66 protein-coding genes (2 of these 66 running past the window's edge) are annotated in these 57671 nt (G+C 41.1%); 19 read left to right on the forward strand and 47 right to left on the reverse strand.

From position 1 onward, the window contains the following. Positions 1–29, reverse strand: partial view of a Cof-type HAD-IIB family hydrolase gene (locus NST57_RS17960; RefSeq protein WP_341299238.1) — the beginning only. It extends 832 nt beyond the left edge of the window; 29 of the gene's 861 nt are visible here — the first part of the coding sequence; its start codon is at positions 27–29; its stop codon lies beyond the left edge, outside the window. A 392-nt stretch (positions 30–421) separates the two neighbouring features. Next, on the reverse strand, positions 422–778 hold the full coding sequence (locus NST57_RS17965; protein ID WP_008343305.1) for a hypothetical protein: 357 nt from the start codon (positions 776–778) through the stop codon (positions 422–424). Positions 779–895: 117 nt separating this feature from the next. Between NST57_RS17965 and NST57_RS17970 the strand changes: the two genes are divergently transcribed. Then, complete coding sequence (locus tag NST57_RS17970) at positions 896–1306, forward strand: YwpF-like family protein (RefSeq protein ID WP_003215215.1); 411 nt, start codon at positions 896–898, stop codon at positions 1304–1306. 223 nt (positions 1307–1529) lie between these two features. On the opposite strand, the gene mscL is transcribed toward NST57_RS17970, so the two are convergent. Both mscL and fabZ read right to left on the reverse strand, forming a co-directional pair. Then, complete coding sequence (gene mscL / locus NST57_RS17975; protein WP_007497563.1) at positions 1530–1925, reverse strand: large conductance mechanosensitive channel protein MscL; 396 nt, start codon at positions 1923–1925, stop codon at positions 1530–1532. Between the two features lie 126 nt (positions 1926–2051). Next, the gene (gene fabZ, locus NST57_RS17980; protein WP_007497564.1) at positions 2052–2486 is read right to left on the reverse strand and encodes a 3-hydroxyacyl-ACP dehydratase FabZ; all 435 of its coding nucleotides are present in this window, start codon (positions 2484–2486) and stop codon (positions 2052–2054) included. 219 nt (positions 2487–2705) lie between these two features. Here fabZ and NST57_RS17985 point away from each other — a divergent pair, with 219 nt between their 5' ends. Further along, positions 2706–3761, forward strand: a complete 1056-nt coding sequence (locus tag NST57_RS17985; RefSeq protein ID WP_142152936.1) for a tetratricopeptide repeat protein — start codon at positions 2706–2708, stop codon at positions 3759–3761. A 14-nt stretch (positions 3762–3775) separates the two neighbouring features. On the opposite strand, the gene NST57_RS17990 is transcribed toward NST57_RS17985, so the two are convergent. The 4 genes from NST57_RS17990 to spoIIID all read right to left on the reverse strand — a co-directional run bounded on the left by NST57_RS17990 (position 3776) and on the right by spoIIID (position 7063). Further along, the gene (locus tag NST57_RS17990) at positions 3776–4594 is read right to left on the reverse strand and encodes a flagellar hook-basal body complex protein (RefSeq protein WP_142152937.1); all 819 of its coding nucleotides are present in this window, start codon (positions 4592–4594) and stop codon (positions 3776–3778) included. A 29-nt stretch (positions 4595–4623) separates the two neighbouring features. Next, positions 4624–5463: a flagellar basal body protein gene (locus tag NST57_RS17995; protein ID WP_142152939.1), complete on the reverse strand. Its 840-nt coding sequence runs from the start codon at positions 5461–5463 to the stop codon at positions 4624–4626. A 134-nt stretch (positions 5464–5597) separates the two neighbouring features. After that, positions 5598–6599 carry a cell shape-determining protein Mbl gene (gene mbl / locus NST57_RS18000; protein WP_012011515.1) on the reverse strand — a complete coding sequence of 334 codons (1002 nt, stop codon included), beginning with the start codon at positions 6597–6599 and terminating at the stop codon, positions 5598–5600. 185 nt (positions 6600–6784) lie between these two features. Then, a complete protein-coding gene (gene spoIIID / locus NST57_RS18005) occupies positions 6785–7063 on the reverse strand; it encodes a sporulation transcriptional regulator SpoIIID (RefSeq protein WP_008343327.1) in 279 nt (92 codons plus the stop codon). A 347-nt stretch (positions 7064–7410) separates the two neighbouring features. Here spoIIID and NST57_RS18010 point away from each other — a divergent pair, with 347 nt between their 5' ends. From NST57_RS18010 to NST57_RS18020, 3 genes are all read left to right on the forward strand, one after another. Beyond that, complete coding sequence (locus tag NST57_RS18010; protein ID WP_008343328.1) at positions 7411–7824, forward strand: MarR family winged helix-turn-helix transcriptional regulator; 414 nt, start codon at positions 7411–7413, stop codon at positions 7822–7824. Positions 7825–7839: 15 nt separating this feature from the next. Then, entirely contained in the window at positions 7840–9027 is a 1188-nt protein-coding gene (locus NST57_RS18015) for an MFS transporter (protein ID WP_142152941.1), read from the forward strand. A 109-nt stretch (positions 9028–9136) separates the two neighbouring features. Further along, entirely contained in the window at positions 9137–9736 is a 600-nt protein-coding gene (locus tag NST57_RS18020; RefSeq protein WP_008343330.1) for an undecaprenyl-diphosphatase, read from the forward strand. 33 nt (positions 9737–9769) lie between these two features. Here NST57_RS18020 and NST57_RS18025 read toward each other — a convergent pair whose 3' ends face one another. Further along, positions 9770–11161 carry an MFS transporter gene (locus tag NST57_RS18025; protein WP_341299003.1) on the reverse strand — a complete coding sequence of 464 codons (1392 nt, stop codon included), beginning with the start codon at positions 11159–11161 and terminating at the stop codon, positions 9770–9772. A 177-nt stretch (positions 11162–11338) separates the two neighbouring features. Between NST57_RS18025 and NST57_RS18030 the strand changes: the two genes are divergently transcribed. From NST57_RS18030 to NST57_RS18050, 5 genes are all read left to right on the forward strand, one after another. Beyond that, positions 11339–12226, forward strand: a complete 888-nt coding sequence (locus NST57_RS18030) for a transporter substrate-binding domain-containing protein (protein WP_341299004.1) — start codon at positions 11339–11341, stop codon at positions 12224–12226. Between the two features lie 41 nt (positions 12227–12267). Next, positions 12268–12945, forward strand: coding sequence for an amino acid ABC transporter permease (locus NST57_RS18035; protein WP_007497584.1), 678 nt, complete (start codon positions 12268–12270; stop codon positions 12943–12945). A 10-nt stretch (positions 12946–12955) separates the two neighbouring features. Beyond that, the gene (locus NST57_RS18040) at positions 12956–13696 is read left to right on the forward strand and encodes an ATP-binding cassette domain-containing protein (RefSeq protein ID WP_142152946.1); all 741 of its coding nucleotides are present in this window, start codon (positions 12956–12958) and stop codon (positions 13694–13696) included. Between the two features lie 193 nt (positions 13697–13889). Continuing rightward, on the forward strand, positions 13890–15098 hold the full coding sequence (locus NST57_RS18045) for an ammonium transporter (protein WP_341299005.1): 1209 nt from the start codon (positions 13890–13892) through the stop codon (positions 15096–15098). Between the two features lie 18 nt (positions 15099–15116). Then, on the forward strand, positions 15117–15464 hold the full coding sequence (locus NST57_RS18050) for a P-II family nitrogen regulator (RefSeq protein WP_007497589.1): 348 nt from the start codon (positions 15117–15119) through the stop codon (positions 15462–15464). 86 nt (positions 15465–15550) lie between these two features. Here NST57_RS18050 and NST57_RS18055 read toward each other — a convergent pair whose 3' ends face one another. Further along, positions 15551–16447, reverse strand: a complete 897-nt coding sequence (locus NST57_RS18055; RefSeq protein WP_142152950.1) for a peptidoglycan DD-metalloendopeptidase family protein — start codon at positions 16445–16447, stop codon at positions 15551–15553. A gap of 127 nt (positions 16448–16574) precedes the next feature. Between NST57_RS18055 and NST57_RS18060 the strand changes: the two genes are divergently transcribed. From NST57_RS18060 to rpsN, 5 genes are all read left to right on the forward strand, one after another. Continuing rightward, positions 16575–17072 (forward strand): GNAT family N-acetyltransferase, encoded by a 498-nt coding sequence (locus NST57_RS18060; protein WP_142152953.1) that lies wholly within the window; start codon positions 16575–16577, stop codon positions 17070–17072. 172 nt (positions 17073–17244) lie between these two features. Then, a complete protein-coding gene (locus NST57_RS18065; RefSeq protein ID WP_341299006.1) occupies positions 17245–17667 on the forward strand; it encodes a DUF5362 family protein in 423 nt (140 codons plus the stop codon). Positions 17668–17807: 140 nt separating this feature from the next. Then, on the forward strand, positions 17808–17957 hold the full coding sequence (rpmG, locus tag NST57_RS18070; RefSeq protein WP_003214771.1) for a 50S ribosomal protein L33: 150 nt from the start codon (positions 17808–17810) through the stop codon (positions 17955–17957). Between the two features lie 80 nt (positions 17958–18037). Next, positions 18038–19234: a GTP-binding protein gene (locus NST57_RS18075; protein ID WP_142152957.1), complete on the forward strand. Its 1197-nt coding sequence runs from the start codon at positions 18038–18040 to the stop codon at positions 19232–19234. A 16-nt stretch (positions 19235–19250) separates the two neighbouring features. Next, positions 19251–19520, forward strand: a complete 270-nt coding sequence (gene rpsN / locus NST57_RS18080; protein ID WP_008343369.1) for a 30S ribosomal protein S14 — start codon at positions 19251–19253, stop codon at positions 19518–19520. 253 nt (positions 19521–19773) lie between these two features. Here rpsN and moaA read toward each other — a convergent pair whose 3' ends face one another. Together moaA and fdhD are read right to left on the reverse strand one after the other, a co-directional pair. Next, complete coding sequence (moaA, locus tag NST57_RS18085; protein ID WP_341299007.1) at positions 19774–20781, reverse strand: GTP 3',8-cyclase MoaA; 1008 nt, start codon at positions 20779–20781, stop codon at positions 19774–19776. Between the two features lie 10 nt (positions 20782–20791). Next, positions 20792–21580, reverse strand: coding sequence for a formate dehydrogenase accessory sulfurtransferase FdhD (fdhD, locus tag NST57_RS18090; protein ID WP_017368202.1), 789 nt, complete (start codon positions 21578–21580; stop codon positions 20792–20794). 134 nt (positions 21581–21714) lie between these two features. Between fdhD and NST57_RS18095 the strand changes: the two genes are divergently transcribed. Both NST57_RS18095 and NST57_RS18100 read left to right on the forward strand, forming a co-directional pair. Then, complete coding sequence (locus NST57_RS18095) at positions 21715–22980, forward strand: L-lactate MFS transporter (RefSeq protein WP_008343374.1); 1266 nt, start codon at positions 21715–21717, stop codon at positions 22978–22980. An 82-nt stretch (positions 22981–23062) separates the two neighbouring features. Continuing rightward, positions 23063–25411 carry an FdhF/YdeP family oxidoreductase gene (locus tag NST57_RS18100; protein WP_341299008.1) on the forward strand — a complete coding sequence of 783 codons (2349 nt, stop codon included), beginning with the start codon at positions 23063–23065 and terminating at the stop codon, positions 25409–25411. A 51-nt stretch (positions 25412–25462) separates the two neighbouring features. Here the strand turns inward: NST57_RS18100 and NST57_RS18105 are convergent, their stop codons facing one another. The 6 genes from NST57_RS18105 to NST57_RS18130 form a co-directional block, all read right to left on the reverse strand. Further along, the gene (locus NST57_RS18105) at positions 25463–26137 is read right to left on the reverse strand and encodes a VWA domain-containing protein (RefSeq protein ID WP_341299009.1); all 675 of its coding nucleotides are present in this window, start codon (positions 26135–26137) and stop codon (positions 25463–25465) included. Positions 26138–26217: 80 nt separating this feature from the next. Further along, entirely contained in the window at positions 26218–26916 is a 699-nt protein-coding gene (locus NST57_RS18110) for a VWA domain-containing protein (RefSeq protein ID WP_008343379.1), read from the reverse strand. Between the two features lie 324 nt (positions 26917–27240). Further along, a complete protein-coding gene (gene spoIID / locus NST57_RS18115) occupies positions 27241–28263 on the reverse strand; it encodes a stage II sporulation protein D (protein ID WP_341299010.1) in 1023 nt (340 codons plus the stop codon). Positions 28264–28519: 256 nt separating this feature from the next. Beyond that, a complete protein-coding gene (murA, locus tag NST57_RS18120) occupies positions 28520–29827 on the reverse strand; it encodes a UDP-N-acetylglucosamine 1-carboxyvinyltransferase (RefSeq protein ID WP_341299011.1) in 1308 nt (435 codons plus the stop codon). Positions 29828–29859: 32 nt separating this feature from the next. Further along, positions 29860–30594: a YwmB family TATA-box binding protein gene (locus tag NST57_RS18125; protein WP_142152971.1), complete on the reverse strand. Its 735-nt coding sequence runs from the start codon at positions 30592–30594 to the stop codon at positions 29860–29862. A 128-nt stretch (positions 30595–30722) separates the two neighbouring features. Next, complete coding sequence (locus NST57_RS18130) at positions 30723–30953, reverse strand: DUF1146 family protein (RefSeq protein WP_008343389.1); 231 nt, start codon at positions 30951–30953, stop codon at positions 30723–30725. Between the two features lie 171 nt (positions 30954–31124). On the opposite strand from NST57_RS18130, the gene NST57_RS18135 reads away from it, so the two are divergent. After that, positions 31125–31592 carry a hypothetical protein gene (locus NST57_RS18135; RefSeq protein WP_142152973.1) on the forward strand — a complete coding sequence of 156 codons (468 nt, stop codon included), beginning with the start codon at positions 31125–31127 and terminating at the stop codon, positions 31590–31592. Between the two features lie 48 nt (positions 31593–31640). On the opposite strand, the gene NST57_RS18140 is transcribed toward NST57_RS18135, so the two are convergent. From NST57_RS18140 to prfA, 21 genes are all read right to left on the reverse strand, one after another. Next, entirely contained in the window at positions 31641–32036 is a 396-nt protein-coding gene (locus tag NST57_RS18140) for a F0F1 ATP synthase subunit epsilon (protein WP_008343393.1), read from the reverse strand. Between the two features lie 24 nt (positions 32037–32060). Next, positions 32061–33482, reverse strand: coding sequence for a F0F1 ATP synthase subunit beta (gene atpD, locus NST57_RS18145; protein ID WP_008343395.1), 1422 nt, complete (start codon positions 33480–33482; stop codon positions 32061–32063). Positions 33483–33506: 24 nt separating this feature from the next. Beyond that, positions 33507–34373 carry a F0F1 ATP synthase subunit gamma gene (locus tag NST57_RS18150; RefSeq protein WP_341299012.1) on the reverse strand — a complete coding sequence of 289 codons (867 nt, stop codon included), beginning with the start codon at positions 34371–34373 and terminating at the stop codon, positions 33507–33509. 88 nt (positions 34374–34461) lie between these two features. Next, a complete protein-coding gene (atpA, locus tag NST57_RS18155; protein WP_035389793.1) occupies positions 34462–35970 on the reverse strand; it encodes a F0F1 ATP synthase subunit alpha in 1509 nt (502 codons plus the stop codon). Positions 35971–35986: 16 nt separating this feature from the next. Further along, complete coding sequence (locus NST57_RS18160; protein WP_099726501.1) at positions 35987–36532, reverse strand: F0F1 ATP synthase subunit delta; 546 nt, start codon at positions 36530–36532, stop codon at positions 35987–35989. After that, positions 36529–37041: a F0F1 ATP synthase subunit B gene (gene atpF / locus NST57_RS18165; RefSeq protein WP_142152975.1), complete on the reverse strand. Its 513-nt coding sequence runs from the start codon at positions 37039–37041 to the stop codon at positions 36529–36531. The genes NST57_RS18160 and atpF overlap by 4 nt, the downstream gene beginning before the upstream one ends. A gap of 120 nt (positions 37042–37161) precedes the next feature. Further along, positions 37162–37374 (reverse strand): F0F1 ATP synthase subunit C, encoded by a 213-nt coding sequence (gene atpE / locus NST57_RS18170; RefSeq protein ID WP_003214968.1) that lies wholly within the window; start codon positions 37372–37374, stop codon positions 37162–37164. 48 nt (positions 37375–37422) lie between these two features. Further along, positions 37423–38157, reverse strand: a complete 735-nt coding sequence (gene atpB / locus NST57_RS18175; protein ID WP_007497637.1) for a F0F1 ATP synthase subunit A — start codon at positions 38155–38157, stop codon at positions 37423–37425. 7 nt (positions 38158–38164) lie between these two features. Continuing rightward, positions 38165–38548: an ATP synthase subunit I gene (locus tag NST57_RS18180; RefSeq protein WP_007497639.1), complete on the reverse strand. Its 384-nt coding sequence runs from the start codon at positions 38546–38548 to the stop codon at positions 38165–38167. A gap of 499 nt (positions 38549–39047) precedes the next feature. Continuing rightward, a complete protein-coding gene (gene upp / locus NST57_RS18185; protein WP_003214553.1) occupies positions 39048–39677 on the reverse strand; it encodes a uracil phosphoribosyltransferase in 630 nt (209 codons plus the stop codon). A 147-nt stretch (positions 39678–39824) separates the two neighbouring features. Beyond that, positions 39825–41072 (reverse strand): serine hydroxymethyltransferase, encoded by a 1248-nt coding sequence (glyA, locus tag NST57_RS18190; protein ID WP_026050167.1) that lies wholly within the window; start codon positions 41070–41072, stop codon positions 39825–39827. Between the two features lie 180 nt (positions 41073–41252). Continuing rightward, on the reverse strand, positions 41253–41789 hold the full coding sequence (locus NST57_RS18195; protein WP_142152977.1) for a TIGR01440 family protein: 537 nt from the start codon (positions 41787–41789) through the stop codon (positions 41253–41255). 12 nt (positions 41790–41801) lie between these two features. Further along, complete coding sequence (gene rpiB, locus NST57_RS18200; RefSeq protein ID WP_142152979.1) at positions 41802–42251, reverse strand: ribose 5-phosphate isomerase B; 450 nt, start codon at positions 42249–42251, stop codon at positions 41802–41804. A 141-nt stretch (positions 42252–42392) separates the two neighbouring features. Next, positions 42393–42851: an arsenate reductase/protein-tyrosine-phosphatase family protein gene (locus NST57_RS18205; protein WP_142152981.1), complete on the reverse strand. Its 459-nt coding sequence runs from the start codon at positions 42849–42851 to the stop codon at positions 42393–42395. Between the two features lie 63 nt (positions 42852–42914). Continuing rightward, positions 42915–43469 (reverse strand): manganese efflux pump, encoded by a 555-nt coding sequence (locus NST57_RS18210; RefSeq protein ID WP_142152983.1) that lies wholly within the window; start codon positions 43467–43469, stop codon positions 42915–42917. A 60-nt stretch (positions 43470–43529) separates the two neighbouring features. After that, the gene (locus tag NST57_RS18215) at positions 43530–44582 is read right to left on the reverse strand and encodes an L-threonylcarbamoyladenylate synthase (protein ID WP_341299013.1); all 1053 of its coding nucleotides are present in this window, start codon (positions 44580–44582) and stop codon (positions 43530–43532) included. A 161-nt stretch (positions 44583–44743) separates the two neighbouring features. Further along, on the reverse strand, positions 44744–45187 hold the full coding sequence (locus NST57_RS18220) for a general stress acyl- n-acyltransferase (RefSeq protein ID WP_142152987.1): 444 nt from the start codon (positions 45185–45187) through the stop codon (positions 44744–44746). A gap of 63 nt (positions 45188–45250) precedes the next feature. Further along, the gene (spoIIR, locus tag NST57_RS18225) at positions 45251–45901 is read right to left on the reverse strand and encodes a stage II sporulation protein R (protein WP_142152989.1); all 651 of its coding nucleotides are present in this window, start codon (positions 45899–45901) and stop codon (positions 45251–45253) included. A 158-nt stretch (positions 45902–46059) separates the two neighbouring features. Further along, the gene (locus tag NST57_RS18230; RefSeq protein ID WP_142156124.1) at positions 46060–46539 is read right to left on the reverse strand and encodes a hypothetical protein; all 480 of its coding nucleotides are present in this window, start codon (positions 46537–46539) and stop codon (positions 46060–46062) included. 137 nt (positions 46540–46676) lie between these two features. Further along, a complete protein-coding gene (gene prmC, locus NST57_RS18235) occupies positions 46677–47564 on the reverse strand; it encodes a peptide chain release factor N(5)-glutamine methyltransferase (protein WP_142152991.1) in 888 nt (295 codons plus the stop codon). Next, entirely contained in the window at positions 47554–48621 is a 1068-nt protein-coding gene (gene prfA, locus NST57_RS18240; RefSeq protein ID WP_008343422.1) for a peptide chain release factor 1, read from the reverse strand. Before prfA ends, prmC begins: the two co-directional genes overlap by 11 nt. Positions 48622–48831: 210 nt before the next feature. On the opposite strand from prfA, the gene racA reads away from it, so the two are divergent. After that, the gene (racA, locus tag NST57_RS18245; RefSeq protein WP_341299014.1) at positions 48832–49377 is read left to right on the forward strand and encodes a chromosome-anchoring protein RacA; all 546 of its coding nucleotides are present in this window, start codon (positions 48832–48834) and stop codon (positions 49375–49377) included. Between the two features lie 35 nt (positions 49378–49412). Here racA and NST57_RS18250 read toward each other — a convergent pair whose 3' ends face one another. From NST57_RS18250 to fsa, 8 genes are all read right to left on the reverse strand, one after another. Then, complete coding sequence (locus NST57_RS18250) at positions 49413–50369, reverse strand: AEC family transporter (RefSeq protein WP_007497662.1); 957 nt, start codon at positions 50367–50369, stop codon at positions 49413–49415. Between the two features lie 91 nt (positions 50370–50460). Continuing rightward, positions 50461–52161: an oxaloacetate-decarboxylating malate dehydrogenase gene (gene malS / locus NST57_RS18255; protein WP_341299015.1), complete on the reverse strand. Its 1701-nt coding sequence runs from the start codon at positions 52159–52161 to the stop codon at positions 50461–50463. A gap of 279 nt (positions 52162–52440) precedes the next feature. Beyond that, complete coding sequence (locus NST57_RS18260; RefSeq protein WP_341299016.1) at positions 52441–53043, reverse strand: thymidine kinase; 603 nt, start codon at positions 53041–53043, stop codon at positions 52441–52443. Between the two features lie 87 nt (positions 53044–53130). Next, positions 53131–53331, reverse strand: coding sequence for a 50S ribosomal protein L31 (rpmE, locus tag NST57_RS18265; protein WP_003215407.1), 201 nt, complete (start codon positions 53329–53331; stop codon positions 53131–53133). A gap of 130 nt (positions 53332–53461) precedes the next feature. After that, on the reverse strand, positions 53462–54745 hold the full coding sequence (gene rho / locus NST57_RS18270) for a transcription termination factor Rho (RefSeq protein ID WP_007497667.1): 1284 nt from the start codon (positions 54743–54745) through the stop codon (positions 53462–53464). Positions 54746–55109: 364 nt separating this feature from the next. Beyond that, positions 55110–56075, reverse strand: a complete 966-nt coding sequence (gene glpX / locus NST57_RS18275) for a class II fructose-bisphosphatase (RefSeq protein WP_142152997.1) — start codon at positions 56073–56075, stop codon at positions 55110–55112. Positions 56076–56107: 32 nt separating this feature from the next. Next, positions 56108–57397 (reverse strand): UDP-N-acetylglucosamine 1-carboxyvinyltransferase, encoded by a 1290-nt coding sequence (locus NST57_RS18280; RefSeq protein WP_007497673.1) that lies wholly within the window; start codon positions 57395–57397, stop codon positions 56108–56110. Between the two features lie 245 nt (positions 57398–57642). After that, positions 57643–57671: the 3' end of a fructose-6-phosphate aldolase gene (fsa, locus tag NST57_RS18285; RefSeq protein ID WP_003215343.1), read on the reverse strand. 610 nt of this gene lie beyond the right edge of the window; only the last 29 of its 639 coding nucleotides appear in the window; its start codon lies off the right edge, out of view; its stop codon occupies positions 57643–57645.

Raw genomic sequence — 57671 nt, forward strand, 5'->3', positions numbered from 1 at the left:
CCATCTAAATCCGTTGCGATTAATTGAATGTTTGTCATCGGTCTCTCCTTTTTTGCCTTCATTTTCAGTTGACCTTCCGTTTATCAAATCCATCATCATTATGAAATGAGTATTCACTATTTGCAAGGGATGATCGGCTTATCAATGAATATAAGAGTACCCGGTCACGCTACATGACCGGATACACATAAGGGGATTCACAGGGGGACACATGACTGATACAAAGAAATCTTGGTTCTACTATTACGCAGTGAATATGTGTACAAGGCAAAGTCTATCATCTATAGCTAGAGGGGGGCTGCGAGATGCTAGACCTTTGCCTTTTGCCTCCTTTCCTTTCAGCTAACCCTAGTCTACTGAGAAATAGCACAAGAGACAAAAAACGAAAATGACAAAATCGTTCTTCAAATTCTTTATTTTCTCAATCATTTTTACTTTTTACCGCTTGCGTATAAAACATCATCTTATTTTGTTTGACGAAATACTTATTTTTCATAAATTGATAAAAAACATCTGAATGAATCCAATTACTAGAAGGCATGTGAATATAGTCAGACCCGTCCCACGCAAACCAATAAAAACAAAGCCTTCCATCATGAATGGACAATTGAAACTCGAAACAGTCCATTTGATCGTCTGTCACGTATTGAAAAGTGAGGGACTCCCCTTCTTCCATATACACATCACAAAATGAGAGAATGTCTCCCCATGTATAGACCCTCACATTGCTTTCCTTTTCCTCACCAATATGTATGTTTCGAAGTTGATAGGACTCCATAAAACATCTCCTTTCACTTATATGCAGCTAGTTCTGAGTAGGCAGCGGTTTCATTTATACAGATGTTGTATGCTATAATGATACTTACGAATAATGAACGCTTGTGAGGTGATAAATATGAAAACCTTTAGGCTGATTGATTTAAAAATCGAACTTGATCCAAAGCAAGATAAAATGTCCAGCATTCCCCTTCGTGACGGCTTAATCATTAATAAAGAAGATGGCGAAAACCACTGGATGATCGAGGCACTGATTCCAAAGAAGCATAGACAAGTGTTTGAGGTGCTCTTCCAGCAGCATACAGAAGTAAAGATTCTCGTGACGATTACAAAAGAAAACAACCGCCCTGTTCATCTATCTGTCCAAGTCAAAAACATCGTTGCCTTAGAAGAAAACATATCTGTATTACTCGACGGTAAAATGATCACAAATCGTTACAGAACAGAAACCGAAGAAGTACTTAAAGACCTCGTCAAAGAGGGGCTGTCAGGAGAAAAACTACTGGATGCTTTTAAACAGAACACATAAAAAAGAGCGGGATTAGCCGCTCTTAGATGGTTGACAAAGGGCTAAAATGAACTTTATTTTAGCCCTTTGTCTTCCTTTTCAGCGTGATAGAAAACCTTTGAAGTCTAGGAAGGGCGAGCACCGGAGCAGAGCGAATTTAATATTCGTGAGCACCGGAGCACAGCCCTGACAAAGAATGCGAGGGTTTGTCTACACGCTGAGAGCGGGATTAGCCGCTCTTTTTCTATTGCACATCTTTTGATTGGCTTTGATTTTTCAATAAATCTCTAATTTCGGTTAACAACACTTCCGTTTGATCTGGCGTTTCAACCACTTCTTCTTCCTCTACTTTTTTCCGTTTTAATTTATTTAAATAACGAATAAAGATAAAAATGGAAAACGAGATAATCAAGAAGTCAACCACTGTTTGAATGAAACTTCCATACAAAATTTGAGCAGAACCAATTTTAATAGACAATCCACTAAAATCATGCCCCCCAACAATAATACCAACAAGCGGCATAATTAAATCATTCACAAGAGAAGTGACAATTTTGCCAAATGCTCCCCCAATGATGACACCGACAGCCAGGTCAATCACATTCCCCTTGACGGCAAACTCTCTAAATTCTTTCAGCATTCTTTATCACCTTCATCTTTTTTTGTCTAATATGACGTTTTTTTGTCAAAAATGCAAGTCCTTATCCGTAGAAGCTGAATGTTTCCATATAAAAAACGGTTCATTCAAGATGAACCGTCAGACACATTACGATACTTTAGGACCGATAGAAAATGTCAGTTCTGCTTCACATGCCACTTCGCCATCTACTGTTGCAACTGCTTTTCCTTTGGCAACTGGACCACGAAGACGCGTGACTTCAACCTCTAAACGTAGCTGATCGCCGGGCTTGACCTGTCTTTTGAATCGGCAGCTGTCAATCCCTGCAAACAAACCAATTTTCCCTTTGTTCTCTTCTTTCCCTAACATGATGACCCCAAAAACTTGAGCAAGCGCTTCTACAATAAGCACACCCGGCATGACGGGATATCCTGGGAAGTGGCCATTAAAAAATTCTTCATTTACTGTGACATTTTTGATTCCAACCGCTCTTTTCTCACCATCAACTTCTAAAATACGGTCAACCAATAAAAATGGATAACGGTGTGGAATAATGTCTTGAATTTGCTGAGCATCAAGCATGTCTTGATCTCTCCTTCTTTTCTATATCGCTGATCTTCATTTGATTCCTATTGAAGTATATTATGAATGCAGTCATTTTTCAATGTTCAGCCAACATTTATGGTAAAAAATAGCATCTATCATTACCTATTGTCATGAAATATAATCCACTCTACACTCATCGTTTTTTCACAAATATGGTAATATATATTACATCATTGATTGAATAAGAGGGTAAAAATGAATTTTATAAGCGATAAATCCATTAAAAAACTTCTCCATTCGTGGTATACAATGCTAAAACATCGACATTTTTCGAAGGCTGAAGAGATCAAAACGTCCTTAACCAAATATAAACGTAGACTAGCAAGGAAACAGGAGCTTCATTTACATTATCAGCTTATGCTTTTTCGCCACCAGCTCTGGATGAACCAAACAGAAGAATTAGAAAAACTGAAGCATGAACTCATGCTCCACAAAGATCATATGAACGATCAACTGCAATATTATTTTTACTTCTTTCTCGGTTTATATGAATCTTTAAAGAGCGATCAAAATGATGCTATTCATTATCTTGAAAAAGCAGAAGAAAAACTGCCCCTGCTAGACGATGAACTGGAGGAAGCAGAGTTTCATTTCCGTACAAGTGGTGTTTATTATAACAACCGCTATTCACTGTTATCTATTCGACATGTTGAAAAAGCCATGGATATTTTTGCAAAGCACGGGGATATCCACAGCATTTATCGGTGCAAAATTGTGCTCGCACTTAACTTTAGTGACCAAAAAAAATATGAAGAAGCAGAAGCTATTTTTATTGAAATTATCGAATACGTGAAAATGATTGATGACCAAGAACTGCTTGGTATCGTGTATTATGACGCTGGTTTTATCAAGTCGAGACAAAACCGTCACAAGGAAGCACTAGAATACTTTAAAAAAGCGCTTCGGCTCCCGGCATACCAGAAATCTGCCCTTTCCTATGTATCGTGTCTCTATGAAACTGTGCGTTCCTGCTTTAAAGAGAATTTAACTGATGAAGGAATGAAGTATATTCAAAAAGGGCTAAAAGAAGCCGTTGATGCCCAATTTGATCTATTAAGAATCAAGTTCCAAATTTTATTCCTTCTCTACAGCGAAACGCCCAAAGCAGATGAACAGATTGCTACACTCGTCACATGTCTTGAACGAAAAGAAGCCTGGATTGATCTTGAAGATCTGCTTGCAGATGTCTCAGATTTTTATAAAAAAAAGGGCGACTTTGAGCGAGCCGCCTTTTTTATCATGAGAGGCTGACATCCGCCTGCTCATTATCGAATAGTATTAATGAGTCCTAGCATCTGATCGCCCATCGTAATGGTTCTTGAGTTCATCTGATACGAACGCTGTGTTGTCATGAGGTCTGTTAATTCTTTAGACATGTCCACATTCGACGTTTCAAGAGCACCTTGCTGAAGTTGAACGGCCTGACGGTTTGCCCCATTCAGTGCCGTTAAAGCGCCTTGATAGTTGCCGTCGACTGAGAACAAATTTTCTCCTTCAGAGATGAGTGCCGAAGAATTATTCACTTGAACAACCCCAAGATTCACCTGCTGATTCGGTTGATTACCTCGAGAAATAGCCGTAAGCCGGCCATTTTTATCAATAGAAATATCACGGAAATTTGCATTTAAGACAATCTCATTCCCATTTTCGTCAAGAATCGGATGGCCTTCGCTTGTCACCAGCTGGACTTGATTCTGATTATTGCCTGGCTGTAAATAAAGAGAGCCATCTCTTGTATACCGGATGTTACCGCCAGCATTGACCTGCAAATACTGAGATGGTGCACCAAATGCAACATCAAGGTCACGGCCTGTTTCTTTAATAGAACCTTGCAATGAGTTAATGGATGCATTGACCATCGTCCCAGTTCCAAGCCTTAAACCAGCAGGCGTCAGACGACTGTTTGCCACCTGCTCATTTTTTTCATCTACCTGATTAAACTGTTGTCTGACCAGCTCTGAAAAACGGGTGTTTTTCGCGCGATACCCTGTTGTTTCACTGTTGGCGATGTTATTACTAATGATATCAAGCTGCTTTTGCACCTCGTTCATCGACACAGCTGCATTGATCATCGTTCTAAGCATGAGAATCCTCCTCTCTCTTTCATTTCTTCTTAATACACTCTTCCGATTTCATTCACTGCTTTTTCTAAACTTTTATCATATGCCTGAACCACTTTTTGGTTTGTTTCAAATGCGCGGTAGGCTGTTGTCATTTCTGTATATGATTTCGTCACATCAACATTCGACAGCTCTGATACACCTTGGCTTAATGTATAGGACATTTGACCGTTATTGACCGCACTTGGAAGAGGCTGGTTATCAGCTGTACGATATAAATCATTTCCTTCACGCGCAAGGTTTCTTGTATCCATTGCAACACGTACATCAATTTGTCCAAGGTTTTGTCCATTTTCACTCACAGTTCCATCCGCGTTCACTTTGAAATTCTCACTTTGAACTGTAATCGGCTGGCCCGTCACAGAAAGAAGGGCACGTCCATTGATTGTCAGCTGATTTTGATCATTCAATGTAATGGAACTGCTTTTCGTATAACGAACGCCATCTGGTGTATTCACAGCATAAAAAAGTGCTGATTTTTGATTTGTCTCTGGGTTGATGGGTACATTATTTTCTACTAATGCGATATCAGTTGTTTGATCCGTTGTTTTTAATGTTCCTTGTGTAAATTGAGGAATCAATTCCTGCATGTATGTTCCCGTATTAATTCCGCCAATCGCCGTTTGCTGCGGGATACTAAAGCCTTTGCCTGAAGATGTTTGGAAACGTCCTGATTCCATTCGGCTTAGCAGCATTTCTGGAAATGCGCGCATGGCCCCTTCATCTGCTTTATAGCCTGGTGTATTCGCATTTGCGATATTATTTGAAAGCATTTCTGTCCGCCGCTCTTGAGCGATCATGGCAGATGTTGCGGTGTATAGTCCTTTTAACACGTGCTCACCTCATTCAAATTCTTTCACATGACCTAAAATCATCAGTACACAATCTTCTATGAAATATATCGGCATATTGGCAGGCTTCTTTAATAAAAATCCCCCATTCTTTCTAAAAAGAATGAGGGAAATCATTAGCTGAGTTTACGCTTTGGCAGCTTGTCCATATTATCAAGCATCACGCCAGTACCAACTGCTACACAATCCATTGGATTTTCTGCAACGAAAACTGGTACTTTCAGCTCTTCTGCAAGCAATTGATCAAGCCCGTTTAGAAGCGCTCCGCCACCAGTAATGATGACGCCGCGGTCAATGATATCAGCTGATAATTCAGGTGGTGTTCTCTCAAGAACTTGCTTCGCAGCCTGAACAATGGCAGATACAGATTCACGCAATGCTTCTTCTACTTCTTTGCTTGTGACGGTAATCGTTCTTGGTAATCCTGTCACCATGTCTCGTCCACGAATCGAGATCTCTTCGTGACGTGCGTCTGGGAATACCGTTGCAACTTGGATCTTAATGTCCTCTGCAGTTCGCTCACCGATCAACAGCTTGTACTCTTTTTTAATGTAATTGAGAATTTCCAGATCAAATTTGTCTCCAGCCATTTTAATAGAAGAGGCGGTTACAATGTCACCCATCGAGATGACAGCGATATCTGTCGTTCCGCCTCCAATATCTACGACCATGTTTCCACTTGGCTGAAAAATATCCATACCAGCACCAATAGCTGCTACTTTTGGCTCTTCTTCAAGAAATACATGCTTCCCGCCGCTTTTTTCAGCAGCTTCTTTGATCGCCTTCTGCTCAACAGATGTAATGTTTGTCGGGCAGCAGATGAGCATACGCGGCTTAGAGAACAGCCCTTTCACATTTAATGAGTTAATAAAATGCTTGAGCATCGCTTCAGTTACTTCAAAATCAGCAATTACGCCATCTTTTAATGGACGAATCGCAACAATATTCCCAGGCGTACGTCCAACCATACGTCTAGCCTCTTCTCCAACAGCCAAAACTTTCCCGCTGTTTTTGTCAAGAGCGACAACAGATGGTTCATTTAACACAATTCCTTTTCCTTTGACATGAATCAGTACATTGGCAGTACCAAGATCAATTCCAATATCCCTAGCAAACATCTATATATATCCTCCTTGAAAATCTGTTTCCATAGCAAATACCACATTCTGCCCTAATTATATATTCTATCATAATTTGCAGAAAAAAAGATATTTCTTTACAAAAGTCTTTACAAAATTTGTGGTTAGAAACTACCGATAAGAGGAAGATATATATATCATGTTTATGAACAAAGAACTAAAGCTTACTGTTTTACAGGCTCACCTTCTAAAATTTCTTCTTTTTTATACTTTAACTTTGTGGCTTCTCCCCCTCGCAGGTGGCGGATTGATTTATGATAATCCAGTATCTCCTTCACTTCGTTAGCCAGATCTGGATTAATTTCTGGCAGTCTTTCTGTTAGATCCTTGTGTACAGTACTTTTAGAGACTCCAAATTCTTTCGCAATTACACGAACGGTTTTCTTTGTCTCCACGATATACTTTCCTATCTTGATTGTTCGCTCTTTGATGTAATCGTGCACACCACTCGACCTCCCTAAAATGGATGTGAGAAGTGTGAAATGAGATCCGTATCAATATTATCCATTTTCAGCGGCGCTTGTTCGTCTTAATTTCTCATCCATTAGGTAGTAAATGCCAAACACGATCCCTCACCTCAAACACTCTCTTTGTCAGGTTTGTAACAGTGTATTAGCATTGCATAGGGAATATGCTAAAAATGAAGATGGGACAAGGGATTTATCAGAAAAGACAAAACAAAAAATCATTTCGAGTGGCGAAAATTTTCACTTTACAAGCATCGGTGTAACACGTAAAATAGGAAAGGTGATTTTATTTACCTAGATAAATAACGAATAAAGGTGAGCCTATGGATACGTTAAACAGAGAGTGTTTACATCAAATACATCAAAGCGCGCGGCTGCTGTCTAAAAAAGCGAACGAAGCGCTTGCTGCTTATGACTTGTACATGTCCCAGTGGACTGTACTTTTTTGTTTGGATACATTCGGTCCTAAAACGCAAAAAGACATTTGGACCTATTTGAACGTCGAAGCACCGACGATTACCAGAACCGTGACGCGTCTAGAAGCAAACGGCTGGGTGAAACGAGTCCAAGGAAAAGACAAACGTGAGAATCTCATCGTCATGACAGACGATGCAAAAGCAAAGTTTCAAAAAATCAAACAGACGATGGAACAATTTGAAGAAGAATGTCTTTCAGATTTTACCTACGAAGAAAAACAACTCCTCCATACACTTTTACACAAATTATCAACTGAATAGGAAGTGACATACACCATGAACGAACGCATTTGGACAAAAGACTTTATCATGATTGTCCTGGTGAATTTATTTACATTCACCTCTTTTTATGCCCTTTTGACCTTACTCCCCATTTATACAATGGATGAATTAAACGGGACAGAATCACAAGGCGGTCTCCTTGTGACGGTCTTCTTATTATCAGCAATTGTGACAAGACCATTTTCAGGGGCCGTTATTGAGAAATTCGGCAAGAAACGCATGGCGATTTTTTCTTCAACGGCTTTTGCCCTGCTCACTTATTTATACATTCCAATTGATCAATTCCAAACACTTCTCATGCTGCGTTTCGTGCAAGGAATCTTCTTCAGCATTTTGACAACCGTAGCAAGTGCCATTGCTGCTGATATGATTCCGAAACATAAACGAGGAGAGGGTCTTGGATACTTTGTCATGTCGATGAACCTTGCCGTGGTCATCGGTCCGTTTATCGCACTGAATCAAGTCGGAAAAGTCGGATTCCATTCTTTATTTCTTCTCTTTTCCATCATCGTCTCCATCGGCGCAGCTTTCACAATGCTGATTAGACAGCCAGAACCTGAAAACGGCGGAAGTGTCGTCTTTCGATTCACTTTTTCCCATCTGTTTGAAAAAGGCGCTTTAAAAACGGCAGCCGTAGGAATCATTATTTCCTTTTGTTACTCGCCGATCATTTCATTTATTTCAGTCTATGCCAATTCACTTCACCTGATGGGTGCAAGCAGTTATTTCTTCATTGTATTTGCAGCTGCGATGCTTGGATCACGTCCATTTACAGGTAGACTGTTTGACCGAGTCGGGCCTCATATTGTGATCTATCCATCGATTGCTCTCTTTGCGATTGGTTTATGGATGCTGACCGCTACCCAAACAGCCACCATGCTTCTTTTATCTGGCGCTGTCATCGGCCTTGGCTACGGCTCTTTGGTGCCATGTCTGCAAACACTTGCGATACAGCACTCACCAGCTCACCGTACAGGCTATGCCACAGCAACTTTCTTTACCCTGTATGATACAGGCATTGCCGCTGGGTCCTTTGTATTCGGACTGCTTGTCAGCTTCACAGATTTTTCAAATGTATATCTCATTGCTGGCGTTGTCGTATTACTCAGTATGGTCGTTTTTTATTGGAGCGAACGAAAACCGCAAGAAGCAAAAGCACAAAAGGTTTCCCTATCAGAATAGGATACTGTTTTAAACTTCACTGAAAACATGCTAAAATATAGGATATTTCAAATGAACAAGCAGGTCTTTTGAAAAATAGTTGGCGTTAAGCGAAAGTATAGGTGATGTTTTGAATTACGAATTGTTTAAAGTCATACACGGGATGGCTCATCATTCTGAGTTTTTAGATCAGGCCATGATTTTCATTACGAAAAAGGCCATTCTCGTATATGCCCTCGTCTTATTGATTTGCTGGTTTTTAGGTAATCACAAATTTAAGAAGCACGTCTTCTTTTCTGGTGTAACAGGCATCGTGGCACTCATCGTCAACTTTGCCATTACGCTATTTTATTATGAAGAGCGGCCGTTTGTGGCGCACAAAGTCGACACACTCATCCCGCACTCAGCAGACGCTTCCTTCCCAAGTGATCACACAACAGGTGCACTGGCTCTTTCACTAGCCATTCGATCCCGTAATAAAAAACTCGGCAATATTTTGCTAGTTTTTGGATTACTGACAGGGTTCTCCCGCATCTGGGTCGGTCATCATTATCCATTTGATGTATTAGGTAGCTTGATCGTATCGATTGTGGTTGTCTTTATCATGAATAAATTATGGAAGTTCTTTGACTCTCCAATTGACCGCATCGTAACATTTTACGAGAACATTGTGGGCAAAATTTTCAGAAGGAAGCAAAAGGACCAAGGGTCAGACCTGTCCAACTCTTAAGCGGCTTGCGATAAAGTATAGAAGTCCTCTCTTCTACTTTATCCCAGCCGCTTTTTTCATTGTTTGTTTCCCTCTGACCATACTCGAAAAATAAAGGCTGACGCTAATGCCGACAAGAGAAATCATGATCAATGTCCAGCCTAATTGCTCAAAATGAGAGCCAGCAATTTCTTCACCAAATAGCATGCCAAGCACGGCAGATGACAGAATGGAACCAAGGTACCGGCATGTTTGAAAAAGCCCAGAGGTCGTGCCAATCATTTGCTGAGGGCTCGCTTTTAACATCGCAGCTTGAAGCGCAACATTTCCAATCCCGTAACTGAGTCCAAGCAAAGCAAGAACCAGTCCTTTCCCCCATAATGGCGCAGGAATAAAAAAGAAAGTCATTGCGGAAGCGCCGGCCAGCATCAGCACAGCACTTGCCAAAACAGGATGACGTTCATCGCCGCGATCTACCCACTTGCCAGTCAGTGGTGATACCATAATGCTCACTCCAGACATGCAGAGCATAAAGAGACCTGTCATCTCCACACGCCAGCCCAATTCATCCTGAAAATAACTTGGCAAGCCAAAAAAGAGACAATAGAAGAAAATATTTAAAATGATAAATTGCACATACACAAGTGAAAGACGTTTCTCCTGCCTGAACATCCGAATTTGGATAAATGGCTCATCCACTTGATGCTCCCACCATATAAAAGCACCCGCACTCACAAGACAGAGAATGCCCTGTACATACTGAATACCATCAGATAGTGATAATAAAAAAGAAAGCAAAAGGACAATACAAACTGTAAATAGCAACATCCCTGGCAAATCAAGCTTTCGGACAGTGTCTCCGAAGCGCATTTTTTTCTTCTTCTCCTTAGGAAATAAGGAAAGGCCAAGAATAAAACTGATCAATATAAAGGGCAGATTCACTAAAAAAATCGCCGGCCAGCTGCCGATCGTCATCAAAAACCCGCCAAGTGTCGGCCCGAGTGCTGTCATCGCTGAAGCAAAGATGGACAATACCGCTAAAGCAGAAGCCTGTCGTTCCTTCACATGATCCCGAATCAGTCCAACACCTGAAGGATAGATCGCGCTGCTTCCAATCGCCTGAAGAAGCCGAATCACAATCAGCACAGCAAATGTCGGAGCGAACGGTGCACAAACGGCTGAAACTCCCACTAAAACAAGTCCAAATAAAAAGAGTGTTCTCCGGCTCATCACATGATCTCCAATTCGTCCGCTCACCGGCTGTGTGACCGCGCTAGCTAAATAAAAAGACGAAATAAGCCAAGATACCGTCGTAAATGACAAACCGAATTCATGCTGAATTTGATGCAAGGCCAAAGAAATCATTGAGGAATTCAAAGGATTTAACATCGTCCCAAAAGCAATCGCAGTTAAAAAGACTTTTCGGTTGTCCCTCCACTTCTTCATACACCGACCCCCTCTTTGTGTTCTGACATGTTTTTTGCCAATCCTTCCGTTATTATGAGATTCATTTCCCTTTTTTACCCTTAGCAATTCAAGTTCTCTCTTGGAAAAGCAAGACATACATTCTAAAAAGGGCGAGTGTTGGAAAAACACATATAAAATTGAGAATATGAGGAACAAATGGTAAGATGCTACACATATTTAAAAGCCTACTTTCTCCTTATATGGAGAACGGCTGAAAAGGAGGAGAAACTTATTATTAAGAAAAGACGGTTTTGGGTCCCAGCCCTTTTCTCGGTTGCAGTATTACTTCTGTCTTCGTGCGGTTCAAATGAAACAAATGGGAACGGAGATAAACGTAATTCTACAGCGAAAGGGTCGCCAATTTTGGAGGATGGAAAATTTATATTTGCAGCATCAGGTGAATTTCACCCATTCAGTTACATGGATGGAAATCAGATGTCAGGTTTTGATATCGATGTAGGCAATGCGATTAGTGACAAACTAGGCCTCGAGCCTGTACAGAAAAAATATAAATTCGCAGGCATCGTCGAAGGCGTCAAAGCAGGCAAATTCGATGCGGCAGTGGCAAGTCATACCATCAACGAGGAACGAAAAAAACACGTCCTTTTTTCTCAACCGTATTACTACTCCGGTCCACAAATCTTCACAAGACCCGGCGCAAACATTCACAGTGCAGATGACTTAAAAGACAAGGAAATCGCTGTCTCTAAAGGTTCGTCCTATGCGGATATTGCCAAAGAACATAGCGGGCAGGAACCAAAATATTACGACAGTGATGTTGTCGCTTTAGAAGCACTAGCCAACGGCAAACACGATGCGGTCGTCACTGATTTTGCCACAGGTGCAGAAGCCATGAAGAAAAAACTTAAAATTGAAGCACAAGAAAGACTCGGGCAAAGTGAGCAAGCAATCGCTGTCTCTAAAGACAATAAAGAACTCATGAAAGAGATCAATGATGCGATTGATGCACTCAAAAAAGACGGAACATTAAGACAAATTAGCGAAAAGTATTTTGACGAAGATATTAACGTCAAACAGGATTAAAACCACGATTGTGCGCCTTTCTCTAGGCGCACTTTCTTCAAATGGAGATGATTGTTTTGCCTACCTTATCACACTTTTTTCAAACGCTGATTGATTCTAGAGGCGTTTTCTTAGAAGGAATGCTGCTCACCTTACAACTCACTGTCATCAGTATTTTCATCGGCATGTTCATCGGGCTTTTCTTTGCCTTACTAAAAATATCCCGCGTAGCCGTTTTCGGTTATATCGCAAATGCCTATATCTTCCTTGTACGCGGGACACCACTCATTGTGCAGATTTTTATCCTGTATTTTGGGCTTACAGAATTAAATATACCCGACTTTTGGGCAGCCTCTATTGCGCTTGCCTTCCATAACGGTGCCTATATAGCAGAAATATTTAGAGGTGCGATTCAATCAATCGATCAAGGTCAAAAAGAAGCAGGACGTTCTCTTGGCATGGGGCGATTTCTAACCATGAGACGTATCATTCTCCCGCAAGCGATGCGGCGTGCCCTTCCCCCTCTCGGCAATCAGTTTATTATCGGCTTAAAAGATTCATCACTTGCCGCCTTCATCAGCGTCAATGAACTCTTTAACATAGCCACCACTCAAGGTTCCAACAGTTTTGACAACATGACGTACTTACTTGTCGTGGCTGTCTATTACTTAGTTCTTGTCCTGCTGTTAACATTCGCTGTGCAAACCGTTGAGAAGAAACTTTCAGTCAGTGATCATTAGGAGGAGAAGCATGACAGAATCAAAAGAGATCATTCGTGTTGAAAAACTGAATAAATACTTTGGAGAGCTGCATGTCTTAAAAGATATCGACCTCACTGTATATGAAAATGATGTCGTCGTCTTAATTGGTGCAAGCGGCTCTGGGAAAAGCACCTTGCTCCGTTGTATGAATTTTTTAGAAATAAAAAATGACGGTCAAATCATCATTGATGACAGTCCCGTTCATCCAAAACGAGATCAATTAAATGAAATGAGGCAGAAAATAGGCATGGTGTTTCAGCATTTTAATCTCTTTCCACACAAAACCGTGCTCGAAAACATCATCGAAGCACCAGTCATGGTGAAAAAAACAAAGAAAGCACAAGCAATAACTGAAGCCAATGTCTTATTAGAGAAAGTCGGACTAGCGGATAAAGCAAAAGTGTACCCTTCAAAGCTATCAGGTGGTCAAAAGCAGCGCGTTGCCATCGCACGAGCTCTCGCCATGAAGCCCGATGTCATGTTATTTGACGAGCCTACTTCTGCACTGGACCCAGAGCTTGTAGGCGAAGTGCTGCAAACCATGAAAAGTCTTGCCAAAGAAGGCATGACAATGGTCATCGTCACTCATGAAATGGGTTTTGCAAAAGAAGTAGCTGACCGAGTTGTTTATATGCATGAAGGACGAATCGTCGAACAAGGTACCCCATTAGAATTATTTGATTCTCCTCAAGAGGAGCGAACCAAATTGTTTCTCAGTTCGATTTTATAGGTCAAACGCCCTTTATTTTTCGTGGTTCGTGCACGTTTATTCTCATTTTTTACGAACTTTTCATCCATTTATATTGATAATGACCAAAAAACCATGTTAGATAAACTTACATGAATATGTTATATATGACTTTTCTCTCTATAATGAAGAATTAAGAAATCTATTAATTCTGAATGATTCGGGGGAATGCAGCATGCAAATGGATGATACAGTATTTATGTTCTTCTGCACACTACTCGTGTGGTTAATGACACCAGGTTTAGCCTTATTCTACGGAGGACTTGTGAGAAGTAAAAACGTGTTAAGTACGACAATGCACAGCTTAACCTCATTAGCCATTGTCTCTATCGTCTGGATCGTGTTTGGCTATTCACTGGCCTTTGCGCCAGGCAATGCATGGATCGGAGGCTTTGACTGGGTTGGACTAAAAGGCGTTGGCTTTGAACCTGGTTCATATAGTGATACGATTCCACATTCATTGTTCATGATGTTCCAAATGACCTTTGCCGTCCTCACAACAGCCATCATCTCTGGTGCCTTCGCTGAACGTATTCGTTACTCAGCAGTGGTCGTGTTTACACTCCTCTGGGTCACATTTGTATACGCTCCAGTCGCACACTGGGTTTGGGGCGGCGGCTGGATTGGAGAAATGGGAGCACTTGACTTCGCCGGCGGAAACGTCGTCCACATTTCATCCGGTGTGGCTGGTCTAGTCGTAGCCATTGTTCTCGGAAAACGAAAAGAAGCGGCAAGTTCTTCTCCGCATAACTTGATCTACACACTTCTTGGCGGAGCTGTGATTTGGTTTGGCTGGTTTGGATTCAATGTGGGAAGTGCCCTCACATTAGATAGTGTCGCCATGTATGCCTTCATTAACACCAATACAGCAGCTGCTGCAGGAATCATCGGCTGGCTGTTAGTCGAATGGATGATCAACAAAAAACCAACGATGCTAGGTGCCATCTCTGGAGCTATTGCAGGCCTAGTAGCGATTACACCTGCCGCAGGCTTTGTCACACCTTTTGCTTCGATTATCATCGGAATCATCGGCGGGATCGTTTGTTTCTGGGGCGTCTATTCACTCAAAGCAAAGTTCGGCTATGACGATGCACTAGATGCATTCGGTCTGCACGGAATCGGCGGTACGTGGGGAGGCATTGCTACAGGCCTTTTCGCCACTACATCTGTCAATGATGGCGGAGCCAATGGCTTATTTTACGGCGATCCAAGCTTACTTTGGAAGCAAATTGTTGCCATCGTGGCCACTTACGTCTTTGTTGCAGTTGTCACATACGTGATCATCAAAGTCGTCAACATCTTCTTCAAGATTCGCGCAACTGAAGAAGAAGAATCAGTCGGTCTTGATTTAACCATGCACGGCGAAAAAGCATATCAAGATTAAAGAAAAAGGGGTGTCTCTATGAGCAAAATGTATAAAGTGGAGATTGTCACACGTCCAGCTAATTTTGAAACATTAAAGGTGGAGCTTGGAAAGATTGGTGTCACCTCGATTACCTTTTCCAATGTACACGGCTGTGGTTTACAAAAGGGACATACAGAACTATACCGCGGCGTCAAAAAGGAAAGCAATGTGTACGAACGTTTAAAGATCGAAATCGTCTTAAGCAAAGTACCTGTTGAACAGGTTGTGGAAACAGCACAGAAAGTACTGCGTACAGGCGAACCAGGGGATGGGAAAATTTTCATATATGAAATAGAGAACACCATTAATATCCGTACAGGTGAAGAAGGACCTGCCGCCTTATAACACATCCTCCGCCATATGGCGGAGGGTTTTTTAAAGACAGAAAAAAACCTCTGTGCATTTATCTACACAGAGGATCTGACATGACATTAAGATTGTTTTGTTTCTTCTGACTGACTACGGTCTTTAGAGGAATCTGAAGACTTTTCTTGATCAGAGGATTTCTCCTTCTCATCAGACTTATCTTCAGATTTTTCTTCAACAGGCTCTTTTGCCTTATCTTCGGTAGCAGGTTCTTTCGTTTTTTCATCAGCTTTTGGCTGAGCAGGTTCTTTTGCTTCTTCCGTCACTTCTTGCGCTGCTTTTTCAATGGAAGAAACAGGCTTATCAATGAAGCTAAGTGGATTAAGCGCTAAACCTTCCATACGAATTTCAAAGTGAACATGGTTGCCGCTTTCAGCACCATATAGATTCTTACCAGAAGCACCGATGACATCATTCTGTTTCACTTCATCGCCTTCTTTTACACTCACTTGAGACAACGATTGATAAACAGTAGACAATCCATCTTCATGTTCAATTTCAACAACATGACCGAGAACTGGATCTTTTTTCGCCTGAACGACTGTTCCACTAAGAGCAGCTGTGACATCAAACACTTTGCCATCTTTATCTGCAAGATCAATACCTTTGCTCAAGGTATAGGTGTTATTATAGTTTACAAGTGCTGCTTCTTTTTCTTTTTGATCAGCATCTGCTTCATAGAACTTTTTCACGACAGAAACATTCTCAGAATTCTGGACCGGCATAGCAACATTTTCAATTGGCTTTCCAACTTCAACGGCATCATCACGCTGTTCTTGTCCTGTTTGATTTCCATCAGATAGTTGGTCTTTCACATCTTTTGATACAGATTGATACCAAAGAACGGCTGTTAACACGACCGCTGCGCTGACCAAGTAAATAGCAGGGAATACCCAGCGCTTACGGAAAAATTGCTGAACTTTTGTGATTTTGGAAGTACGTTTCTTTTCTTCCTCTCTCATTTTTCATCACCTCAGCAACATTCTGAACACTTTTCAAAAAATATATACACACGAAATCATTTTTCTTTTTATTTTGCGCAATCGCATCAATAATATGTATGATGAATGAAAAAAGATGGGGGTACATATGGTGAAAACTTTCAACCGCATGGCAACAGAAGATGACCTCAAAGCGATCGTCGATATCTACAATTCAACGATTGCTTCCAGAGAAGTAACGGCCGATACAGAACCTGTTACAGTAGAAGACCGCCGTCAGTGGTTTTTGAATCATTCAGAGAAACGTCCTCTCTATGTGAAAACAGATGAGGAAGGAAATATCTACGGCTGGCTCAGTTTTGAAACGTTTTACGGCAGACCTGCATACAACGGTACTGTTGAAATGAGTATTTACTTGAACCAAAACTATCGAGGAAAAGGTTTAGGGTCACTATTCTTACAAGAGGCGCTCGAATTGGCACCCTCATTAGGCATCCGAACGTTACTTGCCTTTATTTTCGGCCACAACGAAGCCAGCATCAAATTATTTAAGAAGCACGGCTTTGAGACTTGGGGACATTTGCCACGCATCGCAGAAATGGACGGCAATCGGTACGACTTAGATATTTTAGGGAAAGAGTTATAAACTGAGCGTCTCTTGAGAAAGAGACACTTCAGATTGATAGTTCGAAAATCATTTAATTATCATAAAAAGTAAATAAATGATGAAAAAAGATCAATTGATCAACATTCACTCTTCCTAAAGTACTACATGCTCCAGTATGATAAAGAATGAGTACATAAAGGAGTGAACACAATTGCAACAAACTGCGAAAATCATTCAATCTCTTCATTCAATAACAAAGTGGGGAAAGGTTGGGAGCATCTTTCTCTATATTTCAGGTGGTCTATCCATCCTCAGTGGGTTTTGGCTTGTTCTTCCTGCTGCCATTGGCGTTTTTCTCATCATGATGGGAATACATGTCCAAAAATCCGTGAAAGCAGCTGAACAATTGATTCAAGCGCCTGATACTTCTTACGAAGAATTATTGGAACAATATGCTAAGATGATGAAAATGCAAACACTGTTTGCGATTTCAAGTATCGCCGCCGTTATTCTCTCATTCATCGCGATTGTTTTAATGTTTATACTAGGTGGACTAGCCTTTCTCCAAGAACTCCCTACCGATGTCCAACAGTACGAAGATTATTACGAAGAAGAACTTGGTGACTTTTATTAATAGAAAGGGGTATCAATGAAATAGGATACCCCTTTTTTATTTGAGTTGGCATAGACTTGATAATAAACTTGACAATCAGCCTTTATCATTTTAAAATACAAATCGTAATCATTACGAAATAAAGGAGGATTATAGCAATTATGCGCGTGAAAATCACCTTAGCCTGTACTGAAACAGGTGACAGAAACTATATCACTACAAAAAATAAACGAACGAACCCAGACAGATTGGAGTTAAAAAAATATTCTCCACGATTAAAGAAATACACCCTTCATCGGGAAACAAAATAATTTTTAAGATTTAAATCGTAATCATTACTATATAAGTGAGGCGGCATACAAAATGAGCATGTTCAAAAGGACTAAATTAAATGGATAAGAGAGTACCTGTCACAGTCTTAAGCGGCTTTTTAGGAGCAGGAAAAACCACGATATTAAATCATGTTCTTCAGAATCGTAAAGGGCTAAAAGTAGCTGTTATTGTCAATGACATGAGTGAAATAAACATTGATGCGGAATTAATTAAGCAAGGCGGCGAACTCTCTCGATCAGATGAGAAACTGGTTGAACTATCTAATGGGTGTATTTGTTGCACATTGAGAGAAGATTTATTAATTGAAGTAGAACGCCTTTGTAAGGCTGGGAATATCGATTATATTGTCATTGAATCTACAGGTATTAGTGAACCAATTCCTGTCGCTCAAACTTTCTCTTACATTGATGAAGAAATGGGCATTGATTTGACACGTTTTTGCAGATTAGACACGATGGTAACGGTGGTAGATGCAAACCGTTTCTGGACAGATTTCCAGTCAGGAGAAAGTTTATTGGATCGTAAAGAAGCAGTTTCAGATGATGATGAACGAGAGATTTCCGATTTACTTATTGATCAAATTGAATTTTGTGATGTGCTCATTATCAATAAATGTGATCTTGTATCGGCATCAGAACTAGATCGGCTTGAGCACGTGCTAACCAAACTTCAACCAGAAGCAGCCATTATTAGAACCTCTAAAGGTATCGTACAGCCTAGTGATATTTTGAATACTGGTTTATTCGATTTTGAAAAATCCAGTGCTTCTGCGGGCTGGATCAAAGAGATCAATGCTGGCCACTCTCAGCATATGCCTGAAACAGAAGAATACCAAATCTCATCTTTTGTTTATGAAAGAAGGCTTCCTTTTCATACGGGCAGACTGAATGCATGGTTAGATCAAATGCCAGAGCAGATCGTTCGAGCGAAAGGATTTACATGGCTAGCGACACATCATGATTTAACCATTTTGATTTCACAAGCCGGAAAATCTGTTGCAATTGAACCAATCGCATACTGGATTGCTGCCTTACCTGAGCAAGAACGATCACGGATCTTAAATCAAGAACCAGAAATTCTAGATGAGTGGGATGCAGAGTTTGGTGATCGACATACAAAACTTGTCTTTATCGGTGTAGATTTACCTAAAGCAGATATTATTCGTACACTAGATCAATGCTTACTCACACCTGAAGAATTTGATCAAGATTGGACAACGTTTGAAGACCCCTTTCAATGGAACATACACACTTAAACCAGGAGGGTTTTAAATGGCAAAGAAATCAAAAATAGCAAAAGAAAAAAAGCGGCAGCAGCTAGTTTTGAAATATGCACAATTAAGGAAAGAGTTAAAAGAAAAAGGTGACTATGAAGCTTTGCAGAAACTACCTAGAGACTCTTCACCCACTCGCTTAAAAAACCGCTGTGAATTAACTGGCCGTCCTAGAGGTTACTTGAGAAAATTTAAAATGTCTCGAATTGCCTTTCGTGAACTTGCCTATAAAGGACAGATTCCAGGAGTGAAAAAATCGAGTTGGTAAAGATTGATTTGATCTTAGCATAGTTCCTGTTAATGTAAAGCAGGACAAAATGAATAAAAATCCTTTTTTCATCCTTACTCCGTCAATTTTGAGGTACAAAATACCATTTTAAAAAACAGCAGAATCTCTGCTGTTTTTTTATGGGGATGAGCTTATAGGAAAGATCGCCCTGATTTTAAAAGAAGATTTTCAACAGTGATTATAGCATTTTCTCTTCTTTTCAAAAATCAATGATCATGATACTTTGTTGTCATTACCCGCCGATGTAGGACATCTCAACTTTTTTCTGATCTTTCTTTTGCTCTCTCTCAGCTGAATATTGATCCTGTCTGTTTGACCAAAGTTCCTTCAATATGTTCACTAGATATTCATCATTTTCTGAATTACGGATGACTCGTCTCAGATCAAAACCCGATGATGCAAAAAGACAGGTGAATAATTCGCCACATGCAGATAGTCTAGCTCTATTACACGATCCACAAAAAGCATCTGAAACGGAAGAAATAATGCCAATCTCTCCTGACCCATCCTCATAAAAATAACGCTTGGCTACTTCACCTTGATATCGAGGGGGTTCTGGTTTGATAGGGTATTTTGAATGAATTAGCTCCATAATCTCTTTTTTCGTCAATACATGCTTGAGATTCCATTTGTTCGTATTGCCAACATCCATGAATTCAATAAATCGTAGAATGTGTCCTTCTTTTTTAAAATAGGCTGCCATTGGTAAGATATCTTGATCATTCACACCTTTTTGGACAACCATATTGATCTTAATCGCAAGTCCAGCTTTTTTTGCAGCCTCTATCCCATCAAATACTTTTTGGATAGAAATGTGTCTTCCATTCATCTGCTTAAAACGATCTGGATTTAAAGAATCTAAACTAATGGTGACTCTATTCAGACCTGCTTTCTGTAGCTTATCTGCGTACAACGGTAACAGCGTTCCATTGGTTGTCATCGCGATGTCTTCAATACCTGGAATTTTTGCGAGTTTTTCTATCAAAACGGGCAAATCTTTACGCATTAAAGGTTCACCGCCCGTAATACGTAATTTCACCACACCTAATTCCTTTGCAAAAAGCGCAGCAAGTCGTTCAATTTCCTCGAAGCTAAGCAGCTCTTCTTTATCTAAAAAAGGATAATCTGGTCCAAAGATTTCAGCAGGCATACAGTACGTACATCTAAAATTACAGCGATCTGTTACGGATATTCTTAAATCGCGCAATGGTCGATGTCTTTTATCCAAAATACTGACCATACTTAGCCTCCTATTCTGTAATACGCTGATGATGAGTATAGATATTAAAAGATTCTCCTCTTACGAATCCAACTGTTGTTATATTTAATTCTTCTGCCATTTTCAGTGCTAACTCAGTAGGAGCTGATTTTGATATGACGATTGATACCCCTAATTTTGCTGCCTTCAACAGAACTTCAGACGATATCCGGCCGCTAAATACAAGGATTTTATCTCTCAGTGGGATTTTATGAAGTAAACAATATCCATAGATTTTATCCAACGCATTATGCCGTCCTATATCCGTCCTAGTGATGAATAGCTTTTCTGTATCACATAGTCCAGCATTATGGACACCACCAGTATGTTGAAATAACTGACTTTCCTCCTGTAAACATTTCATTAAATGAATACAAGTTTCAGCAGAAATGCTGATTCGGTCAATTGCTGTTTTTGCCGTCTTCACATCTTGGAGAAAATAAAAATGTCTTCCTTTCCCGCAGCAAGATCCGATCACTCGTTTTGTAAAATCTGAGGATTGGAACTGAGTTGAGTGATGTAAGTCAACATATGCAAAACCCATACTTTCATCTATTGTAAACCTTTTAATCTCTTTTTCAAATCGAATGACTCCTTCTGAAGCTAAAAAGCCGATCACCAATTCTTTCAAATGATCCGGTGAACATACGAGTGTGACAAACTCTTCACCATTCACCAGCACGGTTAAAGGGAATTCTTCTACAACTTCATCTGTTTTACATGTCATTTGACCTCTGCGATATTGGTGTATGCGTCGTTTCGTTTTAACAGAAGGATTCATGATCTGATCTTCCTTTCAACACAAATTTAGTTATATGAACCAGACGAATTGTGATATTATTTTAAAAAGTCATAAAAATGTAACATATTTCTATCTTATCAAACTTTTTGTTTGCTTTATATGGAGGGAACACAATGAACAAAACAAAAAACCGTTGGCTGATCGCTACAAGTGCTGTGGGGATTCATTTATCTATCGGATCTGTTTATGCATGGAGTGTTTTTACGAATCCTTTACATCAAACCTTTCAATGGTCATTAACAGAAATAAGCCTGACATTTAGCATCGCTATTTTATTTTTAGGTTTATCGGCTGCCTTTATGGGGCATTTCGTTGAAAAGTATGGGCCGAGGGCATCAGGGCTCTTCTCAGCTATTTTCTTCGGCATTGGGATGACTGGATCAGGGTTTGCTGTTCACATGTCTTCATTACCTCTCCTCTATTTATTTTATGGTGTACTCGCTGGAATCGGATTAGGTGTAGGCTATATTGCACCAGTTTCAACATTAGTCAAATGGTTTCCAGATCGAAGAGGACTCGCAACGGGTTTAGCCATTATGGGTTTTGGATTTGCTTCTCTGATTTGCAGTCCCATTATTCAATTTCTCATTGAAAAAGTTGATATTGCAAATACCTTCTATATTCTCGGAATCTCTTATTTTATCATCATGGTCGTTTCATCTCTTTATTTATCACCACCAACACCTGATGATGTCAAACAATTTAACGTGCTAAAAACAAGCCAAAGGAAAATTCCTCAAGATTTATCACAGCTCACAGCAAATGAAGCCATTAAAACACGGCGTTTTTATTATTTGTGGGTCATGCTCTTTATTAATATCACATGCGGAATTGCCATTATTTCTGTAGCATCACCGCTTGCTCAAGAAAGTGTTGGTTTCACAGCCGGTGCAGCAGCTACTCTTGTTGGAATTTTAGGTGCCTTTAATGGGCTAGGACGGATCGGATGGGCGTCTTTCTCTGATTATATTGGAAGGCCAAATACGTATACGATTTTCTTTACTATACAGCTTATTGCTTTTCCCTTACTTCCCTACTTAAAAGATCCGCTCATCTTTTCAATCGTGATGGCGATCATTTATACATGCTATGGAGGAGGGTTTGCTTCAATTCCAGCCTATATCGGAGATTTATTTGGTACGAAGCAGCTAGGTGCCATACACGGTTATATTCTCACCGCTTGGGCCGCTGCTGGTTTAGCAGGACCTTTATTTTCCTCCTTTATTCGTGACATTACAGGCAATTACACACAAAGTCTCATGGTCTTCTCTGGCCTATTTTTCATTGCGTTTATCATATCTCTTCTCATTCGGAAGGATATTAAACAACTTCGTGAATCAAATCTTACTGCTCCTTCTTCTGTCACGGTCCGCTCTTAATATGAATTTGACAGAATGACAATCTACAGATAATTTTTAGATATAAAAACGCTTTACAAAGTAATAGGAGGGTGACGATATCATGGGAAAAACAAAACACAAGGGGCCTATTAAACTCAACAAAAAACCCTCACCAAAGCTATGGGCCTCTTTTGCTCCTATGGGGCTTGGAAAAGTAAAACCGAAACACATTCGAGACACAATGAAAGTGGCATGGGAGAACAAAGATAACCTCCTCTATGCGTACCGTATATTGACTCAGGGCGTTTGTGACGGCTGTGCTCTTGGTGTATCAGGTTTATACGATCAAACACTAGCAGGACCCCATATATGCACAACAAGACTGAATGTGCTACGGCTTAACACAATGCCAGCTATTGATCCAAAATGGTTCGAAGATATTGAGCGGCTCAAACAAATGGATAGCACGTCTCTTCGAAAACTTGGGCGTATTCCTTATCCCCTGATTCGAAAAAAAGGTGAGAATGCCTTTACACGCATTTCTTGGGATGGTGCATTAGATCAAATCGCCGCTAAAATCAAATCGATTGATAAACGTCAGCTTGCTTTCTATTTAACGGCTAGAGGGATTACGAATGAAGTGTACTATACTGCGGCGAAAGCTGCGCGATTTATTGGAACAAATCATATCGATAATGCTTCTCGTATTTGCCATTCACCAAGCAAAACCGCTCTTAAACGATCCCTTGGTATAGGTGCATCCAGCTGTAATTACAGTGATTGGATTGGAACAGATGTCTTGATATTTTGGGGCTCTGTTGCAGCAAACAACCAGCCGGTTTCGACTAAATATATGTACGCCGCTAAAAAGAAAGGAACCAAGATCATTGTCATCAATCCATATAAAGAACCTGCAATGGAAAAATATTGGGTCCCTTCTATTCCAGAAAGTGCTTTATTCGGCACAAAAATAGCGGATGATTTTTATCAAGTCAATATAGGCGGCGATATTGCGTTTATGAATGGTGTGATCAAACATTGGTTTGATATGGAAGATCAAGCGCCTCATTCCGCTCTTGACCATGAATTTATCCAAGCGCATACAACCGGCATAAAAGATGTAAAGCAGCATGTCACTCAGTTAAAATGGTCGGATCTCGAAGCATCGTCAGGCTTATCTAAAGAAAGAATGAAGGAATTCGCTGTACTTCTTTCCAATGCCAATTCAGGCGTGTTTATTTGGAGTATGGGTCTCACTCAGCATCGTTTTGCAACTGATAATATATCACAAGTCGCAAACCTTGCCATGTTACGCGGGTTTATTGGCAGAAAACATTGTGGCGTTATGCCTATTCGTGGCCATAGCGGTGTCCAAGGTTCAGGCGAAATGGGTGCCGATCCATTCGTATTGCCCGGCAGTGATTTTGATGAAGAGAATATTAAAAGAATCGAGAAGATATGGGGATTTGATATTCCAAAATGGCATGGTGACACGATTGGGCAATCATTTGAAAAAATGGCTCTTCCAAAAGAACACCCGCAAAAGCTGAAGATGCTGTTTACTAGCGGTGGAAACTTTTTAGAAACCATGCCAAATCCTGAAGCGATTGAAAAAGCACTATCCGAGCTTGAACTCCGTGTCCATCAAGATATTATTTTGAACACCTCTACACTGGTAGAAGCAGAAGAGACTGTGATTGTTCTGCCTGCAATGACAAGATATGAACAGCCAGGCGGTGGTACATCAACCAGTACGGAACGCATGGTGTATTTCAGTCCGGAAATTGAAGGACCTCGCATTGAAGAAGCCAGAGCTGAGTGGGACATTTATATTGACCTAGCCAAAAGAGTTCGCCCAGAAGACGCGGAGCTGATTCATTTTGACCATGCTGAAGACATTCGTCGTGAGATTGCCATTGCAAATCGGAACTATGATGGGATCCAGCATTTGCGTCATAAAGGGGATGTCTTTCAATGGGGAGGCGCATGGCTTTGCGAAGATGGGGTGTGTCCAACACCGGATGGAAAAGGACACCTGCTCCCAGCACAGCTGCCTCAATATCGAAAAACTGAGGGGCATTTCAATATCACGACAAGACGAGGCAAGCAATTCAATTCTATGATCTACAGTGAAAAGGATGCCTTTAATGGCGGAAAGCGGCATTCTATCTTGATGAATGAAGAAGATGCGAAAGAGCTTTACGTCCAAGAAGGCGATCCCATTGTCCTTTTTAATCAATATGGATCCTATCAAGGGGCTGCTCAATTCGGAGATCTGAAACGTGGAAATATCGCAGTTTATTGGCCCGAAGGGAACGTGCTAATACCAAAAGGAGTTTACGAAAGCTATTCCCAGATTCCAGAATACAATACCACTGCGATATTAGAAAAAGCCGAAACCTTTCATGCAAGAAAAGATCAGCACTACGTAGAGAAACGGATTGATGAATTAGAAACGACTTTAAATTGATCCTTTATGAAAAAACAGCTGGGGATTTCTCCCCAGCTGTCTATTCACATCCTATTGACCAAAAGAGTTCGCTTCTTTTTGAAGAATATGATTCAATTCTTCTGCATTTGCTGCTGGTTGATATTGTCCACCACCAGCTTTGGCAACAGATTTTAGACTTTTTGCTTCTTTTTCATTTACATCGAAGCCAATGATATTGACGATTGTGTCAATACCTTCTTCATGTAATTGCTTCGCTGCTTGTGATGGGCTTCCGCCACATGTTTCCTCACCATCGCTGACAACATATACAATATTTTTTCCTTCAGCTTGGTGATCTTCAAAATCTTGTTTCGTATCAGTTAATGCTTTGGCAAGTGGTGTCCAGCCTGTAGGACCATACACATCCAGCGCTTGTTGAAAGAATGCTTGTTCATATGTGCCAAATCCATAAACTGCTTCAGAACTTGCACAAGAAACGGCTTTTCCTGCATTTTTATTCGTTCCTTCATGCCCAAAAACACGAAGCAAGACTTGCGTATCTTCTGATAAAATACTGGCGAAACTTTGGATCGAGCGTTTGGCGATATCGATTTTCTTTTCGCCTTCAACCGATTGTGCCATGCTTCCACTTAAATCAAGTAAAATCACCACATGAGCAGGTTCCTTTTTCGTTACAGCATGAGCTGGTGAAGAAAGAAGCAGAACAAGACTCGCTAAAATGGTTAATATAATATTTCTTTTCATTAAAAAATCTCCTTTTTTTTCATTTGTACAGAAAAAGAGAAACGAAAGCATAATCAATCGTTTCCCTTTTCTTCAGCAAGTTATTCGTGTAGTTTTAATGATTCTGCTGTAAGGATAGAACCCATTTCTTTCCCAGTGCTTGCTTGGTAATAATGGCCTTTACCAGCTTTAGCTACTTGCTTCAATTGACCTTCATAGCCATCGTTAAAGTCTAATCCAATCACATTGACTACAGTAGATCCCTTTGAGTTATGAAGCTCTTTCGCTACTTTCACTGGATCTCCACCACAAGTTTCTTCACCATCAGTAATTAAGTACACAATGTGTTTTGTTCCCTTATGAAGCTGCTTATCCGCTTGCTTTGCACTTTCAAGAGCACGTGCAATCGGTGTCCAGCCATTTGGTCCAAGACCGTTTAGAGAGTTTTCAAAACTATCTTTTTCATAAGGCTGAACGCCATAAACGCCTCTAATGACTTCACATGATTGAGCTTTACCTGAGTTTTTGTTGTTTCCTTCTGACCCAAACAAGCTCATACGGATTTTAGCATCTTTCGGAAGGGACTGAGCAAATTTAAATACCTCTTGTTTTGCTAAATCAAATTTGCGCTCTCCATCCACTTTTCTTGCCATACTTCCACTTGCATCAAGTAAGATGGTCACTCTTACATCTTTCTTATGTTTTTTGGCTGATGCTGCTTCTGCAAATACTGGTGAAGAGATTGACATTGATAATGTCAATACAGCTAAGGTTACGAGTGTAAATACTTTTTTCAACATGCTTTTCCTTCCTCCTTATGTATTTGATTGAAACATCTTAATCGTAAAATATTCTGTCTTGGAATGGTATAGGACTCGATCCCTTTTTCTCTTTCATCAAAATCACTAAAATTCTGTCAGATGTCTAGATATTTTCACCTAATGACTCTTTTGTCACCCTCGTTTTCTCATTCTTTCGAGGGGCTTTGTATCGGCCATCGGTTCTTGTCGGGACGTAAATGTTTAAGATTTCCTGAGGTGCGCCTTAAGTCGCAATTTGTCACATTCTGTTCAAACCTCTTCACACATAAAAAAAGATGCCCCCATTTTGAGGCACCTTTGCTTTTATTTCTTAGCCATATATGTGTTCAGAAAGCGATCAGCTGATTCAATTTTTATCCCTTGATAATAATGTTTCACGATCGCCTCTACTTTTTTGCCTGACTGTGCCATATAATGTGCACCATACTGACTCATGCCCACACCATGGCCATACCCTTTTGTCGTAATCACGATTTGCTGACCCTTTCGTTCCCATGTAAAGTCCGCAGAGTGCAGTCCTAGTGATTCGCGAATGTCTCTGCCCGTCAATGTTTTTCCATTAATAACGGCTTTGGCTACTTGATTGCCTGGCGTTCGTTCTACAATTTCTCCCACCTGCTGCTGGCCAAGGGTCACACCCAGTTTTTGCTGAAATTCGCTCACTGTGATGGTTTTCTTGTTTTGGAATTTGGGTGATTTTTCGTCCCATTTGCTTGAGACGCTTTTCAAATAAGGGATTTCATTTTTCCAATAAGCTTCTGCATTTTCGGTTTTCCCATTACTTGTTGAAAAGAAGGAAGCATCAATTGGTTTTTCCTCATACGTCAGTACTTTCCCTTGTGTACTGGCGACAGCTTCTGTGATCTTTTTTAATTTCCAATTGTACGCTTTTCCCCAAATTTTCTTCAATTCCTGTTTATTTTTGTATACTTGGAACATTTGTGTGTCATCTACAAGAGAGCCCTGTGGGGATTTGACGGTTTTATCAATGATCATTTGTCTGACGATATACGTTCTAGCGGCGAGTGCCTGTGCCTTGAGCGCCTCTATTTCAAAATCGGCTGGCATTTCAGAAGCGACGACACCGATCACATACTCTTCTAAGGGGATGTTTTCTACCTGCTGATGTGCTGAACGGTAGACGGGAATGGAGACGGGTGATTGCTTCAATTTGACTGAACCTTTCACTTCTTTTTTAACTGATGGTTCTGCTGCTACGTGTTGGCTGGCCGCTGGTTTTCCTTGGAACGTCGGCAACACGAGTAAGGTTGGAATCATTAAAATGATGATGCAAATTCCTGCGATTGTCCATATCATTGGTTTCATATTGGCTGCCCCCATTTGTCATTGAATCTCTTTTATCCTATGGACAAGGACAAGCTAATATGACAGCTTCTTTCATTCATTGGACAAGTCTTTTGCTGATATGTTTGTGCTCTTCATCATTTGATTTACTGTTCGTCTTTATGAATAAAATTTAAAATGATTGGATACACTAATGATAAGCTTTTGAAAATGAATCCAGTCTATGATTCTAAAAAAAATCAGCATGCCCAAATGGACACACTGATTTCTTTTATGATTATGCGTTCAGATCTGATACAACTTGTTCTTGTGTCACATCTGCTGATTCATCATTTACTCTTTCAATGTCTGCACCGATTGCTGCTAGTTTTTGGTGGAAGTTCACATATCCACGATCAATATGCTTCAATTCAGTGACACGTGTATGACCTTCTGCCACTAATCCAGCAAGTACAAGTGCTGCTCCTGCTCTTAAATCAGTCGCTGCAACTTCAGCACCTTGAAGTTGAACAGGTCCATTGATAATCACAGAGCGACCCTCAATTTTAATATCGCCATTCATGCGGCGGAATTCTTCAGCATGCATAAAACGATTTTCAAACACAGTTTCTGTGATCATGCTTGTTCCGTTCGCACGAAGCAATAGCGCCATCATCTGAGATTGCATATCCGTCGGGAACCCAGGATGCGGCATTGTTTTTAGATCGATTGGCTTGAGCTCAGATGGTCCAATGACTCTTAAACCTTCTTCTTCTTCAATGATCTGAATACCCATTTCTTCCATTTTTGCCACAAGTGAAGTCATGTGCTCAGGCACAGCGCCTTTTACAAGAACATTTCCTTCAGTAATAGCTGCTGCCACCATAAACGTACCAGCTTCAATTCGGTCAGGGAGGATGTTGTGTTTTGCACCTTGAAGTGTTTCTACACCTTCGATTTTGATTGTACCAGTTCCAGCCCCGCGAACCTTACCGCCCATGGCATTGATGTAGTTTGCCAAATCAACAATTTCAGGTTCTTTTGCTACGTTTTCTAAAATCGTCGTTCCTTCAGCCAATGCTGCTGCCATGATGATGTTTTCAGTTGCCCCTACACTTGGGAAATCCAAATAGATTTTTGCACCTTTTAAACGGCCATTTACTTCAGCCTCGATGAAACCATTACCTACTTGAATTTTAGCTCCCATTGCTTCAAAGCCTTTTAAATGCTGATCAATTGGTCTTGAACCAATCGCACAGCCACCAGGTAATGCAACTCTTGCATGACCTGTTCTAGCTAAAAGTGGTCCCATGACGAGCACAGATGCTCTCATTTTACGGACGTACTCAAACGGAGCCTCAGTTTCTAGTGCATGAGATGCATCCACTGATACTTCGTTATTTTCAAAATGTACTTCTGCTCCTAAATGACGTAACACTTCATTGATTGTATATACATCGGAGAGCGTAGGTACATCACAAATTACGCTTTTTTCTGTACTTGCTAACAAAGATGCAGCGATAACTGGTAAAACGGCATTTTTTGCGCCTTCTACTTTAACTGTGCCGTTTAACTTTTGACCGCCGCGGACGATGATTTTTTCCAAGGTCTTCCCCTCCGCGTCCCAAATTCTCTATATTAATATTCAGTCGTTACGATTGGTGTGCCAACCGTAATCGTATGATTTTCGTTCATTTCCGAACTTCTGATGGCAATTTGAACATTCATTTTATCATTTGAAGTCATAATGAACTGTTCCCACTTCTCTGTGTAAGCGGAAAGCGACACAAAATTAGACTCAACGAGATACTCAACTGGTTTTGCTTGAAATTCTTTTGCTATCATTTCAGCTTTTTTTTGCAAAACAACATCCATCATACCATTTACATGACCATCGAGACAAGTAAAAATCACAAATTTTTCTTGTAATATGCTTTTTGCATGACGTACGAACTGATCATATGTATGCTCCCAGGTATTCAGTGGGCGAGCACCTTTTTGCTCATATAATAAATACGACTTTTGGTTTGATTTTGTGTCGGTCTTCACGAGTAAAATTTTCGATAATGTATCATTTTTTTCATCTTTGTAAATTCCTGTGACTTTGGTGACATGTTTCTCTTTTTTTTCGGTCCACTCATACTGTCGTAGTTCGTCTTTCAAACGTTTCACTTTTTTTGAAAATTGTTCGGATGAAATGTCTACATTTGTTTTGGCATGAAGCGTCCATCCACTTACTTCGATTTGCTGGTTTTTCATACCTTCTGCTATTTGGGCGAGCGTGGATGTTTCTTCCGCCCGGACACCTTGAATCATCAGAACAAAAAAAAGAATAAATGCAAATAATGGCCAACCTTTTAAATACTTTCTCACTTGTCATTCCCCCTTGCTACAAGTGTTGCCGCAAGGAGGTCAATGCATACGTGGAAAAGTCATCAAAGGCCATACTTTTGACACTTCTTTTTACGTTCCCGCAGAAGGCAGTGACCAAACCTTTTATGTTAAAACATATAAGGGATTTGTCTGGAGAAATTTAAATAATCAAGGAAGAAATTGCTGACTGCCGATGCAATAGCAATCGTGAGTAGCATCATGAGCAATCTAGCTTGAATAATTTTTCCTTTTTTAATCAGTGGATCGATATTCACCGCAAGCAATGCCCACCACGTAATGGCGATAAAAAATAGGTGGATCACAATACTGACAATTGCTTGTTGTCCTACGTCTTCCATACACTTGAATCCTCCTTTTATTGATTTCTGTAAAGGAAAACTCCCTTTCATTATATCCTCCAAAATCGGAAAGATGAATCATTTGGAAAAAAGAGCTACATTTAGAGTGAATCCCCTCTTATTCTGATGCAAAGGAGATGATATACTGCGTGTGGAAGGAGCTGATCATATTTGAAAGATTCTTTTCCTGACTTTGTTGATTTGTACGGAGAACTGGTTCCCTCATTTGAACATGAATGGGAAGCCATTGCTTTCTACTTTGATTATAGACAGACACAGATAGAAGAATTAGCACAATTGTGTCATTTTCATAACATTTCTTTGGATTACTCAGAGGAAAGCCTTTATCAGTTAGAGTCATTATACTTCGATGCATTCCGTCAGCAGCTCTTTGCTGAGTGGAAAATGCCTATTGATGCATTGGAAGCGATGTTGAGTGTGTACATGGGAGAGGTTGTCATCAAGCATCATTCAGATGCTGATTGGGTCGTGCGGCCTTATATGGACTCTTCTCATCAATATACCCTTGGCTTACGCCGAAACAATAAAACGTGGCATAGTACGCATTTTTGCGAGCATTTATATCTTGAAAAGCAAGCATCTCATCCATATGTATCGATGTATCAGTCTCTCATGTAATCCTTAAAAAAATCCTTCTTATCGCAATGATAAGAAGGATTTTCTGTTTTATTTCCCTGCTACATTTAAACGGTTTAATGCCCGTTTTAATGCGAGTTCCGCCCTGCGTACATCACTTTCATTCGGGTGGTTCAAATGCTCTTCAGCACGCTGTTTCGCTGACTTTGCACGATCTACATCAACTTTGTCTGATGTTTCAGCAGCCTGAGCAAGAATGGTTACTTTTTCGGGGCGAACTTCAACAAATCCACCGCTTACTGCAACCAATTCAGTTGATCCACTATGTTTTAAGCGAACTGCACCGATTTTTAGCGGAGCAACCATCGGAACGTGGCCAGCTAAAATCCCAAGCTCACCGCTTTCTGCTCTTACACTGACCATTTCCACATCCGCTTCATACACTGGGCCGTCGGGAGTAACGATATTGACTTGAACGGTCTTCATGCTTTTACCCTCCTAAGGACCAGATTAGGCCTCTACACCCATCTCTTTGGCTTTTTCAACCACTTCTTCAATGCGGCCGACTAAGCGGAATGCATCTTCTGGAAGGTGATCGTATTTACCAGATAAGATTTCCTTGAAGCCTTTAACAGTTTCTTGCAATGGCACATAAGAACCTTTTTGGCCAGTGAACTGTTCTGCTACGTGGAAGTTTTGAGATAGGAAGAATTGAACACGACGAGCTCTGTGTACCACAAGCTTATCGTCCTCAGATAATTCATCCATACCTAAAATGGCAATGATATCTTGCAATTCTTTATAACGCTGCAATGTTTGCTGAACTTCACGCGCAATGGCATAATGCTCTTCGCCAACAATCTCAGGTGCAAGGGCACGAGATGTTGAAGCAAGTGGATCTACCGCTGGGTAAATCCCCATCTCTGTCAGCTTACGCTCAAGGTTTGTCGTTGCATCAAGGTGAGCGAACGTTGTAGCTGGAGCTGGATCTGTATAGTCATCCGCAGGTACATAGATCGCTTGAATCGATGTAACCGATCCTACGTTTGTAGACGTGATACGCTCTTGAAGCTGACCCATTTCTGTTGCAAGGGTTGGCTGATAACCTACCGCTGAAGGCATACGTCCAAGAAGGGCTGATACTTCAGAACCTGCTTGTGTAAAACGATAGATGTTATCGATGAAGAACAATACGTCTTGACCTTGTTCATCACGGAAATGCTCTGCCATTGTCAAACCAGTTAGAGCTACACGCATACGTGCACCTGGTGGCTCGTTCATTTGGCCGAAGACCATCGCTGTTTTTTCGATAACGCCAGAATCTTTCATTTCGTAGTAAAGGTCATTTCCTTCACGTGTACGCTCTCCAACACCAGCGAATACAGAAATACCGCCGTGTTCTTGTGCGATGTTGTTGATCAATTCTTGAATCAGAACGGTTTTACCAACACCGGCTCCACCGAATAGACCGATCTTTCCACCTTTGATGTAAGGAGCAAGAAGGTCAACAACTTTAATACCTGTTTCAAGAATTTCAACTTCTGTAGAAAGTTGATCAAAAGAAGGCGCTTGTCTGTGGATTGGGTCTCTTTGCGCTTCCACACCAAGTGGCTCATCTAAGTCAATGTTATCTCCCAGTACGTTGAATACACGTCCAAGTGTTACGTTACCAACTGGTACTGAAATTGGTTTTCCAAGGTCTACAGCTTCCATACCGCGCTTCACACCGTCTGTTGATGCCATTGCGATGGTTCTCACTGTATCATCACCTAAATGTAGTGCTACTTCTAAAGTTAAGTCGATATCAACTTCACTTTCGCTTTCCGCTTTATGCGAAACTTTGATCGCATTATAAATCTCAGGCAAGTGACCGTCTTCAAAACGAACGTCTACGACTGGTCCCATGATCTGACTGATGCGTCCTGTTTTCATTGCATTCCCTCCTGACAATTATTTCTATTCTAAGGCAGCTGCTCCGCCGACAATTTCTGTAATCTCTTGTGTAATCGCTGCTTGACGAGCACGGTTGTAAGAGAGTGTCAGGCTGTCGATCAATTCTTTTGCGTTGTCTGTTGCACTCTTCATTGCTGTCATCCTTGCAGCATGTTCACTTGCTTTGCTGTCAAGAAGCGCACCGAAAATCAAACTCTCTGCATATTGAGGAAGGAGAACTTCAAGAATTTCTTCTTCAGAAGGCTCAAACTCATAAGATGCGGAACGTTTATTTTGTGTCGCTGCGGCCGAAAGGTCCGTTAGCGGCAATAATTTTTTCTCTGTTACTTCTTGTGAAATGGCACTGACGAAATGGTTATAGAACATGTAAAGCTCATCAAACGCTTCATCAGAGAACATTTGCACTGTACTGCTTGCTAATTCTTTAATATCAGCAAACGCTACTTCGTCTCCAAGCCCTGTTACTTCAGAAATAACTGGAATACCACGCTTTTTGAAGAAATCGCGTCCGATTTTACCAATCACAATCACCGCATATTCATCAGCAGATTGATGACGAGATTGAATGGCTTGGTAAGCGGCACGTAAAATCGAGCTGTTAAAAGGTCCTGCAAGTCCTCGATCAGATGTAATGACGAGATACCCTGTTTTCTTAACAGGTCTTGAAAGAAGCATTGGGTGCTTAGCACTTGTTCCAGTTGCGATTGCCGCAACGACTTCTTGGATTTTCTCCATGTAAGGAACAAAGGACTTCGCATTATTTTCAGCACGATTCAGTTTCGCAGCTGATACCATTTGCATCGCTTTTGTGATCTGACTCGATTTTTTTGTTGACGTGATCCTTGACTTAATATCGCGTAATGAGGCCAAAGATTTCACCACCTTTTTTCAGGAATCCGTGTTCATTTACGTGAAAAGAGAGAAAAAGAGAATCTTTTTCTCTCGGAAAGATTACTAATTAGTTGCTTGGTGCAAACGTACGTTTAAAGCCTTCGATCGCTGTTTTCCACTCTTCATCAGCAGGCATGTTTCCTGTTTGAGAGATTGTGTCAAACAAGTCTTTATGGTTTTCTTCAATGTACATGAATAACTCAGCTTCAAAGCGTTTGACATCAGCAATCGCTACATCATCTAAGTATCCTCTTGTCAGTGCATAAAGAATCGCTACTTGTTTTTCAACTTTCAGCGGTTTGTTCAAGTCTTGTTTTAAGACTTCAACTGTTCTAGCACCACGGTTTAATTTGGCTTGAGTCGCTTGGTCTAGATCAGATCCAAACTGAGCGAATGCTTCAAGCTCACGATAAGAAGCAAGATCCAGACGAAGTGTACCTGCTACCTTTTTCATCGCTTTGATTTGTGCAGAACCACCTACACGAGATACAGACAATCCTGCGTTTACCGCTGGACGTACGCCTGAGAAGAAGAGATCAGATTGTAAGAAGATCTGTCCATCTGTGATTGAGATAACGTTTGTTGGGATATATGCAGAGATATCACCAGCTTGCGTTTCTACGAAAGGCAATGCTGTGATAGAACCGCCACCCTTTTCATCACTAAGCTTCGCTGCTCGCTCTAATAAACGAGAGTGAAGGTAGAAAACATCACCTGGGAATGCTTCACGGCCTGGAGGACGACGAAGCAATAATGAAAGCTCACGGTAAGCTGCCGCTTGTTTAGAAAGGTCATCATACACAACAAGCACATGCTTGCCGTTATACATGAATTCCTCACCCATCGTTACACCTGCATAAGGAGCAAGGTAAAGAAGTGGAGCTGGCTGTGATGCAGATGCTGTGACAACGATTGTGTAGTCAAGCGCACCATGCTTACGAAGTGTTTCAACAACACCACGAACAGTTGATTCTTTTTGTCCAATCGCTACATAGATACAGATCATGTCTTGATCTTTTTGGTTAAGAATCGTATCAATTGCAACAGATGTTTTACCTGTTTGACGGTCCCCAATGATCAATTCACGCTGTCCGCGTCCGATTGGAATCAAGGCATCAATTGCTTTAATTCCCGTTTGAAGTGGCTCATGTACCGATTTACGATCCATAACGCCTGGTGCTTCACTTTCGATTGGACGTGTTTTGCTTGTTAAAATTGGACCTAGTCCATCAACAGGCTGACCAAGTGGGTTCACAATACGTCCGATTAACTCTTCCCCTACTGGAACCTCCATGATACGACCTGTACGTTTTACGTCGTCACCTTCACGGATATCTTTGTAAGGTCCTAAGATTACGATACCTACGTTAGACTCCTCAAGGTTTTGAGCCATACCCATTACACCGTTAGAGAACTCAACAAGCTCTCCTGCCATAATGTTGTCAAGGCCATGTACACGCGCGATACCGTCCCCTACTTGAATGACTGTACCGACATCTTTTACTTCAATTTCAGATTGATAGTTTTGGATTTGCTGCTTTATCAGCGCGCTAATCTCTTCAGCTTTGATACTCACTAAGGTTTCACCCCTTCTAACGATTTTCGCCTGCAAGCTGACGTTCAATGCGGGAAAGCTTTCCGCTGACACTGCCGTCATAAATGCGGTTTCCGATACGGATTTTCACTCCGCCTATTAGATCCTTGTCAATCACATTTTCAACACGCAGTGATGTGACTCCGGCTTTTTTGGCAAATACTTCAGATAAAGATTGAATTTCAGCTCCGCTGAGCGGTTTAACTGAATACACGATCGCATCGTCTATTTGTTTCGTACGGTTTGCAAGCTTCACAAACTCAGACGTCATTTCAGGAAAAATATTCGTGCGTCCGCGGTCAATCAATAAATACATTGTGTGCAAAACATATGTTGAAACACCTTTGAAAGCTTCTGCAATCAGATGTTTCTTTTTGTCTGCTGTAATCTTCGGATGAACAAGAAAGTCATTTAATTCTTGGTCAGCCTTCAGAACTTTTTTGATCTCATTCAGCTCTTTTTCAGTTTCGTCTACTGCCGAAGAAGCAAGAACGATGTCAAAAAGAGCAGAAGCGTAACGCTTAGAGACAATAGTCACGCTCATCGGCTTTCGCCTGCCTCTTTAAGATACTCTTGGATCAATTTCTCTTGTGCTTGCTCATCAAGTTCTTTTTCAATCACTTTAGAAGCAATTAATACAGAAAGTGATGCAACCTGCTCGCGCAGTGCAGCCACAGCTTGTTCTTTTTCTTTCACGATTTCAGTTCTAGCAGACTCTTTCAAGCGCTCTGATTCTTGACGCGCTGCTTGAATGATATCTTCTTTTTGTTTCTCACCAATCTTTTTCGCATTTTCGATGAGTGTATGTGATTCTTCGCGTGCTTCTTTCAATAAAGCACGTTGTTCTTCAAGAAGCTTTTCAGCTTGAACGTGCTTTTCTTCAGCACTTGAAATTTCATTTCCTATATAATCTTCACGCTGTTTCATAATCCCTAATAAAGGCTTAAGCGCAAATTTCTTTAAAAGTGCAAGCAGGATGAGCATAGCGATCAGCTGGAATATGATATCTCCGGTGTTTAGACCTGCTCCTAAAACTACTGGTAACTGAGACATTTAGTACGGCAACTCCCTTCTTTAAATAATATGTTAAGAAACAAAACATAAAGGAATGGCGAAGTTTCGAACTAATCTGATCTTCGCCATTAAAATTCATATTAGAACGCTTCTCACATATTAACCAAAGAATGCCAAGAATGCGATAACGACAGCGATAATTGGAAGTGCCTCAACTAAAGCTACCCCGATGAACATAAGTGTTCTTAGTTCTCTACCAGCTTCTGGCTGACGAGCGATTCCTTCAACTGTTTTAGATACGATTAGACCGTTACCAATACCTGCTCCTAGTGCTCCTAAACCGATTGCAATTGCTGCTGCTATTAAATTCATTAAAAAGCTCCTCCTTTAAAATAACGTCCTTTTTGGACTCTCAATTTTTTAGTGTTCGTCGCTGACTTTATGGGAGATATACACCATTGTCAGCATGGTGAAGATAAATGCCTGGATGGTTCCGACAAACAAACTGAATGCCTGCCATACAATCATCGGCACGATGGCACCTAATGTACCAATGATACCTAGTGCAAGGTTTTGCGAATAGAAATTGGTCGCAAGTCCTGCAAGTAAACCAAGAAGAATCTCTCCAGCGAAAATATTTCCATAAAGACGCAAACCAAGTGTTAACGTGTTTGCAAATTCTTCAATAATTTTCAGCGGTACTAAAAGTGGGATTGGTCTAAAGTAGTCTTTTGTATATTCCTTGACTCCTTTTGCTTTAACACCATAGTAGTGTGTCAATCCCATGACCATAACCGCAAGTGTCATTGTGATTGCAGGATCAGCAGTTGGTGATTTCCACCATAAGTTGTGATCGACCGTAATCGAGAATGGCAGTCCAAGCATGTTTGAAACAAATATGTACATGAGTAATGTAACGCCAAGCGCTAGAAATGGGGCTCCTGTTTTCATGTCCATCGAACTACCTATGATATTTCGAACAAAATCAACAATCCATTCCATGAAGTTCTGCGCCTTTGTCGGACGAATAGCCAGAACACGAGTAGTCAGCACCGCTATGAGAAGAACGATGATACTAGCAATCGTAATCATGAGAACATTGGATAAGTTGAACGTTAACCCTAAAAATTCTGTAGTTTTTGAACTGTGACCCAAAGAGTATTCACCTCTCTTCCATAGTAGAACGTTTAAGTTGAATGAAGGAATCTATCATAATGACAGGATATATTGTCATTAATCCTATAACAACACCTGCCAGATGAACTTCGTTAGGGTAACGCCAAGCAATCGCTACTGCGAGAATTGCGTTGGCCCACCTGGCTGTACTTCCCATTGAACGAATAGATTTTCCTTTTTTAACTGCTCGATCAAAAGCATGCATTCTCCGAATAAGCAGGAATAAATTAAAGAAAGCAAAAATTGTGCCGATAATGAAACCAAGAAACAGTGGTTTAAAACCAGGCATGGCATAGCCAAACACAAAAATTGCCAATAAATAGAACATATATTTACTCTGTCTGCGGAAAATGACGTTTGGATCGTTCATTCATCTGACTCCCGATGAAAAATATTGTAAAAAAAGGTAGTAAATGGTGATGAAAACTGCGTAGAAGGCGCTTATGAAAAGCCGTCCTGTTTGAAAAAAATCAATCACCCATCGGTCTAATTGTGCAATCAGACTTGAAATCTTTAGATCTATGGGATTCTGCTTCATTCGCTGATACAAACCCTGATTATTAAAGGGTTCACAATGAGGATTAGTAGAGTGCTATAGGCTATGAAAACCTTACCATAATACCCTCGTTTAGCATACAATAGCGTCTATGATGTGTCAATCCGTTGAAAGTTAAAAAACTTTTCTATAATGATAGAGCACACAAAATGTTCACAATTTCATCAAACTTTAGGAGAGATGTGACATTCAATGAAAAAAACAACCAATGTTCAGTATACATTGATTTTTCTAAGAACGGTATCAACCGTTTGTCATATATTTCAAAAAAGCCCACATGCACGTTTGCATGTGGGCTTTTCGTGAATCATTCTTATTTTGTTCCATACATACGGTCACCAGCATCACCAAGACCTGGGATGATGTAACCTTTTTCGTTTAACTTCTCATCTAATGCTGCAATGTAGATATCAACATCTGGATGATGTTTTTGCATTTCTTCTACACCTTCTGGCGCAGCAATCAGACACATGAAGCGGATGTTTTTCGCACCGCGTTTTTTCAAGCTGTTTAATGCTTCTACTGCTGATCCGCCCGTTGCAAGCATTGGGTCTACTACGATAAATTCACGCTCTTCCACATCAGATGGAAGCTTCACATAATATTCAACAGGCTTTAATGTCTTCGGATCACGGTATAAACCGACATGTCCCACTTTGGCAGCTGGAATGAGTTTCAAAATCCCGTCTACCATTCCAAGACCTGCTCTTAAAATCGGCACAACTCCGAGTTTTTTACCTGAGATCACGTTTGATTTAGCGACTTGTACAGGTGTTTCTACATCTACCTCTTCAAGTGGTAAGTCTCTTGTGATTTCAAATGCCATTAATGTTGCGACTTCATCCACTAGCTCTCTAAATTCTTTTGTTCCTGTATGAACGTCACGAATATATGTAAGTTTGTGCTGAATAAGCGGGTGATCAAATACATAAACCTTTGCCATTGCTTGCTACAACTCCTTTTCTGTCATCTTCCGGTGAACTTTGCACACTTCCTACAATTCTACATAAAAAGACATCATCTTTCAATATGATTCGCAAATCCTACAAAAAAAACCCACATGCCAAAAATAGGCAAATGGGTCTGCATTTTAATAATCTAATTCATGATATAGAGGGAAACGAGCTGTCAGATCAGATACACGCTTTTTCGCCTCTTCTAATTTCGCTTCATCTTCATGATGTTTCAGAGCAAGCGCAATGATGGAACCGACTTCTTTCATTGCTTCTTGATCGAAGCCGCGGCTTGTCACTGCTGCTGTACCTACACGTACACCACTTGTAACAAATGGTTTCTCTGGATCATAAGGAATCGCATTTTTGTTCACCGTGATACCAATTTCATCAAGAACGTTTTCTGCAATTTTTCCTGTAATGCCAAGAGAGCGCAAGTCGATGAGAACAAGATGGTTATCTGTTCCACCAGATACAAGCTGAATATCCTCAGATAAAAGTGTTTCAGCTAGTTGTTTTGCGTTATCGATCACGTTTTGTGCATATGTTTTGAAATCTCCGTTCAATACTTCACCGAAAGAAACAGCTTTTGCAGAGATAACATGCATCAGTGGTCCACCTTGAATACCAGGGAAGATCGATTTGTCGATCTTTTTACCAAACTCTTCACGACATAGAATCATTCCGCCGCGAGGTCCGCGTAAAGTTTTGTGAGTTGTCGTTGTCACAAAATCTGCGTAAGGAACTGGATTTGGATGAAGACCTGCTGCAACAAGACCCGCAATGTGAGCCATGTCGACCATAAAGTAAGCACCGACTTCATCAGCAATTTCACGGAACTTTTTGAAATCAATTTGACGTGGGTATGCACTTGCACCCGCAACGATTAGCTTCGGCTTATGCTCACGTGCTTTTTCAAGTACATCTTGATAGTCGATATGCTGTGTTTCTTTATCTACACCATATTCTACAAAGTTGTATTGTACACCACTAAAGTTTACAGGGCTTCCATGTGTTAAATGCCCGCCATGTGATAAGTTCATGCCTAGCACTGTATCGCCATGCTCAAGGATTGTAAAGTATACGGCCATATTCGCTTGAGCACCTGAGTGAGGCTGTACGTTCACATACTCAGCGCCAAAAATTTCTTTTGCGCGGTCACGTGCGATATCTTCTACAACGTCTACATGTTCACAGCCGCCATAGTAGCGTTTACCAGGGTAACCTTCTGCATATTTGTTTGTTAAGACAGAGCCCTGCGCTTCCATGACTGCTTCGCTTACGAAGTTTTCCGATGCAATTAATTCGATTTTGTCCTGCTGGCGTTTCCGCTCTAGTTGAATTGCTTTGAATACTTGTGCGTCTTGCTCAGGTAAATGTTTCATCAGCGAAATCCTCTCCAATCTATTTCCATTCGATGTTTTCACCATCTCATTGTACACGGTTTTTAAGTAAAATGTAAAAGTTTTTTTTGGAAAATCGACTTCTTTTTTATGAAAACCCGAATATTCAAGTGGTAAATCGTCTTCATCATTCAACATTATATTAGAAATATATCCGAACGATCATCTTGTATAAACGGCTCGTTCTCCGCCAATCAGCTTTGGACGAGTTTTTGCAAACGTCACATGTGCTTGTCCTAATTGATGACGGCTGAGACGGACCGGGACGGCTACCCGCTTTAAGTGCATGCCGATGAATGTATCACCGATATCAATACCTGCATGTGCTGAAATGGATTCAACCAGCACAGGGTGTTCCATTTGCTGATACGCATGAGCTGCCATAGAACCACCCGCCTTACGGACAGGTACTGCCGCTACAATTTCCAAGTTAAGCCGGTAAGCCACCTCTTCTTCCACAACGAGGGCACGATTCAAATGCTCGCAGCATTGGAAAGCCAATTCAATTCCTGTCTCGCGTCTCAGTTGATCCAGCTCTTGATAAATAGCTTCAGCAATTTGCTCACTTCCCGCTGTCCCAATGTGCTCGCCAGCCACTTCTGACGTACTGCAGCCAATCACTAAAATGTGGCCGGCTCGCAGTTCAACTGTTTGATGAAACTCTTTTAACATTTCAAGCCAATTTTGACCAATGTTCATGTTAAGCGCTCCTTACAGGTGCTTTTCTTCGTAATCAGCGATTTTACCAATCCGCACAGCATGACGTCCTGCAGTAAATTCTGTTATCAGCCAAATGTGAGCAATCTCTCTTGCCAATCCTGGTCCAATGACACGTTCTCCCATCGCAAGTACATTTGTATCATTATGTTCTCTCGTCGCCTTGGCGCTGAATGTATCATGCGCTAGTGCACAGCGGATGCCTTTCACTTTGTTTGCTGAAATGCTCATACCAATACCTGTCCCGCAAATTAAAATGCCGCGATCGACTTCTCCGTTTGCCACCATATTGGCAACAGGAAAAGCGTAGTCTGGGTAGTCTACAGAACCTGATCCACATTCACAACCCATATCAATGTATTCAATCTTTAATTCATCCATTAGTTGTTTGATTTCTTCACGAATATTCGTTCCGCCGTGATCGGATGCAATGGCTACTTTCATCGGGCAATTCCTCCTAAGGGTGAGTTGATCTGTCATGTCTTACATTCATTCTTTATTTACAGTTATATTTTAACCTCTGCCTAGTCATTTGCAAACAAAAGCAGAAAAACCGTTTGCGCAACGGTTTTACAGGTTGTCCATTTATGAGGATTTGTAATCCTGTTTAAGCTTTTTAGCAAGTTGATACAATAGCGTTTCTAGTTCATCTCGTGTCTCCTGATAAATGGAGAGACTCCCTCCAAATGGATCCGACACGTCACCTTCTGAGCCTGTCGCAAATTCTTTTAGAGTGAAGACCTTGTCTTTTACATGAGCATATTGCTCCACAATCAACTGCTTATGCTGAATCGTCATGGTGAAGACATAATCTGCTTCATGAAGAAGTTCTTCTGTTAGTTTAGACGATGAGTGATTAAGTGGAATGCTTTTCTCAAATAATGCTTCGACTGCTTGAGGAGAAGCCTTCCCTGCATCAGAGGCGAAGATGCCCGCTGATTTTACAGTGACCTGCAAGCCTTTTTCATCTGCAATTGAAGCAAAAAGGGCTTGAGCCATCGGACTTCTGCAAGTATTTCCCGTACAAACAAATAAGATATTCATCTTTCGACCTCCTTTTCTTCTATTATATAGCATTTCATTCTACATGTTATGTAAGGAGATTGGTTAGAGCGGAAATAATAATTTGATTCCAAAGGCTAGTAAAATGAATCCGCCAAGCGCTCCGCTATATGAACCTACCCATGACCGAACCTGTTTACCGAGTAATAATCCGAGCCATGTGAGCATCATACTAAAAAAACCGAACAACAAAATGGTCATCAGCACCTGAGAACCGTAAATCCCCAGGCTTAAGCCAACGGAAAAACTGTCTAAACTCACACTTGTTGCAAAAAGAACGAGACCGGCCCCAACAGGTGCGATAAATGGCTTATCTTCTTTGCGGATAGAAGCAATGATCATTTGCAGCCCCAGCACCAAAAGCAGCGCCCCGCCAATATAAGTTGCTAGGAGCCCAAGCCAGCCAGATAAAAGCTGACCTGTCAGCATGCCAAAAAGAGGCATAAACATATGAAATATCCCAATGACAAGTCCAATATAAATGATCTGGCGGAACCTCAGCTGAATCATCCCCATGCCGAGCCCAACCGAAAAGGCATCCATTCCAAGTGCAAAAGCCATGATACTGAGTGTCAGCAATTCGCCAGCTAGTTCGTTCATGTAAATCCCCCTTGGACACGCATTCTCCTTTAACCTATGTTTGTCCAAGAGAGGTTAGAACTATTTGAACGAAGAGAGGGTACGCCCTCCTGCCGCTTTTTGCAGACGGTTCATGATCGCAGATCCAACTCCCTGCTCTGAGAAGGCTTCTGAAATAATCAAGTCTACATCCGTTTCATCAAATTGTCTCAGCACACGATATAAGTTCGCCGCAACCGTTTCAGGCTTTTCTCTCCATCCACAGCTAAAAACAACATCTGCAGCAAACCATTCCTTCTTTTCTTCTGTCGTCAGCACACCTACTTTTAGCCCTTCAGCTCGGTACTTTTGAATGTGCAGCTGCATGTCTTCATCACTTCCATGAAATATATACATTTGTGCTTCAGGTGCATAATGTGTGTATTTCATTCCCGGCGATACAGGTGCCTCATCCTTTTTCGTCAGCCCTGGATCCATGTTGACCGTTCCTACGACCTCTTCTAACGCTTCTTTTGTAATACCGCCCGGCCTTAAGATCACTGGAATCTCGTCTATACAGGATACAACCGTTGACTCCACCCCAATACCTGTTGAACCACCATCGACAATGCCAGCAATTCTCCCATCAAGATCACTTGCGACATGATTCGCAAGTGTTGGCGACGGTTTTCCCGAACGATTGGCACTTGGTGCGGCAATCGGCAGACCAGCTGCTCGGATAAGTTCAAGCGCAACAGGATGATCAGGCATTCTTACGCCTACTGTAGATAAACCCGCTGTCACCTGCTTTGATAATGCGCCCGGCTTACAAGGTAGAACAATGGTGAGAGCGCCTGGCCAAAAGGCATCCATCAGCGCTGTTACTTTTTCATTTTCTATTTGCGCAAATTCATGAAGCTGTTGAACGTCCGCAATGTGAACAATCAACGGATTATCACTTGGGCGTCCTTTCGCTTCATAAATTTTCTTCACAGCCTCTGTCTCTTTTGCATTTGCCCCTAGTCCATACACCGTTTCTGTCGGAAAAGCGACCACTTCATTCTGCCGCAACAACAGAGCTGCTTGTTCAATTTGTGGATAGTATGTGGATAAATCCTTTTTTAAATCCACAGACCACCTTTTTGTATTTAACATCATACAAACTCCTTTTAAAAAAGATAAAACTGTTGATATATCTCAATTATCCTTTTGAAAGTATAAAAGATGATGCTAAATAAAACAAGCGTTGTCCACAATTTGTGGATAACGCTTGTTTAACAGTGGATAAGTATGTGTATAAGTCCGGTGTTTTGTGATTAACTAGCTGTTTTTTGCAGCACAACCGCCTGTTCTTTTCCCAATGACTCTTTTGCATGCGCAGATACCCACACACTTTCTGGGATTTCCTCTATAGGTGTAAAACCCATCAGCGCTAAAAAATCATGTGAGGAGGAGTGATTAGCTACCACATAAAAGGTGTCCACACCTTGTTTTTCCCCTAGCGTTTGAATACTTTGGAACAGAGAAACGATGTGCCCCTGACCAAGTTTATCTGATATCACAAGTGATCTTAGCAATCCTTCTTGTTCATTTAGTCGTTCAAGACCTAAACAGCCTGCGAGCTCACCGTCTGCATCTTCCATGACCACAAATGACGTACGCTCTGCAATCGTCACCCCGCTTTTCGCTTGGCCTTTTTCAAGAAAAGCATTAATGGCCGGGGCATCTTCTTCTGTCGCTATTCTTAATTGATAATACATGCTTTCACCTCTTTTTGTTCTCTTACTTCAACTCTATGAGGCAAAAACAGATTTAGACCTTTTTTAAGAGAAAAGACTAGAGACCCATTCAAACAGAAAGAATTTCACTTCACCCGTCTCTTCTTCTTTTACCACTTCATTGACAGATTCATTTGATGGCTCTGCAGCTACCTGCTCTTTATCATCTCCTTCTGGTGAGGCGATCGCTTCTCCGTTTGAAAAATCGATAAAGCAGAGAGGTGGGAATAACACACACCACCAATTGGCTCCGTCTCCTTCTCCTAACGTAATCAAAATGGCTTCATATTTCCCAGCAGGATAAACAATGTTGCCATAAAGCTTTGTTGGAAATGAGGCTTTTTGAAAACTGACCGATACGGGTTGATCAATGTGTTGTTCCTTTAATTTTGCTTTGGCGATACGATTGATGTCTGGAAGCTTTGAACGAATCACACGTCTAGCTTCTTCAATGGATGTGAGGTCTTTCACCCACTCCGTTATATTGGCATTGACCTCATCTCGAATACTTCTCTTCACATCTTGATCCGCCGACCGGTCACTATTGGCTAAAATACGTAAACGAATGGCTTCATCTGGAATCACAACAGGCTGATTGGCAGATGCAGCTGCCGTCTCTTCTTTTCCAAGGTTTACAAAAGCACCACATAATAATAGAAACATATAAAGACAAATCATCATTTTACTTTTGAACATGATGTGTTCCCCCCCACTTTTTCTCTTCGCTACAAACATTGTGTCCAGGAAACGCATCTCGTAAACAGCAAAAATGATTTTTTTAATAGATTATGAGGTCAGTCTCTTTATGAGGGGAACGAATCAACCTTTCTCCCGCATGCAAAAAGCCGTTCAACTTATGAACGGCTTTTTAGTGAGGATTGGTAATCGGAAGGGTACAATCTCCCATCCCAATCTCGGCTGATTTTTATTCCCGAATCTGTTTTGATAACTGTCATTGCGCCTTTTTTCTCAATTTCCTTTTTGACCTTTCCTTTATGGTCAATAAATTGAATGATCATTTCATAGTCAAATTCAATACTGTCATCGCTTTCATCTGAAGGTGTAAACGTAATTTTTTTCAGTTTAATTTGACAATCTTGATCTTTTGCTGCTTCTAATACACTTGGAAACATGCTGTCTTGTGTATATTCTTGATATTCATGCTCGGTTAAATAATCCTTTAACTTCTCCTTCATGTCAGATAGGTCATCCGTTCGATTCACTGTGTATTGTGCTTTTTTATAGTTTTCTCCAAATGCTGCTGCTTCTTTTTTAAAGCTCGGTTTACCACAAGCACTCACAATCAATAGTACACTGACGATGACCAACACCATCGCATACCTTCTGTTCACACCATTCGCTCCTTCAAAACAAATTTATGTAAAAAATCATGATCAGAATGTTCATTCTTCTATATATACGTTTCCCTTTTACCATAAGTTTCATCTTTACATAATAAAATAGTCCGACTTTATTCAGCCGGACTTCCGTTTTGAATGTGTGCGCAAACCGCTCGATCCTTTCCGTTGATGTCCTTGATGATATGAACATCAGCTGAAGGGAACGCCTGCAAAAGAAGCGCTTTTACATCTTGTGCTTGTGTATGTCCTATTTCAAAGACAACCACTGCTTGCTGATGAAGTACCTTGTGGAGATCACAGACGATACGCTCATAAAACCACAGGCCATTACGCCCATCTGTCAGCGCATTGACAGGTTCATGCTTTGTGACAACCTCTGATAAACCATCCATTTCTTCTGCCGCAATATAAGGCGGATTGGAAATAAACACATCGACTTTGATGCCTTGAGCCATAATCGGTTCAAGTAAATCCCCTTGGACAAAATGAACGTCTGCACCAAGCGCTTCTTGATTTCGCTTTGCGACTTCGAGTGCTTCATGTGAAATATCCGTCGCTGTCACAGAGACGGTTTCTTTTTCAAGAGCTAACGTAATCGCAATTGCACCGCTGCCTGTGCCGACATCAACTGCTTTGAGCGGCTGATCATCAGGAAAAACGCGATTCATCATATTCAATGCCGCCAGCACCACTTCCTCCGTTTCAGGACGAGGAATCAGAACATGTTTGTTTACCTCAAAAGGACGCCCATAAAAAAATTCAACACCCGTTAAATGCTGAACAGGCACTCCACGCTTGTGCTGCGCTACGAACTCGCTGAATTGTGAATCTTGCTCCTCTAGCAGTGGATCATGAAAACGAGCAAGAAGCTCACTTCTGCTCCATCCAAGCACATGCATCAACAATAACTCTGCTGCGTTTTGGTCTCTGCCCGCTTCCGTTAACAAAGAAGAAGCCCATTTAAGGGCTTCAAAGATCGTTCGCTCTTTATTTTGCATTTTGAAGTTTTCTTGCTTGGTCTTCCATAATTAATGCATCAATGACCTCGTCAAGTTTTCCTTCTAAAATTTGATCAAGCTTTTGAATCGTCAATCCGATACGGTGGTCCGTCACGCGGTTTTGCGGGAAATTGTACGTACGGATACGCTCTGAACGATCCCCTGTTCCAACAGCAGATTTACGGGTTTGATCATATTCAGCTTGTGCTTCACGCTGGAATTTATCATAAATTCTCGCACGCAAAACTTTCATCGCTTTTTCTTTGTTTTTGATTTGTGATTTCTCATCCTGACAGGAAACCACTACACCTGTTGGAAGGTGAGTTAAACGAACAGCAGACATTGTGGTATTGACACTTTGTCCCCCAGGTCCACTTGATGCGAATGTATCCACACGAATATCTTTTTCGTGGATATCGATTTCAACTTCCTCAGCCTCTGGTAATACAGCAACTGTCGCTGTTGATGTATGAATCCGTCCGCCTGATTCTGTTTCAGGAACACGCTGCACGCGGTGTGCACCGTTTTCAAACTTTAGTTTAGAATATGCACCTTTACCGCTAATCATAAAGATAATCTCTTTATAACCGCCCGTTCCAGTAACACTCGCTTCCATGACTTCCGTTTTCCAGCCTTGCATTTCAGCATAACGGCTGTACATACGGTACAGGTTTCCTGCAAAAAGCGCAGCCTCTTCTCCGCCCGCTGCACCACGAACCTCCACAATAACGTTCTTATCGTCATTCGGATCTTTCGGGATCAGCAAGATTTTCAGCTCGTCTTCTAAACGTTCTGTTTCCTCTGTGAGCTCTGAAATTTCTTCTTTGACCATATCGCGCATGTCGGCATCCAGCTTATCTTCAAGCATGGCTTTCGCATCACTTAGCTGATCGTATGCCGCACGATATTGTCTATATACCTCAACAGTTTCTTGAATATCAGATTGTTCCTTCGAGTATTCGCGAAGCTTCTTAGGGTCGTTCACCACTTCAGGGTCACTTAAATATTCATTTAGCTTTTCATAGCGTTCTTCGATTGATTTTAAACGGTCTAACATGGTCTTCACCTCTGTTTTGTGCGTAACAGTCTAATTATAGTATAGCGGGGTATGACAGTCAAAAAAATTTCCAAAACAATTGATTTTCTGCAATTTTTCACTAGAAAACACGATCTTTGGCGATTGGTTACTTGTTTTGTCTAATGCGAAGGAACAGGTGTCCACGAAAGAGAATGGTACTTATAAATGAAAAAAGGGAGGGCATTTGGTTTGAATACAAATGAGGTTGCAAAGGAAATTGGTGTATCTTCAAAAACTATTCAGCGCTGGGTCAAACAGCTGAACATCCCTGTCGCCCGGAATGAACTTGGACATTACGAATTTCATGATGACATTGTCCAGCTGCTCAAAGAGGTCAAACACCAAATGAACGAAGGTGTGATCCTCCATGACATTAGACTACCGATCCATGAAGAAACCGCCCAGCAATTATCACCTACTGTAGAAACTTCTGACTCATCAAAACGGATAGAAGCCTTAGAAGAACAAGTGAAACAGCTCCTTCAGCAGCAAACACACGTCAGTCATATTGAAGCCCGTTTTCAAGAAATGGAACGGAAACTCGCTAAGAAAGCAGATGAAGGTGTTTCCTACCAGCTCCTCCAGCACAGAAGAGAAATTGAAGAATTAACTGCAAAATTAGAATGCCTCACAGCCACATTGACCAAACCACCAAAAGAAGAAGAAAAGGAGAAGGCACACCCTGAAATGAAAAAAAAGCGTGTGCTCTTCCCTTTGTTTCATTCATTTCGCTAAAAAAGGCTGCCTCGTTAGGCAGCCTTTCTACTATATTATACGGTAAGTGCAATAATGATCGGTAATGTAATGAGTGACATGATCGCACTGATCACAAATGCAGATGCTGTTTCTGCTTCCTGTTTCTCAAATCGAGTTGCAATCATGGCCGCAACAGCTGAACCTGGGAAGGCAACAAGTAATACAGCTTTTGTAATTTCATCCGCTGAAAGTCCCATAAGAATGGCGATAAAATACATAAGTAACGGTTGTACAGCTACTTTGAGCAATGCGATACTGAAAGCTGGTAAGCTCAGTTTAATTTTGCGGATACCGACTGTGACACCGACTGCAAAGAGCGCAACCCCTGATGTCACACTTCCAATTTCCTCTAGCATTTCATGTCCGATTTCAGGAAGTTTAAATCCTAAAAGAACAAGAATGATACTTGCTAACGGTGCAAGCGCAAGCGGCTCTGATAAACCGTGCAAAATCGCTTTCGTCGTCATTTTTAGGAAACTTTCGCCGTCTTTGGCTTTTCCTTTTGTTTTTTCACCGACAGTTGACACAATAATAGCAATTGGATCAAGCAATGCATTTACAACTATTCCGGTAATAGCAATCGGAATTGCAACTTCTTGGGCCCCAAATAAACTGCCCAAGACCGGAATCCCCATAAATGCAAAGGTCGGTTGTGCTGAGTTTAATGAGAAAACAGATGAATCTGTTAAATCATATTTAAAAGCAAATTTCGTAACTAAAAGGATAATGATATAAAAGCCTACGATTCCGAGAATCAATGCAACGAAAAATGGAATTTGACTATAGAATTTATCTTTTGGTGTTGACAGAATGCTGGCGATAAAGTGCGCTGGCAAAGCATACTTTGTAACAAGTGTACTTACACCTTTAGCAGATTTAGCGTCATAGCTGCCGAAGTTCCCTGCGAACCAACCCAGCGCGATAACGAAAAAAATCGGTGCTAGGAGGATCAAAATATTTAAAAAGTCCATCTTACTATTCCTCCTTGAATCCTTTACATGTTTCTTATTTTATAGCGGCATTGCTTACATTACCCGAAACAATGCCGCGTTACACATTTTATTATGCTCTTACAATTTTTTTATATTCAGGAATCCACATGGCATCTTTCACAGCTTGTTCAATGTTGTCAGGTGTTTTTCTAGCGACACCATCTTCAATTGCTGATTTTGCTACTTCAACAGCTACCTTGATTGATACTTCTTGCAATTTATCAATGCTTGGAAGCAGTCCAGCGCCTGGTTTTTCATGATCAACCATTTCAGCGATCGCATTTGCAGATGCAACGAACATGCCTTTTGTGATAATTTTTGATTCTGTTACGATCGAACCAAGACCAAGTCCAGGGAAAACGAACGCATTGTTTGATTGTCCGATTTCATGTTCAATTCCGTTATACTCAACATTTTCAAATGGGCTTCCAGTTGCAACAAGCGCACGGCCGTCTGTCCATTTAAATAAATCTTCTGGCACTGCTTCAGCAAGCGGTGTTGGGTTAGACATTGGCATGATCACTGGACGCTCTGTATGAGCTGCGATTTCTTTAATAATTTCTTCAGTGAATGCGCCGCCTTGACCCGATGTACCAATAAGAATGGTTGGTTTCACCCTGCGAACAGCTTCAGCAAATGAGATTTGTCCTTTTTCATCACGAGCCCAGCCTTCTACTTCATCAGAAGAACGAAGGTATGGTTTTTGGAAATCAAGCACTTCATCTTCAAACTGATCTGTTAGCAATCCTCTGTAGTCTAATGTCCAGAAGGCATTGTTTGCTTCTTCTTCACTTAGACCTTCAAGAACCATTGTGTCACGCATTTGATCGGCGATTCCAATTCCAGCTGATCCAGCTCCGAAAATCATCACACGGTGATCTTTCAGTTGAGTACCAGTTTTCTTGACAGCTGCAAGAACACCCGCTAAAGTAATGGCACCAGTACCTTGGATATCATCATTGAATGTTAAGATATTGTCGTTGTATTTTTTCATGATGTTACGCGCATTTTTGTTTCCAAGGTCTTCCCAGTGAAGCAATGCTTTCGGGAAGAATTTAAGTGCTGCTTTTACATACGCATCAATGAACTCTTCGTATTTTTCACCTTGTACACGTTTGTGGTGGTTCCCGATGTACAATGGATCATTCAATAATTTCTCATTGTTAGTTCCAACATCTAATACAACTGGAATGACGCGGCTTGGATCAATCCCTGCTGCAGCCGTGTAAACAGCTAATTTACCGATTGCGATGTTGATACCACCAACACCCCAGTCACCAATTCCAAGAATGCTCTCTGAGTCAGTTGCTACGATGAGGTCGATGTCGCCTGCTGTTGCATGTAAGTTTTCAAATGCTTTCTCAATGCCATCAATGTTGTCGATTGAAAGGTAGACACCATGAGGTCTTCTGTATTCATGGCTGTATTCTTGAATCGCTTCACCAACAGTAGGTGTGTAAACAACAGGAAGCATTTCACGAAGCTTGTCTGATATAAGCTTATAGAACAACACTTCGTTACGGTTTTGCAAATCACTTAAGTATACGTTTTGACGAAGACGATCTGGCTGTGCTAGAAATTGCTTGTACGCTCTCTCTGCTTGTTGTTCTAAAGTCAGAACAGTTGGAGGAAGTAAGCCTTCTAGTCCAAGCTCTTGTCTTTCTTCTTCAGAGAAAGCAACGCCTTTGTTCAACGTTGGAATCGATAATACATCTTTACCTGTCAAAGTGGTTTCGAGGTACCCTTCTTTTGTTTTCTTCACGTTGTTCATCAAAAACTACCCTCTTTCTAAAATATAAATAAAGTGAACTATTAATACAAAGAACGATCAAGGAGAAAAATCCTTAATCAAAAAAATTATGACAAGAAATCGAACTTTTCGTTTAAATGCTTTACACTACAGTTAGTCATTTTATGCCTGCTTATACCAAAACGCAAGCGTTGAAAATTAGATAATTTTTTCGTAGCGTTATTTAATTTATTTAAGTACAAATGATGGGTGTTCAGCCAAAATCTCGAAAAACGAAACACAGCGGCATTTGCTATTTTTTTAATTGTCAAGTGTTGTACCAACATCTAGTTTTGGTACTTCATGGTGATGTCTGCATCGTGCTTCGTATGATTCCTGCGCACCTACTAAAATAATGGGATCATCATAGGATGCGGGTTTACCGTCGATCAAGCGTTGTGTTCTACTCGCTGGGGAGCCGCATACCGAACAAACTGCTTGAAGTTTTGTTACAAGCTCTGCACATGCCATTAAATGCGGAACAACACCAAATGGCTCTCCTCTAAAGTCTTGATCAAGGCCTGCAACAATGACTCGGTAGCCTTTATCAGCCAATTGAGTGACAATGTCAATGATTGTCTCATCAAAAAATTGCACCTCATCAATGCCAATGACATCGGTTCGTTCTGATATGTGCGTTATTATGTCTTTTGGTGAGGCTACTGCAATCCCATCGACCGATGAACCGTTATGTGACACAACTGAGCTTGTGCTATACCGGTTATCAATCGCTGGTTTGAATATTTTTACTTCTTGTTTGGCAAAGGTGGCTCTTTTGGCTCTCCGAATCAATTCTTCCGACTTTCCAGAAAACATACTTCCGCAGATGACTTCAAGCCAACCGCTTTGTTTCATCACATACATAAGGTCTTCTCCCCCGTTTTAAAGTTCCATCAATCCACGTAAAAAAACAGGCAAGAACGGATTCCTGCCTGTTTATTGTATCTATTATTACTTAAGACCGTATTTTTTGTTAAAGCGGTCAACACGTCCATCAGCAGAAGCGAATTTTTGACGGCCTGTATAGAAAGGATGGCACTCAGAGCAAATCTCGATGCGTACCTCTTCTTTTACTGATCCAGTTTCAAACTCATTTCCACAAGCGCATTTGACTGTAGCTTTTTTGTAGTTAGGATGAATTCCTGTTTTCATCTACTGTCATCTCCTTCCGCCCTGAATCCAATTCGGAAACAGAGTTAATATCTCAGAATAAATTCTGAAACGCACATGATAAAATTATAACAGTGTGAGTCTATGATTGCAAATGTATTTTTTCAGGAAGCTATCTTCTTGATGCAGACATATTTGCTTGTTTCCACTCTTGCGTTAAAATATCGAAAAATTCTTGGTTTGTCTTTGTTTTTCTCATTTTGCGCATGAATTTCTCAGCAAAATCAGGTGTATCTGACATCGATTTTCTCATCGCCCATAGACGATCAAGATGCTCTTTTGGCACAAGCAATTCTTCTTTTCTTGTACCGGAACGACGAATGTCGATGGCTGGGAAAATTCTTCTTTCTGCAAGAGAACGATCTAAATGGAGCTCCATGTTCCCTGTTCCTTTAAACTCTTCATAAATCACATCATCCATACGTGATCCCGTATCAACAAGTGCAGTCGCTAAAATGGTCAAGCTTCCACCTTCTTCGATGTTACGAGCAGCACCAAAGAAACGTTTTGGGCGATGGAAAGCAGCTGGATCAATACCACCAGAAAGTGTACGGCCGCTTGGCGGGATGACCAGGTTGTATGCACGGGCAAGTCTTGTGATGCTGTCCATTAAGATGATGACATCTTTTTTATGTTCAACTAGACGCATCGCACGCTCTAATACAAGCTCTGCTACTTTAATGTGGTTTTCCGGTACTTCGTCAAAGGTTGAGCTAACGACATCACCTGCAACAGAACGTTCGATATCTGTTACTTCCTCTGGACGTTCGTCAATAAGAAGAACAATCAGTTCTGCCTCTGGATGATTTTCAGAAATGCTGTTGGCAATTTCTTTGAGTAAAATGGTCTTCCCTGCCTTAGGCGGCGCAACAATTAATCCACGCTGTCCAAAACCAACTGGTGCCATCATGTCCATAATTCTAGTAGACAGATGATTAGGCTGTGTTTCAAGAATCATTTGACGATCAGGGAATAGCGGTGTGAGAGCAGGAAAGTGAACACGTTCCTTTGCTGATTCTGGGTCGTCCCCATTTACCGCTTCTACATGAAGGAGGCCATAGTAGCGTTCATTCTCTTTTGGAGGTCGTACCTTTCCAGACACCTTATCACCATTTCTTAAATCAAAGCGTCTGATTTGTGAAGCAGAAATATAAATGTCTTCAGAGCTTGGGGAATAGTTAATTGGTCTTAAGAAACCAAATCCCTCTGACTGAATAATTTCTAGAACCCCTTCCATAAATAAGAGATCCTCTTGCTCAGCGTTTGCCTTTAAGATAGCAAAAATTAATTCTTTTTTTGTTAGTTTGCTGTAATAAGAGATTTTGTACTTTTTTGCTAACTCATACAGCTCTTTTAATTTCATATTTTCCAAAGATGAAATCGAAACATCTTTCAATATGGACACCACACTTTTCTAGTCAATGTATTTCATCACAAATGCATGACCATTGTATTTGATTAGCTTTTAATTCCATTTTTGTTGGAATGACCTTGCTCTCATGGTAACGCTCCCACTCGTTTTATCGTAAAGATAGGAACAATGTGAAATAGAGCTTTGTCAACATAGAGAAGGATAATGAGTATATCGTCATGATGCGGCAGTATTTAAACTTGTTGAAGCTTAAAAGAAGTAAATTCGCAGAAAATTTCGCAGCACTCTTTAGTTTTACCTCATTTGCAGGGAATATTCAACTTTAAAAAGAAAATGATATATATTTGACACTTATATGAAAAGCGGGTAAAGAATACCCGCTTTCAGATTACGGACGAATGACAAGATTCGGTTTTTTCTTTAAACTGTGTCTGCCATCGACGAATCGAACAGTACCTGATTTCGCACGCATGACAACACTATGTGTTGTTCCAACAGAGCCTTTAAATTGAACACCTTTTAATAACTCGCCATCTGTTACACCTGTCGCTGCAAAAATGGCGTCATCGCCTTTCACGAGGTCTTCCATTCTGAGGACTTTTCCAACATCCAGTCCCATTTTCTCACAGCGTCTCAGCTCTTCTTCACTTTGTGGAAGAAGCTTACCGTGGATTTCTCCACCAAGTGCTTTAAGCGCAACAGCAGAAAGGACACCTTCAGGCGCTCCACCTGAACCAAATAGAATATCAACACCTGTGTGATCAAATGCTGTATTAATGGCTCCTGCAACGTCACCGTCATCAATTAGTTTGATTCTTGCTCCAGCTGCTCTCAGCTCAGCAATGATCTTTTCATGTCGCTCTCTGTTTAAAATTGTCGCAACGACATCTTCAATATCTTTGTTTTTCGCTTTTGCAACAGCACGAAGATTGTCAATGACAGGCGCTTCAATGTCGATGCAGCCTACGGCTTCTGGACCTACTGCGATCTTATCCATGTACATATCAGGTGCATTCAGCAAGTTGCCATGATCTGCAACAGCGATAACAGCCAAAGCATTCCAGCCGCCGCTTGCCACAATATTTGTTCCTTCCAATGGATCAACAGCGACATCCACGCGAGGTCCATATCCGTTTCCAAGCTTTTCCCCAATATAAAGCATTGGCGCTTCGTCCATTTCTCCCTCGCCGATGACCACAGTTCCCTTCATCGGAATCGTATCAAATACATCACGCATGGCACTTGTTGCAGCATCATCCGCTTCGTCTTTTAAACCTCTACCCATCCAACGAGCAGACTTTAATGCAGCTGCTTCTGTCACCCGTACTAGTTCCATCGATAAACTTCTTTCCATTTTTGTCCAAATCTCCTCTCACAGTCAAAGCCTTATGAATTTTGAAGTTCTTCTATTTCTTGGTCATTCAGCTTTTCACGCCAGATGGTTGCACCCAAGCCTTCAAGCTTCTCCTCAAGCATACTATATCCTCTGTCTATATGTTCAAGCCCTGTGATTTCGGTCACACCGTCTGCCATTAACCCTGCAACAACGAGACAAGCACCTGCTCGCAGATCACTTGCTTTGACCTTTGCACCTTGAAGCTGCGTTTGACCTGTAATAATGGCAGATCTTCCTTCCACCTTCATGTTAGCACCCATTCGACGCAATTCGTCAATGTGTTTAAAGCGGGCAGAGTAAATGGTATCTGTCACGACACTCGTGCCTTTTGCCTTTGTTAACAAAGCCGTCATCGGCTGTTGAAGATCGGTCGGAAAGCCTGGATACACAAGGGTTTTGATATCGACAGGCTTGAGTCCTTCATTTCTGCCAACAATCAGCATTTGATCGTTGCTTGTTTCAATTGTGAATCCCATCTCTCTAAGTTTCGCCGTAATTGATTCTAAATGAGTTGGGATCACATTATCAAGCACAACTTCATCCCCCATCGCTGCACCTGCAATTAAAAATGTACCTGCTTCTATGCGGTCAGGGATGATGGAATGCCTGCAGCCATGAAGAGATTCCACACCTTCGATCCGAATCACATCCGTTCCCGCACCTTTGATTTTAGCTCCCATGCTTGCAAGCAGTGTCGCTACATCAATAATTTCGGGTTCTTTTGCGGCATTTTCAATCACTGTTTTTCCTTCAGCCAGCACGGCTGCCAGCATGATGTTAATGGTCGCACCTACACTGACAACATCAAGATAAATTCGGGCTCCGACTAATTTTTCAGCGCGCAAATAAATCGCACCCTGTTCGTTTGTCACCTCGGCTCCAAGTGCTTCAAAGCCTTTGATATGCTGATCGATCGGTCTAGGTCCTAAGTGACAGCCTCCTGGCAATCCAATGACAGCCTGCTTGAATCTACCGAGCATGGCGCCCATTAAATAATAGGATGCTCGCAGTTTCTTCACTTTCCCATTCGGAAGCGGCATACTGATCATGGAGGCAGGATTGACAACCATTTCACCTTTTTCAAAAGTGACCTTTCCGCCAATCTCTTCTAACAGATCTCGTAATGTGTCAATATCTGAAATATGCGGAAGGCCTTCAATGGTTACTGGAGAATCAGCGAGAATCGTGGCAGGAATCAGTGCCACAGCACTATTTTTCGCACCACTAATATGTACGGTCCCGCGCAAGGGGTCACCGCCGGCAATGTTTAACTTTTCCATATTTGTCTCCCTTCTTAAAGAAGATCACTGTTGGAGTTATACTGTTTGTGGATGTCGCGCTTTAAAAGGTCTTGTCCAAAATTTAGCCAATATCAAGAGAAAGAATACAGGTTAAACGAAATTTGTCGGAAGAAAAATAATCGAAGCTTTGCGAGGCTGTGATGTTCTCTTCTTTGCACAAAACATTTCTTAGCGTATTTAAGGAAAACTGCGGCAAACGGATGCGTATCCGTCTGCCACAATCATTATTTATTCCAGTCTGCTAAAAATTGCT

Source organism: Bacillus sp. FSL M8-0077, from assembly GCF_038050255.1.
In the GTDB taxonomy this organism is placed as follows: domain Bacteria; phylum Bacillota; class Bacilli; order Bacillales; family Bacillaceae; genus Bacillus; species Bacillus altitudinis.

Bases quoted from the DNA above. Each gene is read 5' to 3' on its own strand.
- NST57_RS17965 (WP_008343305.1), bottom strand. From the start codon at position 778: ATGGAGTCCTATCAACTTCGAAACATACATATTGGTGAGGAAAAGGAA.
- NST57_RS17970 (WP_003215215.1), top strand. From the start codon at position 896: ATGAAAACCTTTAGGCTGATTGATTTAAAAATCGAACTTGATCCAAAG.
- mscL (WP_007497563.1), bottom strand. From the start codon at position 1,925: ATGCTGAAAGAATTTAGAGAGTTTGCCGTCAAGGGGAATGTGATTGAC.
- fabZ (WP_007497564.1), bottom strand. From the start codon at position 2,486: ATGCTTGATGCTCAGCAAATTCAAGACATTATTCCACACCGTTATCCA.
- NST57_RS17985 (WP_142152936.1), top strand. From the start codon at position 2,706: ATGAATTTTATAAGCGATAAATCCATTAAAAAACTTCTCCATTCGTGG.
- NST57_RS17990 (WP_142152937.1), bottom strand. From the start codon at position 4,594: ATGCTTAGAACGATGATCAATGCAGCTGTGTCGATGAACGAGGTGCAA.
- mbl (WP_012011515.1), bottom strand. From the start codon at position 6,599: ATGTTTGCTAGGGATATTGGAATTGATCTTGGTACTGCCAATGTACTG.
- NST57_RS18010 (WP_008343328.1), top strand. From the start codon at position 7,411: ATGGATACGTTAAACAGAGAGTGTTTACATCAAATACATCAAAGCGCG.
- NST57_RS18015 (WP_142152941.1), top strand. From the start codon at position 7,840: ATGAACGAACGCATTTGGACAAAAGACTTTATCATGATTGTCCTGGTG.
- NST57_RS18025 (WP_341299003.1), bottom strand. From the start codon at position 11,161: ATGAAGAAGTGGAGGGACAACCGAAAAGTCTTTTTAACTGCGATTGCT.
- NST57_RS18030 (WP_341299004.1), top strand. From the start codon at position 11,339: ATGGTAAGATGCTACACATATTTAAAAGCCTACTTTCTCCTTATATGG.
- NST57_RS18035 (WP_007497584.1), top strand. From the start codon at position 12,268: ATGGAGATGATTGTTTTGCCTACCTTATCACACTTTTTTCAAACGCTG.
- NST57_RS18040 (WP_142152946.1), top strand. From the start codon at position 12,956: ATGACAGAATCAAAAGAGATCATTCGTGTTGAAAAACTGAATAAATAC.
- NST57_RS18045 (WP_341299005.1), top strand. From the start codon at position 13,890: ATGCAAATGGATGATACAGTATTTATGTTCTTCTGCACACTACTCGTG.
- NST57_RS18050 (WP_007497589.1), top strand. From the start codon at position 15,117: ATGAGCAAAATGTATAAAGTGGAGATTGTCACACGTCCAGCTAATTTT.
- NST57_RS18055 (WP_142152950.1), bottom strand. From the start codon at position 16,447: ATGAGAGAGGAAGAAAAGAAACGTACTTCCAAAATCACAAAAGTTCAG.
- NST57_RS18060 (WP_142152953.1), top strand. From the start codon at position 16,575: ATGGTGAAAACTTTCAACCGCATGGCAACAGAAGATGACCTCAAAGCG.
- rpmG (WP_003214771.1), top strand. From the start codon at position 17,808: ATGCGCGTGAAAATCACCTTAGCCTGTACTGAAACAGGTGACAGAAAC.
- NST57_RS18075 (WP_142152957.1), top strand. From the start codon at position 18,038: ATGGATAAGAGAGTACCTGTCACAGTCTTAAGCGGCTTTTTAGGAGCA.
- rpsN (WP_008343369.1), top strand. From the start codon at position 19,251: ATGGCAAAGAAATCAAAAATAGCAAAAGAAAAAAAGCGGCAGCAGCTA.
- moaA (WP_341299007.1), bottom strand. From the start codon at position 20,781: ATGGTCAGTATTTTGGATAAAAGACATCGACCATTGCGCGATTTAAGA.
- fdhD (WP_017368202.1), bottom strand. From the start codon at position 21,580: ATGAATCCTTCTGTTAAAACGAAACGACGCATACACCAATATCGCAGA.
- NST57_RS18095 (WP_008343374.1), top strand. From the start codon at position 21,715: ATGAACAAAACAAAAAACCGTTGGCTGATCGCTACAAGTGCTGTGGGG.
- NST57_RS18100 (WP_341299008.1), top strand. From the start codon at position 23,063: ATGGGAAAAACAAAACACAAGGGGCCTATTAAACTCAACAAAAAACCC.
- NST57_RS18105 (WP_341299009.1), bottom strand. From the start codon at position 26,137: ATGAAAAGAAATATTATATTAACCATTTTAGCGAGTCTTGTTCTGCTT.
- NST57_RS18110 (WP_008343379.1), bottom strand. From the start codon at position 26,916: ATGTTGAAAAAAGTATTTACACTCGTAACCTTAGCTGTATTGACATTA.
- spoIID (WP_341299010.1), bottom strand. From the start codon at position 28,263: ATGAAACCAATGATATGGACAATCGCAGGAATTTGCATCATCATTTTA.
- NST57_RS18130 (WP_008343389.1), bottom strand. From the start codon at position 30,953: ATGGAAGACGTAGGACAACAAGCAATTGTCAGTATTGTGATCCACCTA.
- NST57_RS18140 (WP_008343393.1), bottom strand. From the start codon at position 32,036: ATGAAGACCGTTCAAGTCAATATCGTTACTCCCGACGGCCCAGTGTAT.
- atpD (WP_008343395.1), bottom strand. From the start codon at position 33,482: ATGAAAACAGGACGCATCAGTCAGATCATGGGACCAGTCGTAGACGTT.
- NST57_RS18160 (WP_099726501.1), bottom strand. From the start codon at position 36,532: ATGAGCGTGACTATTGTCTCTAAGCGTTACGCTTCTGCTCTTTTTGAC.
- atpF (WP_142152975.1), bottom strand. From the start codon at position 37,041: ATGTCTCAGTTACCAGTAGTTTTAGGAGCAGGTCTAAACACCGGAGAT.
- atpE (WP_003214968.1), bottom strand. From the start codon at position 37,374: ATGAATTTAATAGCAGCAGCAATTGCAATCGGTTTAGGAGCACTAGGA.
- NST57_RS18180 (WP_007497639.1), bottom strand. From the start codon at position 38,548: ATGAACGATCCAAACGTCATTTTCCGCAGACAGAGTAAATATATGTTC.
- upp (WP_003214553.1), bottom strand. From the start codon at position 39,677: ATGGCAAAGGTTTATGTATTTGATCACCCGCTTATTCAGCACAAACTT.
- glyA (WP_026050167.1), bottom strand. From the start codon at position 41,072: ATGAAACATTTACCTGAGCAAGACGCACAAGTATTCAAAGCAATTCAA.
- NST57_RS18195 (WP_142152977.1), bottom strand. From the start codon at position 41,789: ATGAACATTGGTCAAAATTGGCTTGAAATGTTAAAAGAGTTTCATCAA.
- rpiB (WP_142152979.1), bottom strand. From the start codon at position 42,251: ATGAAAGTAGCCATTGCATCCGATCACGGCGGAACGAATATTCGTGAA.
- NST57_RS18205 (WP_142152981.1), bottom strand. From the start codon at position 42,851: ATGAATATCTTATTTGTTTGTACGGGAAATACTTGCAGAAGTCCGATG.
- NST57_RS18210 (WP_142152983.1), bottom strand. From the start codon at position 43,469: ATGAACGAACTAGCTGGCGAATTGCTGACACTCAGTATCATGGCTTTT.
- NST57_RS18215 (WP_341299013.1), bottom strand. From the start codon at position 44,582: ATGTTAAATACAAAAAGGTGGTCTGTGGATTTAAAAAAGGATTTATCC.
- NST57_RS18220 (WP_142152987.1), bottom strand. From the start codon at position 45,187: ATGTATTATCAATTAAGAATAGCGACAGAAGAAGATGCCCCGGCCATT.
- spoIIR (WP_142152989.1), bottom strand. From the start codon at position 45,901: ATGTTCAAAAGTAAAATGATGATTTGTCTTTATATGTTTCTATTATTA.
- NST57_RS18230 (WP_142156124.1), bottom strand. From the start codon at position 46,539: ATGGTGTTGGTCATCGTCAGTGTACTATTGATTGTGAGTGCTTGTGGT.
- prmC (WP_142152991.1), bottom strand. From the start codon at position 47,564: ATGCAAAATAAAGAGCGAACGATCTTTGAAGCCCTTAAATGGGCTTCT.
- prfA (WP_008343422.1), bottom strand. From the start codon at position 48,621: ATGTTAGACCGTTTAAAATCAATCGAAGAACGCTATGAAAAGCTAAAT.
- NST57_RS18250 (WP_007497662.1), bottom strand. From the start codon at position 50,369: ATGGACTTTTTAAATATTTTGATCCTCCTAGCACCGATTTTTTTCGTT.
- malS (WP_341299015.1), bottom strand. From the start codon at position 52,161: ATGAACAACGTGAAGAAAACAAAAGAAGGGTACCTCGAAACCACTTTG.
- NST57_RS18260 (WP_341299016.1), bottom strand. From the start codon at position 53,043: ATGTATGTGATGAAACAAAGCGGTTGGCTTGAAGTCATCTGCGGAAGT.
- rpmE (WP_003215407.1), bottom strand. From the start codon at position 53,331: ATGAAAACAGGAATTCATCCTAACTACAAAAAAGCTACAGTCAAATGC.
- glpX (WP_142152997.1), bottom strand. From the start codon at position 56,075: ATGGAAAGAAGTTTATCGATGGAACTAGTACGGGTGACAGAAGCAGCT.
- NST57_RS18280 (WP_007497673.1), bottom strand. From the start codon at position 57,397: ATGGAAAAGTTAAACATTGCCGGCGGTGACCCCTTGCGCGGGACCGTA.